Origin of the sequence: Thalassobaculum sp., assembly GCF_040219615.1 — a bacterium.
In the GTDB taxonomy this organism is placed as follows: domain Bacteria; phylum Pseudomonadota; class Alphaproteobacteria; order Thalassobaculales; family Thalassobaculaceae; genus Thalassobaculum_A.
Genome location: NZ_JAVJSE010000010.1, coordinates 224,738 through 279,021 on the forward strand (window position 1 = coordinate 224,738; position 54,284 = coordinate 279,021).

A 54,284-nucleotide genomic window follows, 5' to 3' on the forward strand; every position below is an offset into this window, starting at 1 on the left:
TTGCGGACCGTCGCCCTGATGCCGAGCTTCTCCAGGTTGGCGACGAACGGCAGGGCGATGCGCTCCATCCCGGACTGGGTGACCAGCAGGATCTCGAACGCCAGCGGCTGGCCGTCGGCCTTGCTCAGCACCCCGTCCTTCACCGACCAGCCGGCATCGCGCAGCAGCTTGAGCGCGGTGCGCAGGTTCTGGCGCGGGTTGCCGGAGCCGTCGGTCTTCGGGACCGTGAACGCCTCGCTGAACAGCTCGGGCGGCAGCGTGTCGCGGAACCGCTCCAGCAGGGCCAGCTCGGCGCCCGTCGGCAGGCCGGTCGAACCGAGCTCGGAGTTGTCGAAGTAGCTGTCGCTGCGGGTATAGGCGTCGTACATCAGCGCCTTGTTGGTCCACTCGAAATCGAAGGCATAGCCGATCGCCTCGCGCACCTTGCGGTCCTGGAACACCGGCCGGCGGGTGTTGAAGACGAAGCCCTGCATGCCGGCGACGTTCTCGTGCGGAACCTCCTCCTTGACGACCATGCCGGCCGACAGCGCCGGGAAGTCGAAGGCGGTGGCCCAGCGCTTCGACGAGTTCTCCAGCCGCAGGTCGAAGGCCCCGGCTTTGAGCGCCTCGGTGGCGACGTCGCGGTCGCGGAAGTACTCGTAGCGGATGGTGTCGGCGTTCCAGCGGCCGCGCATCGCCGGAACCTCGCGGCCCCAGTAGTCGTCGACCCGCTTGTAGGTCACCGAGCGGGCCGACTCGTAGCCGTCGAGCCGGTAGGGGCCGGATCCCAGCGGCGGGTCCAGCAGCGGTGCGGCGAAGTCGCGGCCCTCCCACCAGTGCTTCGGCAGCACGGCGATCTGGCCGAGGATCAGCGGCAGCTCGCGGTTGGTGACGTCTTCCCTGAACACGAACAGTACCCGGCGCTCGGACGTCGCCTTCACCTCGGTGACGTCGCCGTAATACGCCCGGTAGAACGGCGCGCCCTTCTCGACCAGGGTGTTGAAGGTCCAGACCACGTCCTCGGCGGTCACCGGCCTGCCGTCGTGCCACGTCGCCTCGGGCCGCAGGTTGAACGCCACCCAGGACCGGTCCTCGGGCATCTCGATGCTCTCGGCCAGCAGGCCGTATTCGGTGAACGGCTCGTCCTGGGCGTGCTCGGTCAGGGTGTCGTAGATCAGGCTGATCCCGGCGGCGGACTGCCCGCGCAGGACGAACGGGTTGAAGGTGTCGAAGCTGCCGCTCGCCTCGCTGACGATGGTGCCGCCCTTCGGCGCGTCGGGATTCGCGTACTCGAAATGCGTGAAGTCGGGCCGGTATTTCAGGTCGCCGTGCATGGCGACCCCGTGCGCCGGCGGCGCGCTGCGCTCGGCGGCCGCGGCGGGGCCGATGGCAGGCGACCCGAGGGCGAGGCCCAGGACCAGGACGGCGGCGGCGCGAAGACGGGCTGTCGGCATCGAGACCCTCATGTCACGGGAACCCGGGGGATCTTACACCCGGGGGATCTTACACATGGTGTCTGTGACCGGAAGATGGCGCGGCCCTGTCCGATCGGACACCCGCCGGCTTGTGATCAGCCGAAATCCCCGTTCAGCCGAGATCGCCGGGCTCGAGGCCGTCGAGCACCCGCTCGGAGCCGCGCACCAGTTCGGCGAACTCGGACAGGAACACCGAGCCCTTGACGGTGCGCTGCACCAGCACGCTGCGGCGGTCGGCATCGTCGACCTTGCGCCGCAGGAAGCCGAGATCGCCGAGCCGGTCGAGCGCACGGGTGACCGCCGGCTTGGAGATCCCCATGGCCTCCGCCAGGCCGCGCACGGTATGCGGCGGCGGCGTGAGATAGGCCGTCAACAGGATCGCCATCTGCCGTGCCGTGAGGTCGGGCCCGTCCCGCCGCACGCTCGCGACGGTCGCCAGACGCCACAGGTTCAACGCCCGGTGCTGCTCCGCCGCCTGCATGCCGCCCCTTTTAGCGCCCCAAACTGCCCGCGACCATGGTCGTTACGCGAGCGAACCGAGCATACTCGCCCGGCGATCGTTTCGAAACCGCAAACCGTTAGCTGCCGAATCGTTGCTCGATCATACGGAAAGCGCTGCGCATTGCCATGGCCTCGCCGCCCTCCGGCCGGCCGGGCCGGTCCCGGGTGTTCCAGGCCATCAGGTCGATATGCGCCCACCGGGTCGTCGGCGAAACGAAATGCTCGAGGAACAGGGCGGCGGTAATGGCCCCGGCGAACGGCGCGCTGCCGGTGTTCGAAAGGTCGGCGATCTTGGTCTTCAGCATCGCCTTGTAGGGCGCGTGCAGGGGCAGCCGCCAGACCGGATCGTCCTCGGCCAGGCCGCAGCCGGTCCAGTCGGCGGCGACCGAATCGTCGTTGCTGAACAGCGCCGGCAGGTCGGTGCCGAGCGCCACCCGGGCGGCCCCGGTCAAGGTGGCGTAGTCGAGCAGCAGGTCGGGCTTCTCGGCGTCCGCCTCGGCCAGGGCGTCGCACAGCACCAGCCGGCCCTCGGCGTCGGTGTTGCCGATCTCGACGGTCAGGCCCTTGCGGGTACGGATCACGTCCATCGGCAGAAAGGCGTCGCCGGAGATCATGTTCTTGACCGCCGGCACCAGGACCCGCAGGCGGACCTTCAGCCCGGCGTCCATGATCATGCGGGCGAGCCCCAGCACCTGGGCCGAGCCACCCATGTCCTTCTTCATGGTCAGCATGCCGCTGGACGGCTTGATGTCGTAGCCGCCGGTGTCGAAGCACACGCCCTTGCCGACCAGCGTGACCTTCGGATGCGACGGGTCGCCCCAGGTCAGGTCGATCAGCCGCGGCGCGTCGGTGGCGCCGCGGCCGACGGCATGGATCGTCGGATAGTTCTTCTTCAGGAGCTGGTCGCCGACCAGCACCGAGAACTTCGCCTTGAACTCCTTGGCCAGCGCCTTCGCCACCTCCGCCAGTCGGGTCGGGCCGAGATCGTTGGCGGGCGTGTTGACCAGGTCGCGGGCCAACGCTGTGCCGGCGGCGGCGCGCTCGACGTGGGCGCGGTCGGCGCCCTTCGGCCAGACCAGCTCGGCCTCGGCCGCCGGCATCGCGGTGTAGCGGTCGAACCGATAGGTCGCCAGCGCCCAGCCGAGAGCGGCGCGGGTGGCGTCCGCCGGCTCGATCGCGGTGTCGATCGCGTAGCGCCCGGCCGGCAGCGAGCCCGGCAGGCCGGCATAGTCCCACAGGCCGGTGCGTTCGACCGCCTCGACGCCGAGCAGCACCCGCGCCATGCCGCCCTTGTCGTCCGGCAGCAGCGCCACCTCCCCGGCCTTGGCCTTGAACCCGGTCGCCCGCACCCAGGCCGCGGTTCGGCCGTCGGCGGCCGCCAGCCAGGCGTCGAGCCCGGACGCGGCGATCGGGGTGAGCGGGACGGTTCCGGCGGTCGCCCGCCCGACGAGATTATAGGCCACGGGATTCTCTCCGTTTTCGCGGCAGCTGCGCGACCGGTATAGCGTCCGGGGCTCGACGCCGACAAGCGAGGTGCTTACATGAGAGCGTCAAGGAGCGAGGGAGGAGTGTCGCCGTGACGGAGTTCACCCTGGTCATAGGCAACAAGAACTACTCGTCATGGTCGCTTCGGCCGTGGCTTTCATTGCGCCATGCGGGCATCGAATTCGACGAGATCCTGATCCCGCTCGACGATTCCCGCACCAAGGCCGAGATCCTGAAGCACTCCGGATCGGGCCGGCTGCCGGCGCTGAAGCACGGCGACCTGACGGTCTGGGACAGCCTGGCGATCTGCGAATACGCCGCCGAACTGCGGCCCGAGGCCGGGCTGTGGCCGGACGACCGGGGCGCCCGCGCGGTCGCCCGGTCGCTGTCGGCGGAGATGCACACCGGGTTCGCGGCCCTGCGCTCCAACATGCCGATGAACATCCGGTCGCGCTTTCCCGAGGAGGGGCGCAAGCCGGGGGTCAAGGAGGACATCGACCGGATCACCGCGCTGTGGCGGCAGACCCGTTCCAGGTTCGGCGCCGACGGCCCGTTCCTGTTCGGCCGCTTCACGATCGCCGACGCGATGTTCGCGCCGGTGGTCTCGCGGTTCCGGACCTATGCGGTCGCCCTCGGCGACGTCGAGCAGGCCTACGCCGATGCCGTGTGGGGCCTCGCCGCCATGAAGGAATGGGCGAAGGCAGCCGACGACGAGCCGATGGTCATCGACTCGTCGGAGTTCTGAACGCCCGGCATCCCGGGCGAGCCCTGGAGTCTCGCCATTTTCGGTTGGATTCCCTAAGCTGCCTCCAGGACATGCGCTGTGAGGGGGCAGGGTGTCGGTCGAGTCGGATGGTCTCAGTGCCGCCCGTCGGGCGATAGATCGCCGCAAGCGACGGGAACGGCGCCGCAGACGGCGGTCGCGCCGGATGCGCGGGCGAATCGTCTGGGCGGCCGCCTATGTCGCCGGGCTCAACCTGGCGGCGTGGTTCAGCCTGGAGACCCCGGCCGAACTGCTGACCTGGGACCACATGGTGCAGGTCGACAAGTTCCAGCACCTGGTGACCTTCCTGATCGCCACGCTGGTGGCGATCCCGCTGCTCGGGCGCTGGATCAGCGCCGGCATCCTGGCGATCGTGCTGATGAATGCCGGGCTGGTGATCGAGATGCTCCAGGCCTTCGACCCTTCGCGCAACGCCGACGTCGCCGACTTCGTGTTCGACCAGGCCGGCGTGGCGCTCGGCTGGCTGCTGGCGATTCCGTTCCGGCGCTGGCTCGAGCGGATGCGGGAAGCCGGTTCGGCCCCGCTGCGCGGCGGCTGAGCCACCGCCCGCGGCCACGACCCGGCCCGCGGTCAGGTCAGGGCCGCCAGCGCGACCGCCAGCACCGCCAGCCCGGCGCAGGCACGGCGGAACAGCGACAGCCCCCGCCGGATATCCTCCGGCGTCGCCTCGGCCCGGCCGTCACCCATCCAGGCGTCCTCCACCATCGCCCCGTCATAGCTGCGCGGTCCGGCCAGCCGCAGCCCGAGCGCACCGGCGAACGCCGCCTCCGGCCAGCCGGCATTGACCGAGCGGTGACGGTCGGCGTCGCGGCGCACCGCCTGCCAGGCCGCCGCCGGCTCGCCGTCGGGGATGGTCCAGGCGGCAGCCGTCACGAGCACGGCGGACAGCCGGGCCGGCAGCCAGTTGGCGAAGTCGTCGAGGCGCGCCGCCGCCCAGCCGAACTGCCGGTGCCGGTCGGTGCGGTGACCGATCATGCTGTCGGCGGTGTTCAGCGCCTTGTAGGCCAGCAGCCCCGGCAGGCCGCCGACCAGATACCAGAAGGCCGGCGCCACCACCCCGTCGGAGAAGTTCTCGGCGGTGCTCTCGATGGCCGCCCGGCACACCCCGGCGGCATCCAGGGTTGCGGGATCGCGCCCGACGATGGCCGCGACCGCGTGGCGGGCCCCGCCGAGACCGTCGCGCAGGAAGGCGTCGGCGACCGCGGTGACGTGGTCGTGCAGCGAGCGCTGGGCCAGCAGGATTCCGACGACCGCCGCCTCCAGCAGTCCGCCGAGCCATCCCAGGCGGTCGAGCACGCCGGACAGCACCGCACCGGCCGCGACGGCCGCCACCAGCACCGCCGCCAGGGCCGCGATCCCGCGGTCGCGCCGGCGCGACGGCGGATCCCCGTCCCGGTTCCAGCGGCGGTCGAGCCAGCCGATCAGCCGGCCGGCCAGCGCCACCGGATGCGGAACGCGCCGCCACAGCGCCTCGGGGTCGCCGACCAGGGCGTCGAACGCCTGGCCGAGCAGCAGGATAACGGCGCGATCCACGCAAACCCCCTCACGGCTGGTTCGTCGGCAGGTTCGGTACTACGCTCACGCGGTCCCTGTCCACGGCATCCATGACCCCCGCCCCCCTCAATCCCACCCCGATCGTCCCGACGGTCACCGCCAGGCATCCGGCCGGCCGCGATCCGATCGGGCATCTTCCCGGCCCGATGCGCGTGGCGATCTGGATGACGCTGGCCGGCCTCGCCTTCTCGGCCATGGGCGGGCTGATCAAGTTCGCCGCCCGCGACCTGCACCCGTTCGAGGTCGCGTTCTTCCGCTGCTTCTTCGGGCTGGTGTGGATGGTCCCCTGGCTGCTGCGCCGCGGGCCGTCGGCGCTCAGGACCGCCAAGCTGCCGCTGTATGCCGCGCGCGCGGTCATCGGCCTGATCGGCATGCTCGCCGGCTTCTACGCGCTGCGCTACATCGCGCTCGCCGACGCCACCGCGCTCAGCTTCACCGCCCCGCTGTTCGCCACGGTCGGCGCCGCCGTGGTCCTGCGCGAGACGGTGCGCCGGCGACGCTGGACGGCGACCGTGCTCGGCTTCGTCGGCGTGCTGATCATCCTGCGGCCGGGGGTGACGGCGGTCGATCCGGCGGCGCTGTGGACCCTGCTGGCGGCGGCGACGACGGCGGCCAACGTGCTGATCGTGAAGCGGCTGACCGACACCGAGCCGACCGAGGCGGTGGTCACCTGGATGGTGGTGATGATGACGCCGATGACCCTGCTGGCGGCGCTGCCGTTCTGGGAGACGCCGAGCCCGACGCAACTCGGCATCATGGCGGCGATCGGGCTGTGCGGCACCCTCGGCCACCTCGCCGTCACCCGCGGCTTCGCCGCCGGCGAGGCCAGCCTGGTCATGAGCTTCGACTATCTCAAGATGCCGTTCGCCGCCGTCATCGGCTGGCTGGCCTTCGGCGAGCTGCCGACCCCGTGGACCTTCCTCGGAGCGGCGGTGATCGCCGGATCGGCCGCCTATATCGCCCATCGCGAGGCGGCGCTGGCCCGCGCCCCGGCCGGCCGCCGGGCGGCCGGCGAATCCGACGACCAAAGCGCGTCATAGCGCGAACTTCTTGCAATTCCTGGGTGTTTTCGATTGCCCTGAAACGAGCTAGGCCCGGAAGGAAAACCTTCCGGGCCTATTTGTACTCGCGTCTCGAACCGGGCATCAGGTGGGGAGAGGGGGACGTGCCCCAGTCCGAAAGCACTTTGACTATAGGCCCTCCTGTTGTAAGGTCAATCAGAAATTTTTGTTTCCGTTCGGAAGGCGATAGCGATGCAGCGAAGGGTCTTCACCCGACGTCGCCACGCCGAGACGAAAGCCCGACGCCGGCTGCGTCTCTGCGCCTGGGTCGGGGTTCCAGCGACGTTAACCATAATTGCAGTCGAAGCCTTCGGTAACGCCGGTCTGCCGGCCGCCGGGGCCTCGGCTTTCGCGGTCGTGGCACTGGCCTACAGCACCTCGGTGTACCGGGTGCACGACCTCACGGGCGAGTGGCAGTTCTTCTGACACGGCTTCCGAAGGCAAACGCCCGTCGGCCTCGGGAACGCCGGAGGCCGCTCCGACAGTTCGACCGCACGTCGACGGCCGCGACGCCCGCACGCTTTACATTCTGAAAGTCCGGAAGCGTATCGGGCTGCTGAACCTCAGGCGGCGGGCGCCCGCCACGGCCGCGCGCGGCGGTCGTCCCGCTCGAAGGCGGCGATCGCGTCGGCATGGGCCAGCGTCAGGTCGATGTCGTCGGTCCCCGCCAGCAGGCAGCTTCGATGGAAGGCGTCGATCTCGAACGGCACCGGCGCGGCGTTCGCCGGCCGCACGGTCCGGGTCTCAAGGTCGACGGTCAGCGGCGCCGACGGGTCGGCCTCGGCGATCGCCCACAGCCGCTCGACGGTCTCGATCGGCAGGCGGATCGGCAGCAGACCGTTCTTGATGGCGTTGGAGTAGAAGATGTCGCCGAAGCTGGGGGCGATCACCACCCGTATGCCGGCGTCGACCAGGGCGTAGACCGCGCCTTCGCGCGACGAGCCGCCCCCGAAGTTGCGGTCGGCCACCAGGATCGGGGCGCCGGCCCAGCGCGGGTCGTTCAGCGGGAAGCCCGGCCGCAGGCCGCCGTCGGCGTCGCGCCGGACGTCGTGGAACAGGTAGTTGTCGTAGCCGTCGCTGCGCGGCTTGCGCAGGAACCGGCCGGGCAGCAGCTGGTCGGTGTCGACATTGGCCAGCCGCAGCGGGACCGCCGGGGCGGTCAGGGTTCCGAACGGGGTCATGCCAGATCCCTCACGCCAAGTCCCTCACGCCAACTCCCTCACATCGGTGAGCCTTCCGGTCACGGCCGCCGCCGCCGCCATCGCCGGGCTCATCAGGTGGGTGCGCGCGCCCGGCCCCTGGCGGCCGCGGAAGTTGCGGTTGGTGGTCGAGGCGCAGCGCTGCCCGGGCGCCACCATGTCGCCGTTGGTGGCGGCGCACATCGAGCAGCCGGAATCCAGCCACTCGGCGCCGGCCGCCGTGAACACCCGGTCCAGCCCCTCGGCCTCGGCCGCCCGCTTCACCGCCGACGACCCCGGCACCACCATCAGCGGCACCGCCGCCCGCCGGTCCTTCAGCACCGCCGCGGCGGCCCGCAGGTCGCCGAGCCGGGCGTTGGTGCAGGAGCCGATGAACACCCGGTCGACCGCGATGCCGCTCAGCGGCGTGCCGGGCGCCAGGTCCATGTAGGCGAGCGCCGCCTCCAGGGTTGCCCGCCGCCCGGCATCCGGCTCGGCCGCCGGGTCCGGCACCGTGGCGGTGACCGGCAGCGCATGCTCCGGGCTGGTCCCCCAGGTCACGGTCGGCGCGACCGCCGCGGCGTCGAGTGCCACCTCCCGGTCGAAGGCGGCGCCGGGATCGCTGGCCAGGCTGCGCCAGTCGGCGACCGCGGCGTCCCAGTCGGCGCCCTGCGGGGCATGGCGGCGGCCGTGCAGCCAGTCGTAGGTGGTGTCGTCGGGCGCGATCATGCCGGCCCGGCCGCCGGCCTCGATGGTCATATTGCAGACCGTCATGCGCGCTTCCATCGACAGCGCGCGGATCGCCTCGCCGGCGTATTCGACCACATGGCCGGCGGCCCCGTCGGCGCCGATCCGGGCGATCACGGCGAGAATCAGGTCCTTGGCGGTGACATGGGCCCCGAGCCGTCCGTCGACCGTGATGCGCAGGGTGCGAGGCCGCTTCTGCCACAGTGCCTGGGTCGCCAGCACGTGGGCGACCTCGGACGCGCCGATCCCGAAGGCCAGCGCCCCGAAGGCGCCGTGGGTCGAGGTGTGGCTGTCGCCGCAGACCAGGGTGATGCCGGGCTGGGTCAACCCGAGTTCGGGGGCGACCACGTGCACGATGCCCTGGTCCGGGTCGTCCAGGCCGAACAGCCGCACGCCGTTGGCCGCGGCATTCTGTCCCAGCAGCCGGATCATGGTGGCGATCTCGGGGTCGCGGGCGCCGGCGGCGCGGTCGCGGGTCGGCACGTAGTGGTCGGCGACCGCGAAGGTCAGGTCCGGGCGCCGCACCTTGCGGCCGGAACGCGCCAGCTTGTCGAAGGCATGGAACGAGCCCTCGTGGCAGAGATGACGGTCGATCCACAGCAGCGCCTGGCCGTCGTCGCGCTCGACGATGCGGTGCTGGCGCCAGATCTTCTCGAACAGGGTGGTGGGCGATGTCATGGCAGGAGGGTAGCGGGTGCGCGGTTCCAGGCAAGAGGCACTGGAGCGCGCTTCTTAACCTGCCCTCTTAACGGAACCTTTGGACTTCGCTGGCAGAGTCCCGCTCACCCCGATCACCCGGAGAGCCGCCCGATGGCGCTTGCATTCGACAGCCCGGACCCGTCGTTCCCGGAGTCCGCCGCCCCGTTCGGCGGCCAGCTCTGCCCGCTGGGCGAAGTGCTGTACGGCTACTGGCTGGACATCCATCCCGGCGGCGACCTTCTGCCCGGCCGCCAGCACTTCGATCCGATCGACCTGGGATCGCGGTGCCCGCAGCTGCTGCAGCACCTGTGGCTGGTCGACGTCGAGCCGGCGCCGCGGCGCTTCAGGCTGCGGCTGGTCGGCAGCGCGGTCTACATGACCTCGCCGTTCGCCCGGGCCGGCCACTATATCGACGAGTTCATCGACCCGGCCTCGCGCGCCGAGACCCTGCAGACCTCGTTCACCCGCCTGGTCGAGAGCCGGCAGCCGGAGTTCCGGCGCGGCCGGCCGCGGATCGCCGCGAACCGCCACGCCAAGGAACTGACCCGGCTCAGCCTGCCGCTGGCCGGCGACGGCGAGACCGTCGACGTGATCGTGAACATCACCACCTACGCCTGGGCGACCATCGACAGACCGGACTTCCGGCGCGCCGGCTGACCCGGCCCTAGTCCTTCACCTCCTTCACCACCACCGGGATCCCGGCGACCACCAGCTCGACCCGGCCGGCCCGCGCCGCCAGTTCCTGGTGCAGCCGGCCGGCATGGTCGCGGAAATCGCGCGCCATGCGATTCTCCGGCACGATTCCGAGCCCGACCTCGTTGGCGACCAGCACCAGGCCGGCCGCCATGCCGCCGTCGAGCCCGGCCAGCAGCCGCTCGAACTCCGGCTCGACCGGCCACTCGTGGACCATCAGGTTGCCGACCCAGGTGGTCAGGCACTCGACCAGCACCGTGCGCCCGGCCACGGCCTCGCGGGTCAGCGCCGCCGGCAGGTCCAGCGGCTCCTCGACGGTGACCCAGCCGCGGCCTTCCCGGTCGGCCCGGTGCCGGGCGACCCGCTCGCGCATCTCGTCGTCGAACGGCTCGGCGGTCGCCAGGTAGACCGGGTCGCCGCCCCATTCCAGGGCGAGCGCCTCGGCCCGGCGCGACTTGCCGGACCGGGCGCCGCCGAGAATCAGCGCCAGCCTTCCGCTCATAGCGTGGCGGCGGTGCCGAGCAGCGCCGTCGACTCGTGGGCGAACATGCCGCCGTTGCCGTGGGCGAGGCCGACCGTCGCGCCCTTCACCTGGCGCTCGCCGCACTCGCCGCGCAGCTGCCGCACCGCCTCGATGGTGGTGAAGATCCCGAGCATGCCGGGATGGGTGCAGGACAGCCCGCCGCCATAGGTGTTGAACGGCAGGTCGCCGCCGGGCCGCAGCCGGCCGTCGCCGACGAACGCCCCGCCCTCGCCCTTCGGGCAGAAGCCGAGATCCTCCAGCAGCATGACCGCGTTGATGGTGAAGGCGTCGTAGACCTGCACCACGTCGACCTCGGCCGGAGTCAGCCCGGCCATCGCGAACGCCGTCCGCCCGCTCTGCACCGCCGCCGTGGTGGTGAGGTCCGGCATCATCGAGTACTGCCGGTGGGTGTGGCCACCGGCGCAGCCCAGCAGGTAGACCGGGTCCTTCCTGAGGTCCCTGGCCCGGTCGGCGCGGGTCATCACGATGGCGCCGCCGCCGTCGGTCACCAGGCAGCAGTCGCGCACGGTCAGCGGGTCGCACACCATGCGGGACCCCAGCACGTCTTCGGCGGTCAGCGGGTCGCGCATGAACGCCTCCGGGTTCATCGCCGCCCACATCCGCGCCGCCACCGCCACCTCGGCCAGCTGCTCGCGCGACGTGCCGTAGTCGTGCATGTGGCGGGCCGCCGACATGGCGTAGCCGGCGATCGGCGAGCGCAGCCGGTACGGCTTCTCGTAGGGCAGGTTCTCGCCGCCCGAAGGCGAGTGCAGCTTGCCGGCGGCCGAGCGCTGGTTGGAGCCGTAGACGATCAGGGCGACGTCGCACAGCCCGTTCTCCAGCGCCAGCGCCGCGTGCAGCATCTGGATCACCGCCGACGATCCGCCGACGATGGTGGCTTCCGAGAACCGCGGCTGGATGCCGAGATACTCGCCGTAGGTCAGGGCCGGGAACACCGCGTGCATGGACACCGCGAACAGCCCGTCGACGTCCTTCAGGGTCAGGCCGGCATCGGCCAGGGCCGCGCGCGCCGAGGCCGCCGCGATCTCCATGTGCGACCAGCCCGGCGCCTCGCCGAGATGCGCCGTGGCGGCACCCACGACCGCCGTCTTGCCACGCAGGTACCAGGTCATCGGCCGTCGCCTCCCGCCGGGTCGAACACCACGATCGTGTCGCCGTCCTGATCGGCAAGACGGGCGGCCACCGGCATGCCGATGCGCACCGCCGCGGGGTCTACGCCCTCGACCCGGCTCATTATCCGCACCCCCTCGGCCAGATCGACCAGCGCGACGTTGTAGTCGCCGCCATCGGCCGACCGCCGCCGCACCACGGTGGTCGAGTGCACGGTGCCGGCGCCCGACGGCACCACCCAGTCGAACGCCTCGCCGCCGCAGGCCGGACACATGATGCGCGGCTGGAACACGTGGGCGCCGCAGCCGCGGCACTTCGGGATTCGCCAGTCCTTGGCCGCCAGATAGGCGAAGTAGGTGGCGTCGGGGCCCTGGTCGGGGGCGTCGGCGACGGTCATGCGGGCTCCTCCCGGCGATCGAGTCGGCCGGCAGGATGGCGCGGACGGCTCGGCGAGGGAAGTCGCGAAATGCCGTTTCATGCCTTGGCGTTCTCGCGGCCGTTCAAGAGGTATATATCTTACGTATTGCTTATCGATAGGAGATCGGTAATGCCGGGCCGCAACACCGCCAGGCTGTCGTCCAAGTTTCAGATCTCGATCCCGAAGGCGGTCCGCGCCGAGCGGCACTGGCAGGCGGGCCAGGAGTTCGCCTTCATTCCAAAGGGCAAGGGACTGTTGCTGCAACCGGTTCCGACACGGGAGCAGCTCGCCGGATCGGCAAGGGGCGCGCGGACCGAAGACTATCGCGACCGGGACGACCGGACCTGATGCGGCTGGTCGACACCTCCGCCTGGATCGAGTGGATGGTCGACTCCCCGACCGGGCGGCGGGTGGCCGGCGAACTCCCCGGACGCGACCGGTGGCTGGTGCCGACGATCGTGCAGCTCGAACTCGTGAAGTGGCTGACCCGCGAGGTCGGCGAAGAGGCGGCGGACGATGCCCTCGCGTTCACGCAGACCTGCGTCGTCGCCGTGCTGGACACTTCGGTGGCCGTCGCCGCCGCCGAGACCTGCGCGGCTCTGAAACTGCCGACCGCGGATGCCATCGTCTATGCCACCGCAAGGGCGCGTGGTGCCGATCTCCTCACCTGCGACCGGCACTTCGACGGGCTGCCGGGTGTCGTCTACGTCGCGAAGTCGGGTTGACGTCCCCCTACACCACCCTGCCCTGGGCCCGCGCCCGCGGGTCGCCGACCGCGGTCGCGGTGCCGTCCGCCTCGACCGCGATGGTCTGGCAGGACGCCATCATCGGGTCGCGGCCGGGCGAGACGACGAAGTTCAAGCCAAGCCTGGCGGCCAGCGGCTCGGCGATCCCGCGATAGTCGGCGTCGGCCATCAGGGTGTCCTCCTCGGCGTGCAGGCGCGGCTCGCGCACCGCCTGCTCCAGCGGCACGCCGCGGCCGAGATGGTGGAACACGATCTGCATCAGCGCGGTGACGATCCGGGTCGAGCCCGACGCGCCGATCGCCATCGCCGGGCGGTCGCCGTCGAACAGCAGGGTCGGCATCATCGAGCTGGCAGGCCGCTTGCCGGGCGCGACCGAGTTCGGGCTGCCCTCCCAGGCGTGGAACAGCCGCATCTGGTTGTTCAGCAGGATGCCGGTGCCGGGCACCACCACGCCGGAGTGGTTGTTGTTGGAGTAGGTGATGCAGGCGGCGTTGCCGGCGGCGTCCATCGCGCACAGGCTGGTGGTCTCGGTGGATTCCCCCCGCGTAGGAATGGGCGCCGGCTTCACGAAGGCCGGATCGCCGAGGCCGGTGCGGCGGCTCTCGAACATCGCCAGCATGGCGCGGGCGAGCGCCTCGGCCCGGCCCTCGGCGGTATCGGCCACGCCCTGACGTTCCAGCGCCGCCAGACCGGCCGCCACCAGCCCGCCCGACGACGGCGGGCTCATGCTGGCGATCCGCCGGCCGTTGTAGGCACCGGTTGCCGGCGCCCGCTCGACCACCCGGTAGCCGGCGAGGTCGGCGGCGGCGAGAAACCCGTCATGGGCGGCCATGTCGGCCAGGATGCCGGCGGCCAGCGCGCCGCTGTAGAACGCCGCCGGCCCGTGCTCGGCGATCGCCGCCAGGCTGCGGCCGTAGTCCGGCATCGCCATGCGGTCGCCGGCCTGGAACAGGCTGCCGTCCGGCTTCTTCAGCACCCGCCGGCACTCGTCGGTGAGGTCCAGCAGGTCGGCGGTCCGGGCCATCCGCAGGGCCGCCTTGGCGGCCACGGTGAAGCCCTCGGAGGCGAGCCGGATCGACGGCGCCAGCACGATCCGGCGCGGCAGGGTGCCGAACCGCTCCATCGCCTCGCACAGCCCGGCCGCCGCACCCGGCACCGCCACCGAGCGGTGGCCGTGCTCGTTGTACCGGCCCTTGACCTTGATCGCGTAGTCGCCGGCCGGCTCGACCGCCTGGTACAGCTCGTAGCGGGCGGCCGCCGGGGCGGTGCCCATGAAGTCCAGGCAGGTGGTGGTGCCGCTTGCGGCGTGGTGCAGGGTCATGAATCCGCCGGCGCCGAGCCCGCTGTCCAGCGGCTCGACCACGCCCATGGCGAAGGCGCAGGCGATGGCGGCGTCGATGGCGTTGCCGCCGGCCTCCAGGATCTCGACCCCCGCCTGGGAAGCGTCGGCGTTGCCGCAGGCCACCGCGCCGCGCGTCATGGCCGCGCGTTCCCAGCCCACCCAGCCGCCGTAGGCGTCGCCACCCTCGGGCATCGTCGTTCTCCTGTTGCATGGACGCCCGCGAAGCTGGACAAACCGCCTCGCCGGACACAAGTTCGGACGGTCGCCGGATCCGGCGACTCTTCCGGATGCTACACCCAAGAGGCCGACCCGTGAGCGAAAAGCCGACCGTCCTGCTGGCCGGAAAGAACTCGATCCGTCGCGCCGACTTCCTGGCGAAGACGACCGAGACCGACTGGCGCTTCCTGACCTGCGATTTCGCCGAGGAGCCGGAGCGGTTCCCGCAGGCCCTTGCCGAGGCCGACGTGGTGATCGGCGGCAGCAAGATCGACGTGCCGGCCAGCAACCGGCTGAAGCTCTACCAGATCCCGTTCACCGGCTACGACTGGATCACCGCGGCGGACCTGCCGAAGGGCGTGGTGTTCTGCAACACCTACGAGCACGAGACCACCATCGCCGAGCACGTGATGCTGGGCATGCTGGAGTTCCAGATCGGGCTGATGCGCGACACCCACCCGATGATGAAGGCCAAGTCGTACAACGGCCGCTCGATCTCGGCCGGGCCGATGCACCGCGAGTTGCGCGGCCAGACCGTCGGCATCGTCGGCTACGGCCACATCGGCCGCGAGATCGCCCGCCGCTCCAAGGCGTTCGGCACCCGGGTGATGGCGGTCAGCCGGACGGTCCGCGACGAGGGCGACCTGGTCGACTGGTACGGCACCGTCGCCGAGATGGACAGGCTGCTGGCCGAGAGCGACTTCGTGGTGGTCTGCGCGCCGCTCGACGACGTGACGCGCGGCATGATCGGCACCGCGCAGTTCGCGAAGATGAAGCCGGACGCGGTGATCGCCAATGTCGGGCGCGGCGAGGTGATCGACGAGGCGGCGCTGTACGCGGCCCTGGCCGACAAGCGGATCCGCGGCGGCATCATCGATGTCTGGTACACCTACCCGTCCAGGAAGGACCCGAACCCCTGGCCGTCGCGCTTCCCGTTCCAGAAGCTCGACAACGTCATCCTGTCGCCGCACAACTCGGCCTGGACCGAGGAGATGAGCACCCGGCGCTGGAGCTTCGTGGCCAGCCAGCTCGACCGCTTCGCCCGCGGCGAGGACCTGCTGAACGTCTGCTTCGAGGGCGAGGGTTAAGGGCTAGAGGAACGGCAGTTCGACCAGCGCCGCCGGCACCCGCCGCCCGCCGATCAGCACCTCGACCGGGTCACCGGGCTTCGCGGACACCGACACCAGCGCGAAACCGATGTTGCGGCCGAGCCGCCGCGACCAGGCGCAGTTGGTCAGGTCGCCGACCTTGCGGCCGTCCAGCTCGATGTCCGACCACAGCACCGTCGGCTGCAGCGGTGCCTCGCCCTCGAGCACCGCGCCGAGCTGGTGGCGGACCGGCCCCTCGGCCGCGATCCGGCGCAGGGCCGCGATGCCGACCACCTCGTCGGGCACGTCGAGGTCGACGAACCGGCCGAGCCTGACCTCGAACGGGTTGGTGCGGTCGTCGGTGTCGCCGCCCCAGGACAGCAGGCCGCTCTCGATGCGCTCGACCGCGTTCGGGTTGCCGGGCCCGATGTCCCAGGGCCGGCCGGCCTCGCGCACCAGATGCCAGAGCTCGGAGCCGCGCGCGCCGTCCATCAGGTAGATCTCGAAGCCGCCCTGCTTGGACCAGCCGGACCGGGCGACCGCCACCGGGATACCGGCGATCTCGGTCTCGCGGAACCAGAAGTACCTGAGGTCGCGCACCCAGTCGCCGAACAGCGCGGCGACCACGTCCTCGGCCAGCGGGCCCTGGACCGCCAGCGGCGACACGTCGGGCTCGCTGATCGCGACGTCCAGGCCGCGCTCGGCGGCGATCGCGCGGGCCCAGAACAGCATGTCGGAGTCGGCGATCGACAGCCAGTAGCGGTCGTCCGCCAGCTTCAGCAGGATCGGGTCGTTGATCAGGGAGCCCGCGTGGTTGCACATCGCCACGTAGCGGCCCTGGCCGACGACGCATTTCCGCAGGTCGCGCGGCACCAGGATCTGGGTCAGCCGAGCGGCGTCCGGCCCGGCGATCTGGACCTGGCGCTCGACCGCCACGTCCCACAGCGCGACACCTTCGAGCAGCCGCCGGTACTCGGCCTCGGGATCGCCGAAGCCGGTCGGCATCAGCATGCGGTTGTAGACGGTGAAGCTGGTCACCCCCTCGGCGACGGTCGCGTCGAAGAACGGCGACGACCGGATGCGGGTGGACGGTGTGATGGAGAACACGGGGGCACCGCCTTGGACGACGCGTTGTCGCCGGATGATGACGCAACCGCAGGCCGGCGCCAGCGAAATCGCCGGGCTTTCAGCCCATGATCGCGCGGCGGATCAGGTTGGCCCCCATCAGCGCCATCGCGACGAACACCGCCTGCCGGAACCGGGCCTGCGGCAGGTGCCGGCGCAGCCGCGTCCCGGCCGCCATCGCCGCCAGGGCGACCGCCAGCGCCAGCGCCGACAGCGGCAGGGTCTGCACGGTGATCCCGCCGTTCGCGGCGATCGCCGCCGCCCACACCAAGCCGGTCAGGAAGAACGACAGCCCGACGCCCTGGACATACTCGTCGCGGGTCAGGTTCAGGCTGGCGAGATAGACCGCGATCACGATGCCCTGGCTGCCGGTCATCCCGCCGATCAGCCCGGATACCAGCCCGACCGGGACCGACAGCGCCGCCTCGCGCGAGCGTGGCACCACCGGCATGCCGCCCAGCACCTGCAGGCCGGCATTCAGGATCAGCAGCACGCCGAGGCCGAGTTGCATCCAGCGCGGGTCGACCGCGAACAGGACCTCGGTGCCGGCCCACAGCCCGGCGCCGGCGGCCAGGTTCAGGACCCCGAACCGGCGCAGCAGCACGCCGAACCCGCCGGCCTGCAGCACCTGCCAGAGATTGGTCACCAGCAGCGGGACGATCAGGATGCCGACCGCCGTGCGCAGGTCGATCACGCTCGCCATCAGCGCCGCCGAGATGGTCGGCAGGCCGAGCCCGACCACGCCCTTGACGCTGCCGGCCACCGCGAAGGCAACGGCCACCAGCAGGACGATCCCGGGATCCGGAAGGGCGAGCGGGGGCAGGGAGAACGGCATGGCCGGCTGCTATAGCCGAGGTCCGCGGTCCCCGCCAGCCGCCGCGGCCGGGCGTCCCGTCAGAGCAGCCGCCGGTCGGAGGCCGCGAGCAGGCGCGGGATCACGTTCGGCCGCATCACGAACTCGATCAGCGAGATCACCTGGTCCGCCGTTTCGCCGGTCCGGAACGGCACCGCGATCTGCCGCACCGACGTGCAGACCGTGCTGCGCCCGACATAGGGCAGCGCCATGCCGATCGGCCGCTCGAACGCCAGGGTGGCGACGTAGAGCGCATGGATGCGGTTGCCGGCGCCGTGCCCCTCGATCTCCGAGGTGCGCCGGCCGGTGTAGCGGGACTTGGTGAAATGATCGACCTCGGTGCCCATCAGCCGGTAGCGGAAGTCCTGGTCGCCGAGGTGCTCGACCACGATCAGCCGCGGCAGAAGGTCGGTGATGCGGGAGGGGTCGAAGGCCGAGCGCGACGGAACCCCGCCGGCCTGCTCGGCGAGTTCGAACCAGTAGCGCGCCAGTCGCCCGGGACCGTCGTCACCCAATGCGTCTCGGTTGACCGGTGCGGGACCGTCCTCGGACACCGGCGTCAACATCGGTTCTGTGTAAGGCCTGCCCACAAAACCGGCAAGTCCGGCATCAGATGAGCTTGCGCTCGGCCAACGGGATCATCGAAGGCGTCACCCCGGGACGCAGGTCGAAGTCGATCAGGGTGATCAGCTGCTCCGTCCCGGCCTCGGTCCGGAACGGCAGCGAGACCTGCCGCACCGAGCGGCAGAACCGGCTGCTGCCGATATAGGGCATGGCCATGGCGAATGGCCGGCCGCTTTCGAGTGCCGCGACGAAAATCGCGTGGATCCGGTTGCCCGGGCCGTGCCCGTCGATCTCGGACGTCCGGCAGCCGGTGTAGCGGCGCTTGGTGAATCCGTCGACCTCGGTGCCCAGCAGCCGGTATCGGAAATCGTAGTCGCCCAGGTGCTCGGCGATCACCAGCCGCGGCATCAGGTCGACCACGCGCGCCGGATCGAAGGCGGAGCGGAGAGGTACGCCGCCGGCGGTGTCCGACAACTCGTACCAGTACCCGGCCAGGCGACCGACCGCGTCGTCGCCGAGTGCGCCCCGCAGCAGGGGTGCCGGTCCAGCCTCGAATACAGGGGTACGCATGCTGTTTTATAGCCCTCCCGACCCGGCCGGGCAAACTGTCTCAATCGGCAACCGCCACCGCCGGCAGGGTCACCGACGCGCGCAGCACGTCGAGCAGCGCCGCCGTCATCGGATTGACCTCGCCGCCGGACGGGCGCTCGCGTTCCAGCAGCCCGACCCGGCGCAGCACCGGCGGGTCGCCGAACGGCAGGGCGTGCACGGTGGCCGCGACCGGCCCGGCGACCGACCCGGCCGGCACAACTGCCACCCCGAGGCCACGCCCGACCATCGCCAGGATGGCCTCGATCGAGTCCAGTTCCATGGTCTCGGTCACCGCGATGCGGTCGCGTCTGAGGGCGGAGTCGATGATCCGGCCGACGCCGGTCCGGCGGTTGAAACGGACGAACGGAAGACGACGCAGCAGGGTGCGGGCCGGCGGACCGGCCGCCGCCCGCGGCGCCACCACCATCAGCGGTTCCTCCAGCACGGGTCGGACCACGAGACCGCGCTCCAGCCGGGCCGTCTCGGTCACCAGTGCCGCGTCGAGCACGCCCTGCCCGACCCGGCGCGCCAGGTCGGCCGACAACCCGGACTCGATGCGGATCTGCAGGTCGGGCGCGCGCGCCGCCAGCCGGGTCAGCGCGTCCGGCACCAGCCCGGTGGCGGCCGTCGGGATCACCCCGAACCGCAGCCGGCCGCGCAGCACGGCCCCGGACGCCGCCGCCGCCAGATCCTCGGCCGCCCGCACCACGCCGCGGGCATGCGGCAGCAGGCCGCGACCGAGGTCGTTCAGCACCGGCGGCCGGCGGGCCCGGTCGAACAGGGCCGACCCCAGCAGCTCCTCGAGCGCCCGCATCTGCATCGAGACCGCCGACTGGGTGACCCCGACACGGTCGGCGGCGGCCGCGAAGCTGCCGGTCTCGGCGATCGCCAGGAGCGTCTCCAAGTGTCGCAGGTTCATATCTTATCATCAAGAATACTTAAGCTAGACTTCAAGTTAATTCGCTTGCCTTAAGTCCGAACGATCCTCACTCTCGACTCACGGTTCCGTGAGCGGCCGCTCGCCTGCCATCGGCTTGTTCCCACCCGGCCGCGGAAAGGATGACGTCATGAGTTTCGCCCTGACCGCCGCGCAGGAGGAATTGCGCGCCAAGGCCCGCGACCTGGCCGAGCGGGTGATCGCGCCGCGCGCCGCCGAAGTCGACCGCACCGAGACCTACCCCTGGGACAACGTGAAGGCGCTGACCGAGGCCGGCTTCATGGGCATGACCGTGCCGAAGGAATACGGCGGGCCCGGGCACTCCTACCTCGACGTCACCCTGGTGATCGAGGAGATGGCGGCGCAGTGCGGCGTGACCGGCCGGATCGCGGTCGAGGGCAACATGGGCGCGATCTCGGCGGTCATGCAGTACGGCACCGAGGAGCAGAAGCAACGCGCCGCCGGCTACGTGCTGTCCGGCGACAAGCCGGCGATCTGCATCACCGAGCCGGAGGCCGGCTCGGCCGCCACCGAGATGACCACCCGGGCCGACCGCCGCGGCGACAAGTACATCCTGAACGGCAAGAAGCACTGGATCACCGGCGGCGGCGTGTCGCGCCTGCACCTGATCTTCGCGCGGGTGTTCGACGAGACCGGCGCCGAGCTCGGCATCGGCGGCTTCCTGGCGTTCCGCGACGAGGACGAGGGCCTGGTGATCGGCGACCGCGAGCCGACCATGGGCCTGCGCGGCATCCCCGAGACCGAAGTGCTGTTCCAGGACCTCGCACTGCCGGCCGACCGGCTGGTGATGCCGCCGAGCGGGCTGAAGCGCGGCTTCGCCGACCTGATGAACGCCTACAACGCCCAGCGCGTCGGTGCCGGTACCGTGGCGCTCGGCCTGGCCGAGGGTGCCTACCGCCGGGCCCTGGCGTTCTCCCAGGAGCGCGAGCAGTTCGGCCGGCCGATCGCCGAGTTCCAGGGCCTGCAGTGGATGCTGGCCGACATGAGCGTGCAGCTCGAGGCCGCCCGCGCCCTGATCTGGCGGGCCGCCGCCACCGAGGGCCGGGGCGGCAACCCGTTCCCGGACAGCCTGGCGGCCGCCCAGTCGAAGATCTTCGCCTCGGAGATGGCGCTGAAGGTGACCACCGACGCCCTGCAGATCCACGGCGCCCGCGGCTACTCGCGCAACTGGCCGATGGAACGCATCCAGCGCGACGCCCGGATGTTCACCATCGGCGGCGGCACCGCGCAGATCCTGCGCACCGTGGTTGCCTCGCGGCTGCTGAACGCCAAGCTGCCGCAGACCCGCGACGGCTATGCCAGGCTGGCCGAGAAGACCGCCGCCACCAGCCGGACGCAGGCCGCCGAATGACCGACACCGTCCGGGCCGCCGACCTGCTGGCCCGCCGCCTCTATGACGCCGGCTGCCGCTGGGCCTTCGGGATTCCCGGCGGCGAGGTCCTGACCTTCGTCGACGCGCTTGAGAAGGCCGGCATCCGCTTCGTGCTGGCCAAGCACGAGAACGCCGCCGGCTTCATGGCCGAGGGCGTCTACCACATGACCGGCGCGCCCGGCATCCTGGTCGCCACCGTCGGGCCGGGCGTGGCCAACGCCCTGAACGTCGCCGCCAACGCCGAGCAGGACCGGGTGCCGCTGATCGTGGTCAGCGGCTGCGTCGACGAGGACGAGGCGGTCACCTACAACCATCAGGTCTTCGACCACCAGGCCGTCTTCCGCCCGGTGGTGAAGGCCAGCTTCCGCATCGCCGCCGGCGCCGTCGACGCCCAGGCCGACAAGGCGGTGGCGATCGCCCTCGACCCGCGCCCCGGCCCGGTGCATCTCGACCTGCCGATCTCGGTCGCCGCCGCCCCGGTGCCGGTGCCGGCGCTGCCGACCCGGCGCTCGCCCGGCCTCGCCGGGGTGCCGGCGCCGGGCGCCGCGCTCGACACCGCCCGCGACTGGCTGGCCGGCGCCGAGAAGCCCGTCATGGTGGTCGGCCTGGACGTGCTGAGCCAGGGCGGCGAGGCCGAGGTCCGCGCGTTCGCCGAGCGGTTCCGGATCCCGACGGTCGCCACCTACAAGGCCAAGGGCATCGTGCCCGACGACTCGCCGCTGTCGCTCGGCGGCGCCGGGCTGTCGCCGGTCGCCGACCGCCAGATCCTGCCGATCCTGAAGGATGCCGACCTGATCGTGCTGGCCGGCTACGACCCGATCGAGATGCGGGTCGGCTGGCGCAACGTCTGGGACGCCGGCAACCAACGGGTGATCGAGATCGCGGCGGCGCCGAACACCCATTACATGCACCACGCCTCGGTCAGCTTCGTCGGCGACGTCGGCGCCTCGCTGGCGATGATTGGCGACGGGGTCGAGCCGAAGGCCGCGCGCTGGCCCGGCGGCGAGCCGGCCAAGGCCCGCGAGGCCCTGGCCGGCGCCTACGGCCAGAACGAGGCCTGGGGCCCGGCCGCCATCGTCACCACGGTGCGCCGCTCGGTGCCGCGCGACGCGGTGATCACCATCGACAGCGGCGCCCACCGCATCCTGGCCAGCCAGGTGTGGGAGAGCCTGGTGCCGCACGCGGTGCTGCAGTCCACCGGGCTCTGCACCATGGGCTGCGCCCTGCCTCTGGCCACCGGCGCCAAGATCGCCGCCCCGGAGCGCGCCGTCGTGGCGTTCACCGGCGACGCCGGGCTGGAGATGGTGCTGGGCGAGCTGGTCACCCTGCGCGACACCGGGCTGCCGGTGATCGTGGTGGTGTTCGTCGACGCCTCGCTGGCACTGATCGAGATGAAGCAGCGCTCGATGGCCTACGGCAACGCCGGGGTCGACTTCGCCGAGACCGACTTCGCCGGCATCGCCGAGAAGCTCGGCGGGCGCGGCGTGGTCTGCGAGGACCGCGCGACCCTGGAGGCCGCGATCCGCGAGGGGCTGACGGCGAACACCTTCACGCTGTGCGCCTGCCGGATCGACCGCAAGAGCTACGACGGCCGGATCTGAGGCGGCACGTCGCTTCGTGGGTCCCGGAGCCGTCCGCTGTCGCGGACTCTCCGGGATGACGAAGGATGGGTCGGCGGCGCCCTCTCCCCGGTCACTCCGGAGGACCGTGCGAGTTCCCGGCTCCAGGTCCCACCCTCTACCCCTCCCCTCGTCATTCCGGAGGGGGCGCGCGAGCGCCCGGCTCCGGAACCCACCGGCCGCCCCGAACTTTCCCCGCAGCAGGATCGGACGAAGCCCGCGTTGACGCGCCGGCTTGTCTGATGCTCTAATATATTAGTGCGTGAGACGACAACAATCCGGCCGCACGCGACCGACAAGCTCGTCCGTCATCCAGGGAGGAAACCATGAAGTCACGCCTGTCGCTGGCGCTCGGCGCCGCGCTGCTCGCCGCCGCTCCGTTCGTCGCCGGCCTGCCGGCATCGGCCGCCGACTACACCCTCAAGCTCGGCTCGGTGCTGGCGCCGACCGACCCGCTGCAGATCGCGGCCGAAGACTTCAAGAAGGCCGTCGCCGAGCGCAGCAAGGGCAGGGTCGAGGTCCAGCTGTTCCCGAGCTCGCAGCTCGGCGACACCCAGGACATGATGGACCAGGCCGCCGCCGGGGCGAATGTCGGCACCTTCGTCGAGGCGTCGCGGGTCTCGGTGTTCGTGCCCGAGTTCAACGTGCTGGTGGCGCCCTACGCCTTCAACTCGGTCGACGAACTCGCGAAGTTCGTGGAGTCCGACACCTTCGCCGGCTGGAACCAGCAGCTGAAGAAGAAGAGCGGCCTGACCCTGCTGTCGTTCAACTGGTACCAGGGCGCCCGCCACATGCTGACCAAGAAGCCGATCAGCAAGCCTGCCGATCTGGCCGGCGTACGGGTTCGGACCATCGGCCAGCCGCTGTGGGTCGAGACCATCGGCGCCATGGGCGCGGTCGCCACGCCGCTGCCCTGGGCCGAGGTCTACCCCTCGCTGCAGACCGGCGTGATCGACGGCGCCGAGGCCCAGCCGGCGGCGATCTGGGGCGCCAAGCTCTACGAGGTCATCACCGACATCACCCTGACCAGCCACATCTACCTGATGAGCGGGATGCTGGTCTCGGACGCCTGGCTGCAATCGCTGCCAACCGACCTGCGCGCGATCGTCGCCGAGGAGTCCAAGCGCTGGGGCGCCTCCGCCCTGAAGTCCAACGTCGACGGGGCCGGAAAGATCTTCGCCGACATCCAGAAGACCGGCGTGAAGGTGCACGAGATCGACGTCGCCCCGTTCCGCGAGGCGGTGAAGCCGGTCTGGGAGAAGATGAAGCTGACCCAGCTGGTCGCCACCGTCCGCGAGACCCTGAAGAAGTAAACGGAGGGCCGGATTTCCGCCCGCCCTCGCACTGATAGGATCACCGGCCGTGCCCCGCATCGTCCCGGGGCACGGTCGGCGCATGACCAGGGGGTTTCCGTGCTGCCCGCCTTCGTGAACCAGGCCCTCGTCCTGCTCAGGCGCGCCGAGATGGCCGCCGCCGTCGCCCTGCTGGGCGTTATCGTGGCCGTCGTCCTGGCCGGCACCGTCGGCCGCTACACCGGCCACCCGGTGGTCTGGTCGGACGAGGTCGCCCAGGCGCTGTTCGTCTGGCTGGCCATGCTGGCGGCCGACCTGACCCTGCAGCGCGCCGGGCATTTCCGGATCGACTTCCTGGTCAGGCTGCTGCCCCGGACCGCTTGGTTCCTGCTGGACCTCGCCATCAAGCTGACGATCGCGGTCCTGCTGGTGGCGTTGGTGTACTACGGGTCCCTCCTGGTGCGGCTGTCGGACTTCCGGCCGCTGCCGATGACCGGGGTGCCGTCGTCCTGGGCCGTCGCCGCCCTGCCGGTCGCCTACGCCCTGATGATCGTCACCGTGGTCGAGCAGATCCTCCGCCACCTGCGCGGCCTGCCCGACAGCGACGCCGAAGCCCGGGACGTGATGTGATGCTGACCGTCGTCGCGATCCTGTTCTTCCTGTTCCTGGCGATCGGGATCCCGGTCGCCTTCGCGCTCGGGCTGTCGACCGTGCCGGTGTTCCTGGTCGGCGACTACATGCCGCTGACCGTCGCCATGCAGCGCATGTACGGCGCCACCCAGTCCTTCCCGCTGCTGGCGGTGCCGTTCTTCATCCTGGCCGGCAACCTGATGAACGCCACCGGCATCACCGACCGGCTGCTGGTGTTCGCGCGGCTGCTGACCGGCTGGATGGCGGGCGGCCTCGCCCAGGTGTCGATCGTGCTGAGCGCGCTGATGGGCGGCATCTCCGGCTCGGCGGTCGCCGACGCCGCGATGGAATCCCGGCTGCTCGGCCCGGCGATGGAGCGGCGCGGCTACGCCCGCGGCTTCACCGCCTCGGTGATCGCGTTCTCGTCGGTGATCACCGCGACCATCCCGCCGAGCATCGGGCTGATCCTGTTCGGCTTCATCAGCGAGGTCTCGATCGGCCGGCTGCTGCTCGGCGGCGTGGTGCCGGGCATCCTGATGACCGCGGTGCTGATGGCGGTGACCTCGGTGGTGGCGCGACGCATGGGCTACCAGCCGGAACTCGCCGAGAAGCCGCGGTTCCGGGAGCTGGCCGCCAGCTTCGTCGACTGCATCTGGGCGCTGATCTTCCCGGTGCTGCTGCTGGTCGGGTTCCGTTTCGGCCTGTTCACCGCCACCGAGGCCGGCGCCGTCGTGGTGGTCTACGCGCTCGCCGTCGGCGTGCTGATCTACCGCGAGCTGACCTGGGCGAAGCTGATCGAGGCGATGCGCGACTCGATCTTCGACATCGGCATGGTGATGCTGATCATCGTCATGGCCGCCGTGCTCGGCCACGCACTGACCGTCGAGCAGGCGCCGGGCGCCATCACCGGCTTCCTCGCCGGCCTGCCGGGCGACCGCTACGTCACGCTGTTCGCGGTGCTGGCGATCGTGTTCGTCGCCGGCACGGTGATGGAGGCGACCGTCAACGTGCTGCTGGTCACCCCGCTGGTGCTGCCGGCCCTGGTGCATGTCGGATTCGACCCGGTGCACATGGGCGTGGTGATGATCATCCTGGTGTCGGTCGGCGGCAACACGCCGCCGGTCGGGGTGATCATGTACACGGTGTGCGGCATCCTGCGCTGCGACTTCGGCGAGTTCGTGCGCTGGTCGTGGCCCTATGTCGCCGCCATGGTGGCGCTGATCGCCGCGATGGCGCTGGTGCCGGAGATCGTGCTGTTCCTGCCGAACCTGTTCTTCTGAACGTCGGTCAGGCGAACCAGCCGGGGAAGTGCTCGCGCAGCACGTCGAGCCGGCTCAGGGTCCCCGACAGGTGGACGCGCATGGCGGCCCGGGCGCTATCCACGTCGGAGGCCCGGATCGCGGCGACGATCCGGGCATGATCCGCGACCACCTGGGCCGACTTGCTCTCCTCACGCAATTGCAGGTGCAGCCGGCGGATCCGGTCGAGCTGCCCGCTGCGCGACTCCACCAGCTCGCACAGGCCGAGCTTGTCGGCGGCGGCATAGAGGCAGCGGTGGAACGCCTTGTCGAGACGGTTGAACTCGTCGAAGCCCGGGTCGCGCTCCAGCACCCACTGCATGCGCTCGACGGCTTCCCCGGCGGGCGCGATCTTCGCCTTGTCCGGGTCGGCGGCCAGCATGCCGACGATCTCGACCTCGAAGGCGGTGCGCATGAACTGGGTCTCGCGCACCAGGCCGACGTCGATACGCGTCACCACGGTCTTGGACTGCGGGTAGATCTCCACCAGGCCGTCGCGCTCCAACCGGCCGATCGCGTCGCGCAGCGGGGTCTGGCTGATGCCGTAGTGGTCCGAAAGCTCCTGGCGCGACAGGCTGACGTCGGGCGCCAGTTCGAAGGCCAGTATGCGGCGGCGCAGATCGTCGTAGACCTGATCGACCAGCGGGCGCTTGCGGTCGAAGGACCACCGCTTCAGGATCTCGGTCTTGTCGCTGTCGTCCGGCATTCCCGCTCGTGCTCTCCTCATGCGCGCCAGGCCCGGGCAGTGGGCCGGAATCACAATCTAATATATTAATCCATCAGACCCAAGGCAACCAGGCTTCCGCGGACCGGCACCGCGAGTTCGCTTGACCGCCCATGTTGTTCGTTATATCGAACAATCCGTCAGATCGAACGCAACGGGGACGGTCATGGACGCGCTGGCGGTCGGCATCTTCGAAGGCTGGGAGCCCGAGGACTTCCTGCTGCTGTTCGGCGGCCTGCTCGGCCTCGGCTTCGGCGCGCTCGCCCAGTGGTCCGGCTTCTGCTTCCGCGCCGCGGTCGCCGAGACCACGCGGCCGGGCGGCGACCGCCCGAAACTGGCGCAATGGATCGCCGCCACCGCGGTGGCGATCGCCCTGACCCAGGCCGGCATCGCCTTCGGGCTGGTCGACGTCACCGGCACCCCCTACCTGCAGGCCGACTTCTCGCTCGGCGGGCTGGTCGTCGGCGGCCTGCTGTTCGGCGTCGGCATGAGCTTCGCCGGCGGCTGCATCAGCCGGCTGAGCGTGCTGGCGGTGCGCGGCAACCTGCGCTCGGTGTTCACCCTGCTGGTGGTCGCCGTGGTCGGCTATGCAGCGATCCGCGGCCTGCTGGCCCAGGCCCGCGCCGGCTTCGCCGACGGCACCCGGGTGCCCGGCGGCGATACCGCGCCGTCGATCCCCGACATCCTGTCCGCCGGCCTCGGCCTGCCGGTCGCGACGGTCGCCCTGGCGCTGGGCGGCATCGCGCTGGTCGGCGGGCTGGCGCTGGCCCTGCGTACCGCAGGCCGGCGGCCCGGCCCGCTGGCGGTCGGTGCCGCGGTCGGACTGCTGGTGGCCTTCGGTTTCGCCGCCACCTCCTGGGTCGCCGCCGAGGCCTTCGACCCGGTCGGTGTCGAGTCCCTGCGCTTCACCCAGCCGAGCGCCGACGCCCTGATGTACGGCATGATCTCGACCGGCGTCGCCGCCAACTTCGGCATCATCATGTTCGCCGGCGTGCTGGCCGGCGCCTTCCTGCAGGCCGCCGCAGCACGCAGCCTGCGGCTCGAGGGCTTCGACGACCCGGCGCAGATGGCGCGGGCCGGGCTCGGCGGCGTGGCGATGGGCGTCGGCGGTGTGCTGGCGCTCGGCTGCGCGGTCGGCCAGGGACTGTCCGGGGTCGCCACCCTCGCCTACCCGTCGATCATCGCGCTGGCCGCGATCTGGGCCGGCGCCCGGCTGGGCTTCGCCTGGCGCGCCGGCATCGAACGCCGGGTCGCGGCGACCGCCTGAAACGGTTCTCCGTGCCGGGGTGACGCCCCGGCGACCGCGCGTTAGGGTCGGAGCATGTCCGACACCGACCGCCGCTGGACCGAGGCCGAGACCGCCACCTATCGCGACCTGTCGCGCTACGCGGTGCCGCAGCGCGAGCGCCAGATCGCCCTGATCGTCGACCGGGTCGCGGCGGCGGCCGTGCCCGGCGACGTGCTGGAGATCTGCTGCGGCGAGGGCCTGCTGACCGCCGCCCTGCTGGAGGCGCTGCCGGACGTCCGGGTGCACGCCTTCGACGGCTCCGCGGCCATGCTCGCCGCCACCCGCGAGCGGGCCGAGGCCATGTCCGGCCGGCTGGTCACCCGGCGGATCGACCTCGCCGGCCGCGACTGGCGCCGCTTCGACGCCCCGCTGCGCGCCGCGGTGTCGTCGCTCGCGGTCCACCACCTGGACGGCCCGGGCAAGCGGGACCTGTTCGCCGACCTGCACGCAGCCCTGGCCCCCGGCGGGGTGTTCGTGCTGGCCGACGTGGTGCAGCCGGCGACCGCAGCCGGCAATGCCATCGCCGCCGACCTGTGGGACCAGGAGGTCAGGGGCCGGGCGCTGTCGCTGGACGGTAACCTGGAGGGGTTCGAGGCGTTCCGGCGCGCCGACTGGAACCATTTCCGGCACAAGGAACTGGACCCGATCGACCAACCCTCGACGGTGGTCGAGCAGCTGGACTGGCTGCGCGCCGCCGGCTTCGTCGAGGTCGACCTGCACTGGATGACCGCCGGCCAGATGATCCTGAGCGCGGTCCGGCCGTAGCGGCGGCCCGCGGACCGGTGACGCCGGACCGGCGAGCCGCTACCGTGGCGTCCCCACCGGAGGCCCGCCATGAAGCTGTTCTACACCCCGAACTCGCCCTACGCCCGGATCTGCCGGATCGTCGCCCTCGAGGGCGGGCTCGGCGACGCGCTCGAGCTGGTGCGGGTGCCGCTGCGCACGCCGGACAGCCCGTCGCTGAAGCACGGCCCGCTCGGCAAGATCCCGCTGCTGGTCGACGGCGACCTGGCGCTCGGCGAATCCCGGCTGATCTGCGGCTACCTCGACCAGCGCGGCGACGGCCCGCCGTCGCTGCCCGGCGCCAGCGACTGGCAGTCGCAGGCCCGCGAGAGCCTGATGAGCGGCTTCCTGGAAGGCATCACCAACTGGTCGCGCGAGAAGCGCCGCGACCCGACCGAGCAGTCGGCGTTCATCCTGGAAGTCGAGGAGCAGCGCGCGATCCGGGCGTTCGAGTTCATCGAGCGCACGATCCCGGCACCGCCGGCCGTGCCGCCGATCACCTATGGCGACCTCGCCCTGGTGGCGGCGCTCGGCATGGTCGACTTCTACGAGCTGGTGCCGGACTGGCGCGGCGCCTACCCGGCGCTGGCCGCCTGGCTGGCCGCCTACGAGGCGCTGCCCTCGGTGCGCGACAGCGTCCCGACCATGGCGGCGATGAACCCGCTGACGCGGTAGCTGCCCACCGGTGCTTCGCTGCCGGCCCTTTGCCGACACCCCGGCACGACAGAGAATGTGCTTGCACCCTTCGCCGCCCCACCCTATCGCCCTGAGGTGCCGCGCACAGCGCGGCCGCGAAGGGCCTGCCGACATTTCTCCGAGGATCCGCCCATGACTGCTCCCCTGCCGCTGGACGGCGTGCGCATCTTCGACCTGACCCGGATCCTGGCCGGGCCGACCTGCACCCAGCTGCTGGGCGACCTCGGCGCCGACGTCATCAAGATCGAGCGGCCGGGCGAGGGCGACGACACCCGGCGCTGGGGCCCGCCCTACGTCAAGGGCAAGGACGGCGAGGACACCACCGAGAGCGCCTACTACCTCTGCGCCAACCGCTCCAAGCGCTCGATCACCCTGGACCTGGCGAAGCCCGAGGGCATTGCGCTGGCCAAGCGGCTGCTGGCGGAATGCGACGTGCTGGTCGAGAACTTCAAGGTCGGGTCGCTCGCCAAGCTCGGTCTCGGCTACGAGCAGCTGAAGGAGGAGTTCCCCGGCCTGGTCTACTGCTCGGTCACCGGCTTCGGGCAGACCGGCCCGTATGCGAAGCGCGCCGGCTACGACTTCCTGGCCCAGGGCATGGGCGGGATCATGAGCATCACCGGCACGCCTAGTGTCGAGCCGGTCAAGGTCGGGGTCGGCATCGCCGACGTGATGACCGGCATGTACGCCGCCACCTCGATCCTGGCGGCGCTGCGCCACCGCGACCGCACCGGCCAGGGCCAGCATGTCGACTGCTGCCTGCTCGACACCCAGGTGTCCTGGCTGGTCAACGAGGGCACCAACTACCTGGTGTCGGGCAAGGTGCCGCAGCCGCTCGGCAACGCCCACCCGAACATCGTGCCGTACCAGGTGTTCGCCACCAGCGACGGCCACGTGATCCTGGCCTGCGGCAACGACGGCCAGTTCCAGCGCTGGTGCGACGTGGCAGGCGCCCCCGAGCTGAAGGCCGACCCGCGGTTCGCCAGCAACCCGCTGCGCATCGTCAACCGCGAGGCGCTGATCCCGCAGATCGTGCCCTACATGGCGCAGCGCTCGACCGACGACTGGGTGGCGGCGCTGGAGGCCGCCAACGTCCCGTGCGGCCCGGTCAACACCATCGACCGGGTGTTCGAGGATCCGCAGGTCAAGGCCCGCGGCATGAAGATCGACCTGCCCCACCCGCTGGCCGGCGACGGCACGGTGCCGCTGATCGCCAATCCGGTGAAGCTGTCCGGCACGCCGATCGAGTACCGCCACGCGCCGCCGACCCTGGGCCAGCACACCGACGAGATCCTGGCCGAGGTGCTGGGCCTGAGCGCCGAAGAGATCGCCGCGGAGAAGGCCAAGGGTGCCGTCTGACCCTGCCGTCCGGTCGGCCGCCGGACAGACCGCTCCCGGGCCCACGGCCCCCGCGCCGCTGACCGCCGCGCTGCTGATGCTGACCGCCGCCGGCCTGGTGGCGGTCACCACCCTGCTGGCCAAAGCGCTCGGCCGCGGGATCGGCGGCGAGCCGCTGCCGGCGTTCATGGTCAGCGCCGGGCGCTTCGTGTTCGCTTGGGCAGCCCTGCTGCCGTTCGTCGCGGTCCTGCGGCCGGGCTTCGCGGGTGCCGCCTGGCGCCTGCACGCGGCCCGCTCGTTCTGCGGCTGGGGCGGGGTCAGCGCGATGTTCGCGGCCGCGGCCGTGCTGCCGCTGGCCGACGCCACCGCCATCAGCTTCCTGAACCCGATGATCGCCATGGTGCTGGCGATCCCGCTGCTGGGCGAACGCATCGGGCCGTGGCGCTGGGGGGCGGCGGCGGCCGCCCTGGCCGGCGCGCTGGTGCTGATCCGCCCCGGCTTCGCGGCGTTCGAGCCCTATGCCCTGGTCGCCCTGGCGGCCGCGGCGTTCATGGCGTTCGAGGTGATCTTCGTGAAGATGCTGGCCGGCGGCGGGGCGAAGGCCGGCGAGCCGCCGCTGCGCATCCTGTTCATCAACAACACGATCGGGGCGTCGATCGCCCTGGCCGCCGCCTCGACGGTGTGGATCTGGCCGGCACCCGGGCAGTGGCCGATCCTGGCCGCAATCGGGATGGTCATGGTCACCGCCCAGAGCCTGTTCATCCAGGCCATGCGGCGGGCCGACGCCAGCTTCGTGATGCCGTTCTTCTACGCCACCCTGATCTTCGCCGCGCTCTACGACGCCGCGGTGTTCGGCGACGTGCCGACGGCGCTGTCGGTGCTGGGCGCGGCGATGATCGTGGCCGGCGCGGTGGTGCTGGCCTGGCGGGAGCGGGTGCGGCCGATCCAGGCCGACCCGTCCCCCGGCCGCTCGTGACGGCCGGTCAGGCCGGGCGGGCCTGATCCGCGCCGATGTTCAACTGCCTGATGACGATCTGCAGGAAGACGCGGTTGGTCTCCAACAGCTCGTCCATGACCTTCCGGACCGCGGCTTCGTCGCGCTCGGCGAAGGCAATGTTCAGCTCGCCGGTGCCCGCGTCGTTGTAGAGATGCTCCCACCGCTTGTACATCGCACTCACGGTCTGCCGGTCGGCCTCGGATTCGAACGCCGGGACCAGGAGCCCGGGGTTCAGCAGCCCGGAGGAGCCCGCCTCCTCGACGACGCGCTCCAACGCCCCGCGGATCTCGTCGATGTCGAGCGCGCCCGGCTCGGTGATGCGCACCTTCTCGGCGACCTCCCACAGGAAGCGGTGGGCCAGCCGCAGCGAGGTCAGGACCGCCGACAGCCCGTCCGGGAGATGGGTGATCTGCATGGCCGAGACGTCGGGCAGCAGGCTGAGATGGAACACCGTCGGCCGCGCGTAGTCGCGTTCGCCGGACGCGACCAGGACCGGCCGGAACACGCGGCTGCCGCCGGGGCCGACCTCCCTGACCGTCGCGTAGATGCGCCTGAAGTCGTCGCCGGCCGCGATGCTTCGCAGCGCATCGCACAACTCCTTCACCCAGTGGGCGGACGGCCCCCGGGTCGGCACCCTGGAGGTCAGCTCGCCCCAGGTCGACGGTAACGGCCCCGAGTTCTTCTTGCCGAGGATGTGCAGGACGCCTCTGGTGGCATCGCGTATCCGGGCGCGCGAGAGGATCTCGAGGTTCCTGTCGGTGATCGCCGCGTCCAGGGCCGCCGAGCCATCGAGCGCAGGCATGCCCTCGAAGCCGATGGCCGCCTTGAGGGCGACCAGTTCGGGATCGTCCGGATAGTGCAGGGAGAGAAGCTCTCCCGGTGCGTCCACCTCGAACACCACGTGCTCGTCGAAGTAGCGCAGCCGCTCGGGGGATCCGCGCGACAGCACCGCCTCGCATATCCTGGTCGTCATCTCGTCGACCCAGGCGAACTGTCCGACCTTCTTCAGGCCCGGAACGAAATCGTCGTTGCGGAACAGGCTGACGAGAAAGCCCCGGACGTCATCCTCGGTCGCGCTGACGGACTGGAAGTGCTTGATCTGGTCCGGGACCGACACGTGGGGATGATGCAGGCACACGAGCCTGTCGCCCGGCACCATCCGGCCCGTGAACCTGCCGGTCTCGAACAACGGCCAGTCGTAGTCCTCCTGGGGATCGGGCAACAGCAGGATGAACAGGTTTGCGTTGTCCACCCCGCGTTCGATCTCGGCCAGGAACTCCATCCCGACCGTGGTCTCCCGGAAGTCCTCGGCGAACGTGATGTTCAGGCCGCCGCTGGAGCGCAACGCCCCCACCACGGCCGCCGCGGTGTCGCGGTCGGTCGTCTTGTAGCTGAAGAACACGTTGATCGTGCGGGCACGGATGGCGTCCGCCGCCTTGGCGACCCCGTCGGCCGCCTGCTCCAACGGCACCCGGCGGAGCTTTTCGGCGGCCCGCGTGATCGCGGCCCGCTCGTCCCTGTATTCGGCCAGCTTCCGGGCGACCTTCGGGTGCGCCAGGATCATCTGGACCGTCTCGTCCGCATGAAGATGGTCGTCGACAAGGGCCGTCGCCCGTGTCCTCTCGTCTTCCACATATGCCAAGTTCGCCTCCCCCGTTCAGAGGACGCGGCGACCCGGCCGGGCGAAGATCGGACTGACTATTCTGGACGCCCCCGTTCCCCGGAGGACGTCACCCCTGTTCCCTTGCCGGCAGTATGGTTGCATCGCCCGCCGATACGCAACCAGGAATCGCAAACGCCCGATAAATGCGCCTCGAATTCGCGATTCCCCGGCCTTACTTCTTCTTCCGGGCGTGGGTCTCGATCGCCTCCTCGAGCTCGGAGCGGGCCTCGCAGCCGTCCGGGCACAGCTTCACCAGTTTCGCCAGCAGGGCCTGGGCCTCCTTCGGCCGGCCGGTCTCCAGGTACAGCTCGCCGAGATACTCCATCGCCTCCTGGTGGTTCGGGTCGAGCGCCAGGGCCTTGGCGTAGTAGCCCTCGCCGTCCTTCCAGTTGCCCGCCTTGCGCGACGCGAACCCGAGCTGGCTCCAGCCGTCGGCGTTCTTGGGCTGGCGCTTGACCACCGCCTGCAGAAGCGGCACCGCCTCGGCGTAGCGCTCCTCGTCGATCAGCGCCTCGGCCTTGGCGTAGTCGGACATCCCGGCCTTGTCGCCGGCTTCGTCGGTGGAGGGCGTGGGCGCCATCGCCTGGGCCGGCACGGCAAGCAGCATCAGCACGGCCGCAAGCGCGGCGGCGGCGGGGCGTGTCATCGGGGAAGCACCTTCTCCACGGCGGAAGTCACGGTCTCCGAGGTCGGCTCGGCCCGGGTCGGGATGGCGGCGGCGAGCCGGCCGTCGGGCGCGACCAGGTATTTGTGGAAGTTCCAGCGCGGCGCCTCGCCGGCACCGAGCGTGGCGGCGGCCCAGCGGTAGAACGGATGGGCCTCGGCGCCGACCACCTGGTTCTTGTCGGTCATCGGGAAGTCGACCGCGAAGTTGGTCTCGCAGAAGCTCTTGATCTGGGCGGCGCTGCCCGGCTCCTGGCCGCCGAAGTCGTTCGACGGCACGCCGATCACCACCAGCCCGCGGTCGCGGTAGCGCTGCCACAGCGCCTGCAGCCCCTCGTATTGCGGGGTGAAGCCGCAGCGCGAGGCGGTGTTGACCACCAGCAGCGCCTTGCCCCGGTAGGCCGACAGCGGCATCGCCTCGCCGTCGATCGAGGTGAAGGTGAAGTCCCAGGCCGTCTCGGCCGCGGCGTCCCTCGCGGTCATGGTCCAGCCTCCCAACAGCGTCAGCACGGCCAGCAGGCCCGCGCGCAGAATGCTACCCATAGCGCTGTTCCTTCCACGGGTCACCGACGCCGTGATAGCCACGCGCCTCCCAGAAACCCTTTACGTCCTGCGCCACGAACCGGATCGAGCGGATCCACTTCGCACTCTTCCAGAAATACAGGGCCGGCACCACCAGCCGGACCGGCCCGCCGTGCTCGCGGGTCAGCGGCCTGCCCTCCCAATGGGTCGCGATCAGCGTGTCGGGCTCGTACAGCCAGTCGACCGACAGGTTGGTGGTGTAGCCGTCATGGCTCTTCACGATCACGAACCGGGCGTCGTCGCGTGGCCGCACTTCGGCGATCAGGTCGCGGGTCGACACCCCGCGCCAGCGGTTGTCCAGCCGCGACCAGGCGGTGACGCAGTGGATGTCGGCGGTCACCTCGAAGGGCGGGATCGATTCCAGGTCGGCCAGCGACAACACCGTCGGCGCGGCCACCAGCCCCTCGACCGACAGCCGCCAGTCCTTCGGGTTCAGGTTCGGGTGGGTGCCGAGGTCGAGCACCGGCCAGTCGCGCACCCGGTGCTGGCCGGGCGGCAGCCGCCGCGATTCGGGGTCGCTCGGGCGGGCCGCCGGCGCCCGACGGTCGCGCGCCCATGCGGTCTTGGCCGCCACCAGCTTGGCCCGGTCGGCCGGGATCGGGGGTCCGTCGGTCATCCTCTGCCTCCAAGCGACATCGCTGGATATGGGACTCCGGCAATGCCGCCGCCAGCCGCCTGGATACCGTCATGCGATCACCAGCGCGTGCGCCGGGTAAGCGCGCCGGGCAAGCTCGCCGGCACCGCATAGATTGCAACAATTTGTCATAAGTTACCGCTTCGAGCGAGCATCCCCTCATGCAATCTTATGGCGAACAACGTCCGTCACCACGACGAAGGGGGGAGATGCAATGAAGGGACTTGTCCTGACCACGCTGCTCGGGCTGGCCGCGCTCGCCGGCTCGAGCGATGCCTTCGCGAAGGGGGCGACCGAAACGCCGACCTGCAGTTTCGTCGACCGGATCGACTTCTTCGATGGCCCGCCGGCCGCCGGGCGCAAGGCCGGCGATCCGGCGCCGACGTCGATGCCGGTGTGCGGCTACTATCCGCAGCAGGACGGGGATCAGCCGTCGGCCCAGCCGATCAAGGCCTATCTCGGCATGCGCTACGCCCGGGCCGCGCGCTGGCAACCGCCGGAGTTCGCCCTGCCCGACCTGGAGCCGGCCAGCCGGTACGACAATACCGGCGGCAACGACCAGATCGTCGATGCCCTGAGCTTCAAGACCGTGTGCCCGCAGAAGCACACGGGCGACTTCCAACGGGCGAAATCGGACAAGGAGACCCGGGAAGGCGTGCCGATCGGCGACGACGACTGCCTGTTCCTCAACATCTACAAGTCGGGCGATGCCAGCGCCGCGCCGGTGATGGTGTTCATTCACGGCGGCGCGTTCATCGAGGGCTCCGGCGGAGACGGTGCCATCATCGTCGGAGGGACCGACCCGTCCAGGCCCGAGGTGATCTTCAACCCCGACCAGGCGCTGTACAGCGGCGTCGGCCTGATCAAGGCGGCGGAACGGCAGCAGAGCAAGACGCCGCTTGCCAACGGCGGCAAGGGCCTGGTCGTCGTCACCCTCAACTACCGCCTGGGCGCGCTCGGCTTCCTGTACCACGACGCCGAAGACTCGCCAGTCAAGTCCTACGGCAATTACGGGATCCTCGACCAGCGCAAGGCGCTGGAGTGGGTACAGGCCAACATCCGCCAGTTCGGCGGCGACCCCGGGAACGTGACGGTGTTCGGCGAGAGCGCCGGGGCGATGTCGGTCGGGCTGCACATCTTCAACACCGCCGGCGGCGGCAGCCTGTTCCACCGGGCGATCATGGAGAGCAACCCTATTGGCCTGCCCTATCGCCAGAACGACTACCGGACCAAGGACGACAAGCTGATCCTCGGCGAGGTCAACGCCGAGTCCTGCAGGTTCGTCCACGACGCCTACGAGAAGGTCGCCGGCGACGAGACGGTGCTCAAGAACTGCGACTATGCCGGCCGGCAGCCGAGCGGGGCCCTGCATTTCGACTATGCCAAGGGCTTCGCGAAACTGACGGCGAGCACCGGCGGGGTCTACGACGTCCCGGCGGCGGTGATCGCCGACGCCCAGCTCGCGCTGCTGCCGACGATCACGGACATGGCGGCTGCCGGCGGTGGCAAGCGGTGGTTCGCGCTGCTGCCCTGGACACCGTTCGTGGGCGACGAGGCGAACGTCCTGTTCCCCGGCCAGCCGCTGGAGCAGGGCTTCTACCAGGGCACCGGCGGGACAGGGCCGCGGGCCAATCCGGTACCGGTCCTCATGGGGACCAACCGGGACGAGGCCGACCTGTTCATCGGCATGATCGGCCAGCCGCTTGCGATCACCGCCCTCTACAGCACCGCGATGAACGCGCTGCTGTCCGACGCGCGGTCTTCGAACGGGAAGGCCAACCCGGCACTGTCAGACCTGCATCGGCCGCTGCCGGCGCCTGTCTCCGACGCGGACGTCCAACCCTACTGCGGACTCGACATCAGCGTCGACAAGACCGGGATGTCGGCCGGCGCGCCCGGCGACGGCGGTCTCCTGAATTGCCCGACCGGCACGACCGGGACCAGCGGCTTCGTGGCCGCCACGGACTCGATCCTGCCGGACGCCGCCTATACCGGACCGACCGCGTTCGGGCGGGTCGGGACCGATCTCGTGTTCCGCTGCGGCAACGTCGAGGTCGCCCGCAGCATCGCGAAACAGAACACCACGCCAAACCAGGTCGGGATGTACCTGTTCTCCGGCTCGCCGGTCGCGAACAGCGCCGTGTTCCCCGGCAAGCTCTGCAACAACGGCAACGGGCAGACCTACCAGTCGGTATGCCACGGCTACGAACTGCCGGCGGTGTTCTCAACCTTCGGACACTTCAGCGCTGAGGGCAGCGGCGCGACGCCTTGGACGATCACGTCGATGACATCGGCCTGGGCGAACTTCGCGACGACCTCGACCCTGCCGGGGGACGCCGCGCCCGGGCAGATCCCGCTCGCGCTCTATCCGGCAGCGGACGGCTCCGACGGTCAGGTCAGGCTGCCGCCATACTCGACGACCTTCCAGCACACCGTCGACGGAATGGCCGCGGCGTCGTCCTGCGACACCTTCTGGACGCCCCAGGCGGTGTATCCGACGTGGCGGACCGGCAGGTAGGAGGGGGTCCCGCCGCCGCACGCGATCGAGGGGGGCTCCGGCTCCCCTCGTTTCGTTTCCGCCCCCTCAGCGCCAGCGCAGCAGCACCCGCTCGGCCCAGGACAGGGTGCCGGCGACCAGCAGGCCGAGGATCGACAGCACCACCACGCCGGCCAGCAGCTGGTCGGTGCGCATCAGGTTGCCGGCCTGCAGGATGAAGGCGCCGATGCCGTACTCGGCGCCGATCATCTCGGCCGCCACCACCAGGATCAGGGCGATCGAGGCGGTGATCCGGAAACCGGCCAGGATCCCCGGCAGCGCGCCCGGCAGCACGATGCTCCACACGATCCGGGCCGGCGGCACCCCGAAGGACTGCGCCATGCGGATCAGCGAGCGCGGCACCCCGTCGACCCCGCTGAAGGTGGCGATGACGGTCGGGAAGAATGTGCCCAGCGCGATGGTCGCGACCTTCGACGGCTCGCCGATGCCGAACCACAGGATCAGCAGCGGCAGCAGCGCGATCTTCGGGATCGGGAACAGCGCCGACACCACCGGCAGGCCGACCGCGCGGGCCAGCGAGAAGATCCCCATGGCGAGCCCGGCCGCCAGCCCGGCCAGCGTGCCGAGCGCCCAGCCACCGCCGATCCGGCCGAGCGAGGCCAGCAGGTGGGTGGCCAGCGTGCCGTCCTGGGCGATCACCACCAGGGCGGCGATCACCTCGGACGGGGCCGGCGCCATCAGCGGGCTGATCCAGCCGCGGGTCGAGCCGAGCTGCCAGAGCGCCACCAGGGCGATCAGGCCGACACTGCCGACGATACGCTGCGGCCGCACGATGAAGCCGCCGCCGCGGAACGGGACCGGCCGGCGGGCCGGCGACGCCGTGGTCCCATCCTCAGGCATCGGCCATCTCCCGGTCGGCGGCGCTGGCCTCGGCGCGGATCAGCTCCCACAGCCGGTCCTGGATGCGGGCGATCTCCAGCCGCGCCGCCTCGCCCGAGCGCTCGGCCTGCGGCACCGCCACCGCCACCAGCTCGGTCAGCCGCCCCGGCCGGCGCGAGAACACCGCCACCCGGTCGGCCAGCCGCAGCGCCTCGGCCAGGTTGTGGGTGACGTAGAGCGCGGTGGTGCGGTTCTGCAGCCAGACCCCGAGGAAGTCCTCGATCAGCAGCTCGCGGGTCTGGGCATCGAGCGCCGACATCGGCTCGTCCAGCAGCAGCACCGCCGGGTCGACCACCAGGGCGCGGGCGATCCCGACACGCTGGCGCATGCCGCCCGACAGCTGGCGCGGCAGGGCGTCGGCGAACTCGGCGAGGCCGAGCCGTGCCAGCGCCGCCGCCACCCGCTCGCCGCGCTCGGCCCGCGACAGAGGATGGTGCTCGAGCGCCAGCGCCACGTTGCCGGCCACGGTCCGCCAGGGCAGCAGGGCGAAGTCCTGGAACACGTAGGTGATCGGGTTGAGGCAGCCCGCCGGGGCGGCCCCGGCCGCGGTGACCCGGCCCGAGGTCGGCAGGATCAGCCCGCCGGCGATCTGCAGCAGGGTCGACTTGCCGCAGCCCGACGGCCCGATGATCGCCAGGATCTCGCCGTCGCGCGCCGTCAGGTCGACGCCGTCCAGCACCGCCAGGGCATCGTAGCGGTGGCTGATGGCTTCCAGGCGCAGGTCCATGGCTCCTCCCTGGGCATCCGGATAGGGTGCCGCGGCGGCCGCGTCAACGGAGCGGCGGCCTGCGACGATGCGACGCCGGCTTCTCCGGTACCGGCAACCGGCACTAGGCTGTGGCCATGATCGACACCGAGCCCCCGGTCCCCGACCCCGACCTCCCCGTGACCGACGACCCGTCGCCGGCCGACATCGCCGCGCTCGACGACGCCATCCACGCCTTCAATGTCGAGGCGACCGGGATCGACGACGGCCGGCTGCTGGCGATCCTGCTGCGCGGCCCCGACGGCACGCCCTATGCCGGCCTGCACGGCCATAGCTGGGGCGGCTGCTGCGAGATCAAGGTGCTGTGGATCGCCGAGTCGCACCGCGGCGCCGGCCTGGGGACCCGCCTGCTGCAGGCAGCCGAGCGCGAGGCCGTCAGGCGCGGCTGCCGGCAGATCGTGCTGACGTCGCACAGCTTCCAGGCGCCCGGGTTCTACGAGCAGCACGGCTACCGCCGACTGGCCGCGATCGAGGGCTATCCGGCCGGCCACGCCCAGGTCGTGCTGACCAAGCGGCTGGGCGACGGCTCCTAGGGAGCGCGGCAGATTCTGCCGATAATCCGGCATACACGGCAGATTATGCTGTCCGCTGGCGAATTTCGATGCCCCCCACCGGGCCGTCTGCGGCATGCTGCGCCGAGCCAGGGGACGGTCGGCCGATCGACCGGTGCCGGGCGACAGTGGACGCGACTCCGGAACCCGAGGACCTCGGACCATGAAACTCACCGACTTCAAGGCCCTGACCTTCGACTGCTACGGCACCCTGATCGACTGGGAATCCGGCATGGTCGAGGGGCTGAAGCCGCTGACCGCGAAGGTCGGCAAGAGCCTGACCCGCGACCAGATCCTCGAGGCGCACGCCCGCCACGAATCGTCGCAGCAGTTGCAGACCCCGGCCAAGAACTACCGCGACCTGCTGGCCACCGTGTACCGCCGGCTGGCCGAGGAATGGGGGGTGTCGGTCGACTGGGCCGAGTGCCAGGCCTACGGACGCTCGGTGAAGGACTGGCCGGCGTTCCACGATTCCGCCGGCGCCCTGCAGTACCTGAAGAAGCACTACAAGCTGGTCATCCTGTCGAACGTCGACAACGAGAGCTTCGCGGCCAGCAACGCCCGGCTGCAGGTCGCGTTCGACGCCGTCTACACCGCCGAGGACATCGGCTCCTACAAGCCGTCCACCCGCAATTTCGACTACATGGTCGACAAGCTCGGGTCGCTCGGCATCGCGAAACACGAGATCCTGCACACCGCCGAGAGCATGTTCCACGACCACGGCCCGGCCAACCGCCACGGGCTGACGTCGTGCTGGATCTACCGCCGGTTCGACCAGGAGGGCTTCGGCGCCACCATGAACCCCGGCGAGATGCCGAAATACGACTTCCGCTTCAACAGCATGGCCGACCTGGCCAAGGCCCACCAGGAAGCCCTCAGGGGCTGACCGGCGCGCCGAAGGGGGAGCACGTCGGATGCGCGGGGTCCCGAAGCTCGACCGCCTGGACATCCGGATCCTGGCCGAGCTGCAGCGCGACAGCGACCGCACCAACCTGGCGCTGGCCGAGGCGGTCGGGCTGTCGCCGAGCCCTTGCCTGGCACGGGTCAAGCGGCTGAAGAAGGCCGGCTACATCGCCGGCAGCCACGCCCGGCTGAACCTGGCGAAGCTGGCCGAGCACATCACGGTGTTTACCGAGGTCACCCTGGCCGACCACCGGCTGGAGGACTTCGTGCGGTTCGAGGCCGAGATCCGGCGCTACGACACCCTGCTGGAATGCCACCTGGTCAGCGGCGGCTACGACTACCTGCTGAAGTTCACGACCCGCAGCGTGCTGCGCTACCAGGAGACCATGGAGGACATCCTGGAGCGCCGCATCGGGGTCGACAAATACTTCAGCTACATCGTCATCAAGAGCATCGTCGTGCGCGACGCCGTGCCGATCGCCGCCCTGCTGGACGACGGCGCCCCGGGACCGGCCGGGCAGGTCCGCCCATGACCGCGACGGCCGTGGACTTCATCGTCGTCGGCGGCGGCATCGCCGGGCTGTCGGTCGCCTACGAACTGGCGGCCGAGGGTTCGGTGGCGGTGCTGGAGGCCGAGAGCGCGCCCGGCTACCACGCCACCGGGCGGTCGGCCGCGGTGCTGTCGGAGAACTACGGCCCGGCCCTTTGGAGCCGGCTGGTCACCGCCTCCCGGGCGTTCCTGGAGCGGCCGCCCGAGGGGTTCGCGCCGGTTCCGCTGGTCGGCCCGCGCGGCGCCCTGTTCCTGGCGATGGAGCACGAGCAGGAGGCGCTGCGGGAACAGGCCGCCGGGATGGCCGGGCGCGGCGCCGCGGTCGAGCTGATGCCGGCCGGCGACGCCACCCGGCTGTGCCCGGTGCTGCGGACCGAGCGGTTCGCGCTGGCCCTGTTCGAGCGCGACTGCCTGGACATCGACACCGACGCGCTGATGACCGGCTACGGCCGCGGGCTGCGGGCGCGCGGCGGGCGGCTGCACACCGACGCCCGGGTCGGGCGGCTGTCGCGCCGTGCCGGGACCTGGATGGCGGTTACCGCCGGCGGCACGTTCGAGGCGCCGGTGATCGTCAATGCCGCCGGCGGCTGGGCCCGCGATGTGGCGGCGCTGGCCGGGATCGGCCCGCGCGAGGTGGTGCCGTTCCGGCGCAGCGCGGCGACCTTCGACCCGCCGGCCGGCACCGACATCCGGCACTGGCCGATGACCTTCGACGTGGCCGAGACCTTCTACTTCAAGCCGGAGGCCGGCCGCGTGATGGTGTCGCCGGTCGACATGGCGGCGTGCGAGCCGTGCGATGCCCAGGCCGACGAGCTGGAGGTGGCGATCGCGGTCGACCGCATCCAGGCCTTCACCAGCCTGGAGGTTCGCGCGATCCGGCACCGCTGGGGCGGGCTGCGCACCTTCGCGCCCGACCACGAGCCGGTAATCGGCCCGGACCCGGCGGCGGAGGGCTTCGTCTGGCTGGCCGGACAGGGCGGCAACGGCGTCATGGCGGCGGCCGCCGCGGCCCGGCTGGCGGCCGGCCTGGCGACCGGCCGCGGCGTGCCCGGCGACCTGGCGGCCCTGGGGATCACCGCCGACGGTGTGTCGCCGGGGCGGCCCTGCGTGTCGGCCCCCGAGGTCCCGACCGAGGCGGCCTGACCGGGGGTCGGTCGCCTTCTTTCTTGAACCGGCGCCCCTCCCGGCGGTATCAGGGGCCGCAACTCCCCAACCATGAGCCGACGCCCCGTGCCGGACCGCCCGATTTCGCCGGCCGAGACTTCACCCCGCAGCCCGCTGCTGTCGGTCGTCGTCCCGGTCCTGAACGAGCAGGACAACGTCGCCCCGCTGGTCGCCGAGATCCGCGCCGCGCTGGCGCCGGTCTGCGCCCCGTTCGGCGGCTACGAGATCGTCTATGTCGACGACGGCTCGACCGACCGCACCGCCGCGGTGCTGGACGAGCTGCGCGCCGGGATGCCGGAGCTGCGGGTGGTCCGGCACTCGCGCCGGGCCGGGCAGAGCGCCGGGCTGCGCAGCGGCGTGACCGCGGCCCGCGGCCGGCTGGTCGCCACCCTGGACGGCGACCGCCAGAACGACCCGGCCGACATCCCCAGGCTGCTGAAGGTCTGGCAGGACGCCGACGCCGCCGGCCGACGCCGGGTCATGGTCACCGGCCACCGGGTCAACCGCCGCGACAGCTGGGCCAAGCGCCGCGCCTCGGTGGTCGCCAACGCCATCCGTCGGGCGCTGCTGGGCGACGACAACCCGGACACCGGCTGCTCGCTGAAGCTGTACGAGCGGGACCTGTTCCTGCGGATGCCGTATTTCGACCACATGCACCGCTATCTGCCGGCGCTCGCCCAGCGCGAGGGAGCGACCGTCGAGGTGGTGCCGGTGAACCACCGGGCGCGCGAAAGCGGCCGCTCGAAGTACAACAATCTCGGCCGCGCCCTGGTCGGTATCCCCGACCTGATCGGCGTGATATGGCTGATCCGCCGCGCCCCGCGCGGCCTCGACGTCCACGAGGTGGAGTGAGTGACCGTGGATATGTTCCGCAACCTGTCGGTCGAGGAGGCGATCATGTTGATCGTCGGATTCGCCGGTCAGGCCATGTTCACCATGCGCTTCCTGGTCCAGTGGCTGAAGAGCGAGATCAGCCGCAAGAGCGTGATTCCCATCGCGTTCTGGTACTTCTCGCTGGCCGGCGGGGCGACCCTGTTCGTCTATGCGCTGTGGCGGCAGGACCCGGTGTTCATCCTCGGCCAGGGAACCGGGCTGTTCATCTACGCCCGCAACCTCTGGCTGATCCATCGCGAACGGCGCGAGCAGGCCGCCGGGGTCCAGGCTTCGTGACCGAAGTCGGCACGCTCCAGGGGTACAGACCATGACCGCGAAAGCCCCCCGGATCGTGTCGCTGCTGCCGAGCGCGACCGAGATCGTCGCCGCCCTCGGGGTGGCGGACCGGCTGGTCGGCCGCAGCCACGAATGCGACTTTCCCCCCGAGGTCGCCGCGGTGCCGGCGCTCACCCGCCCCCGGATCGACCCGGCGAAGCCGTCGCGGGCCATCCACCGCGACGTCTCCAAGCTGATCGGCGCCGCCCTGTCGGTGTTCGAGGTCGACGCCGAGAAGCTTCGCGCCGCGCGGCCCGACATCATCCTGACCCAGCACCAGTGCGAAGCCTGCGCGGTCACCGAGCAGGACCTGGCCGACGCGCTGGCCGAATGGATCGGCGGCAAGCCACGAGTGGTCTCGCTGGCGCCGTCGACCCTGGCGGGAGTGTGGGGCAGCTTCGCCACCGTCGGCGACGCCCTCGACCTGGGCTGGGCCGGACGCGAGCTGTCGGAGCACGCGCGCGAGCGGGTCGGCATCATCTACGAACGCCTCGGAGGCGCTCAGGAGCGGCCGCGGGTCGCCTGTATCGAGTGGCTGGATCCGCCGATGATCGCCGGAAACTGGATCCCGGACATGGTCAACGCCGCCGGTGGCAGGCCGGTCCTGGCCGAGAGCGGCGCTCACGCCGCCAGGACCACCCTCGCCAAGATCGTCGACTCGGCGCCCGACGTCATGATCCTGATGCCGTGCGGATTCGACCTGTCACGCGCCGTCTCCGAGGGCCGCGACTTCGTCGCGCGTCCCTCGATCGCGCGCAGCCGCGCGGCGCGACAGGAGAAGATCTGGGCGGTCGACGGCAACGGCTATTTCAACCGGCCGGGACCGCGGCTGGTCTCCTCGGTCGAGATCCTGGCCGAGATCCTGCATCCCGACCTGTTCAATGCCGGCTATCAGGGCAAGGTCTGGGAAAAACTGACCGGAGCGTGATCGGCGATCGGCCGAAATCCGCCACTTCCTTCTGGCGCCCGGCCCCGGACCCCGCGATGATCGCGCCATGACCGACACCACGCCCTTCCGACTGCTCGTCACCGGTGCCGCCACCGGCATCGGCGCCGCCCTGGCGCGCCGTCTCGCCGGCCCCGGCCTGCAGGTGCTGCTGCACACCCGCCGCAACCTCGACGGCCTGGCCGCCGCGGCCGACGCCGTGCGCGCCGCCGGCGGGAGGGCCGAGACGCTCACAGGCGATCTCGCCGACCCGGGGCTGCCGGCCGCGCTGGTGGCGCGCGCCGTCGAGGCGTTCGGCGGGCTCGACGGCGCCGTCGCCAATGCGGGCTGGGCCGACCGCGCGCCGCTGCTCGGGGCCGACCTGGACAAGGTCGTGCAGGCGCATGACGGCATCGCCCGCAGCTTCGTGGCCCTCGCCCAGGCCGCCGCCCCGCATCTGAAGGCCTCGCCCGCCGGCCGACTGGTCGCGGTGTCGGCCTTCGGCCCGCATGTGTTCCGTCCCGGCGTCCTGACCTTCCCGACGACCGCCGCCGCCAAGGCGGCGCTGGAGACCCATGTGCGGGCGCTCGCCTTCGAACTGGCAGCCGACGGCGTGACCGTCAATGCGGTCGCCCCCGGATTCATCCGGAAGGATCCCGGCACCAGTTCCGCGATCTCCGCGACCCTGAGCCGCGAGCAGCGCGACGCGATCACCGGCGGCATTCCCATGGGGCGGCTGGGCACCCCGGACGAGGTGGCCGCGGCGATCGGCTTCCTGCTGTCGCGCGACGCCTCCTACGTCACCGGCCAGGTGATCCACGTGAACGGCGGGCTGGTTTAGCGCCTCATCCGGCCGCCGCCTCGGCCCGGAACCAGTCCCGCACCGACCCCAGCAGCGGATCGGCCGCCTTGCCGGCGGCGCAGACCATGCCGATCGGATGGCGCGACCGGCGCCGGATCTCGAACGGCCGGACCAGCCGGCCGGCCGCCAGATCCTCCGCGACCAGGGCCTCGACCCCGATCGCCACCCCCAGTCCCTCGATGGCGGCGTGCCAGGCCAGGTTGGTGGTCTCGAAATGCAGGCCGCCCCCCGGGTCGATGCCGGCCACCCCGGCCGCGTCGAGCCATTGCGGCCAGTCGCCGGGCCGCGGCGCGCTGTGCAGCAGGGTATGGGCTGCCAGGTCGGACGGCGCGTGGATCCGCTCGGCCAGCGCCGGAGCGCAGACCGGGTAGGTGTCGATGTCCAGCAGCGTCTCGGCGTCCAGCCCGCGCCGCGCCTCGTCGCCGCGCAGGATCTGGAACGCCAGGTCGTACTGGCCGGAGTCGAAGGCGGCGGGCTCGAGCGAGGTGCTGAGCCGGATGTCGATCTGCGGGTAGCGGTCGTGCAGCCGGCCCCAGCGCGGGATCAGCCAGCGGATCGCGAAGGTCGGGTAGGCGCAGACCGAGATTCCCTCGGCCCGATGGCCGGCGCGCAGCCGCTCGGTCGACGCGACGATGCGCTGCAGCGGCACCTGGATGTCGCGCAGGTATTCGTCACCCGACGCGGTCAGCGCCACCCGCTTGTGGTCGCGCTCGAACAGCGGTCGGCCGAGATGCGCTTCCAGTGCCTGGATCCGGCGGCTGACCGCGCCCGGTGTCACGTTCAGCTCGCGCGCCGCCAGCAGGAAGCTGCCGAGTCGGCCCGCCGCCTCGAAGGCCTGTAGGGCCGTGGCCGAAGGCAAGGGGCGCATGCGGACCTCCTCCTGATTGCGGTTTGATCAATCAAAAGCCGCGAAAGCCTCGTTTGCCAAGGTCCGATCGTTTCCCATGATAGCCGGAACAGCAATCACGCGCCCGGTCGGCCCGCGATCGGTGAAGAGTCCGGAGGAAGCGCCGATGAACATCCAGCACCCGACCCCGCAGCGCCCGACCCCGCAGCATCCCGATCCGGGTGCCCCCGATCCCGGCGCCCCCGACCTGGCGGACCAGGTGGCGCCGGACTGCCACGGTCTCGATTTCTTCGCGCTCGACCGCGGCCTGCAGGACCTGCTGACCCTGTACCTGCCGGACGACCTGCGCCGGCACCTGCTGCCGCATCTCGAGCGGCTGGGACGGATCGCCGGCGACGAGCTCGACGACTGGGCGCGGCTCGCCGACCGGCACGGCCCGGTTCTGCATCCGCGCGACGCCCGCGGCCGGTTCGAGGACCGGCTGGAGTTCCACCCGGCCTATCGCGAGATGGAGCGGGTCGGCTTCGGCGAGTTCGGGCTGGCCTGCATGATCCACAAGCCGGGGGTGCTGGGCTGGCCGGAGCCGCTGCCGCATCTGGTCAAGTTCGTCTGCCAGTACCTGTTCGGCCAGTCCGAGTTCGGCCAGCTCTGCCCGATCTCGGCGACCGAGACCTCGGCGACCATGATCAAGCGCTACGGCAGCCCGGAGCTGCAAGCGCGCTTCCTGGAGCGCATGCTGAGCCAGGACATGGGCCGCATCCTGAAGGGCGCCCAGTTCATGACCGAGCGTACCGGCGGCTCCGACGTCGGCAACATCGAGCTGCAGGCGCGCCGCGAGGGCGGCGGCTGGCGGCTGTACGGCGAGAAGTGGTTCTGCTCCTGCGCCGACGCCGACATCGCGATCCTGCTGGCCCGGCCCGAGGGCGCGGTCGCCGGCAGCCGGGGCCTCGGGCTGTTCGCGATGCCGCGCACCCTCGACGACGGCAGCCGCAACCGCTACCGGATCGTCCGCCTGAAGAACAAGCTCGGCAGCCGGTCGATGGCGTCCGGCGAGATCGTCTTCGACGGCGCCGTCGCCTACCCGCTCGGCCGGGCCCGGGACGAGGACGACGGCTCCGGCGAGTATGGCGGGCTGAAGATGATGATGGACCAGGTCGCGCTGTCGCGGCTGTCGCACGGTGTGCGGGCGGCCTCGATGATGCGGCGCTGCATGAACGAGGCACTGGTGGTGGCGCGCGGCCGCAGCGCCTTCGGCGGCCGGCTGATCGACAAGCCGCTGCTGCGCCGCCAGCTCATGAAGCTGATGGTGCCGACCGAGCAGGCGCTGTCGATGGCGATGTATCTCGGACAGCGGATCACCGCGGCCGAGGCCGGCGACGCGCGCGCGTCCCGGCTGATCCGGATCCTGACCCCGGTCTTCAAGTACCGCTCGGCCCGCGACAACGTCCGGGTCGCCACCGGCGCCATGGAGGTGCGCGGCGGCAACGGCTACATCGAGGACTTCGTGAACGCCCGGCTGGTCCGCGACGCCCATCTGGGGGTGCTTTGGGAGGGCACGTCGAACATCAACTCGCTGGACGTGATCACCCGGGCGGTCGGCAAGGTCGGCGCCCATGCCGACCTGGAGGACAGCCTGCGCCAGACCCTGGAGCACGCCCCGGTCCCGGGTCAGTTCAAGGGCCAGTTGCAGGCGCTGGTGCAGCGCGCGGTCGCCCTGGCCGACGAGATCGCCCGCAGCGGCGACGAGACCCTGGCCCGCAAGGGGTCGTCGGCGCTGTACCACGCCACCACCGCCACCCTGCTGGCCAGCGAGGGCGCCCTGCTGGGGGCCGCCGGCGGCGACGCCCGCCGGCTGCTGCTGGCGCGCATGGTGGTCGACCACCGGCTGACCCCGTCCGACCCGCTGTGGGCCCGGGCGCCGGCCGCCGACGACGCCGCCACCGACCTGCTGCTGGGCGATGCCCCGGTGCCTCTCTCGGCCGCCGCCGACCTGCTGGCGGCGTGACCGGGCGATGGACCAGGAAACCGGAACCCGGCCGCTCGCCGGCCTGCGGGTACTCGACCTGACCCGGGTGGTGTCGGGCCCCTACTGCACCCGCATGCTGGCGGACTGCGGCGCCGAGGTGATCAAGGTCGAGCCGCCGGGTGGCGAGCACATGCGCCGGAAGCAGCCGGTCCGGGACGGCCTCAGCAGCTATTTCGGCCACCTGAACGTCGGCAAGCGCAGCGTCGAGGTCGACCTGTACGCGCCGGCCGGCCAGCGCGCGCTCAGGCGGCTGGCGGCGACCTGCGACGTGGTGGTGGAGAACTTCCGCCCCGGGGTGACGGCGGCCCTCGGCCTCGACTACCCGACCCTCGCGGCGATCCGGCCCGACCTGGTCTACTGCTCGATCTCCGGCTTCGGCCAGGACGGCCCGCGCGCGCGCCAGCCAGCCTACGCCCCGGTGATCCATGCCACCTGCGGCCACGACCTGGCGGTGATGCAGTATCAGCGCGGACAGGACCGGCCGCCGGCGACCGGCGTGTACTACGCCGACATGCTAGCCGGCATCTACGCCTTCGGGGCGATCCAGACCGCCCTGCTGGCGCGCGGGCGCAGCGGCCAGGGCGAGTACATCGACGTCTCGCTGCTCGACGCCATGGTCAACCTGATGGTGCCGGAGGTGCAGGAGGCGCAGTTCGCCATGCCCTATCCGCGCTGGATGTTCCGGCCGGTGCGGGCGGCCGACGGCTTCGTCGTGGCCACCCCGGTCAGCGCCCGCAACTTCGAACAGCTGACCGAGGTCGTCGACCGGCCGGACTGGCGGCAGGACCCGCGCTTCGCCACCCCGACCGGGCGCGAGCGGCACTGGGACGCGCTGATGGCCGAGCTGGAGGCCTGGACGTCGCAGCGGCCGGCCGCCGAGTGCGAGCGCCTGCTGGCGACCGCCGGCGTGCCCTGCGCGCGCTACCGCACGGTGGCCGAGGCGATGCGCGACCCGCACCTGGTCGAGCGCGGCCTGTTCCGCCGGGTCGACGACGACGCCGGCGGCTTCGAGGTCCCGGCCCTGCCATTCCGCTTCGCGACCGTGGACGTCGGCGTGCAGGGGCGAGTGGCCGAACTGGGCGCGGACAACGGGCTGCTGGGGAGCGAGGGGGCGGCGGCGGCGGAATGAGGGGGCGGGGGGAATGACGGGAGGTGTCGTTCGGAGCGCAGTCCGTCATTCGGTTCGGGGGGCGCCCTTCTCCCCCACCCCGAGCGCCAGCACCCGGCTGATCTGGGTCAGGCCGCGGCCGCTCTCGGCCATCCAGCCGTTGAAGGCGGCCTGGATCGCCTGCATCGAGCGGCGCGAGCCGGGCGGCCCGTCGATCACGCCCTCGCGCTTCAGCGCCGCCACCACGTCGCCCGACAGCAGGAAGCTGTCCTTGCCCAGGTTGCGCAGCGCGATCGCGCCGGCCAGCCCGCCGAGCCGCGCGCCCTTGGCCTTCAGCAGGTCGAGCAGGCCGGCGAAGTTCTCCGACGGCCAGTCGGCGAACACCCGGGCCGCCGAGCCGTGGGCGGCCGCGAGGTCGAGCAGGAAGGCGGCGTTCTCGCGCACCGAGCGGATCTTGACGCCGTTGCGCACGATCCGCGGGTCGGACAGCAGCCGGTCCAGGTCGTCGTCGCTCAGCATCGCGCAGCGATGCACGTCGAAGCCCTCGAAGGCGGCCTCGAAGCCGGGCCACTTGGTGTCCACCACGCTCCAGTTGAAGCCGGCCTGGAACACCCGCCGGGTCATCTCGGACAGCCAGCGCTCGTCGGGGATCGCGGCCAGGGCCTCGCGGGACTTCGGCACCGGCAGCTGGCTTTCCAGGGCCTTGGACCCGCCGTGGCGGTCGGCGGCGCGGGCGTGGAGCTGGTCGAACGAGGCCGGCATGGCGTCCCTCCCGAACCGGGGTCATCGCATGGATCGCTCGCCGTAGTGCATCACACCCCTGCGACCGGGGTGAGCCTCCAAATCGCCACCGGTGAGGGTAGCAACGGGCACCGATCCACCCAGATACTCCAGCGCGGGTGCGGATCGTCGCCGGGCGCTTCGCGCGATTGCCCTGTTCCTCGCGATCACGTCAGTGCGTATGTTCATCCGACTGTTGGCCTGAAGAACCTCGGACCGGAGACAGGACCATGGCTGCTGCCACCACTACCGTCGGGGTGATCGGCCTCGGCTCGATGGGCCTCGGGGTCGCCAGGACCCTGTGCCGCGCGGGATTCGACACCTGGGGCTTCGACGTGCGCGACGCCGCGGTGCTGGAGCTGGAGGAGGCCGGCGGCCACGCCGCGTCCAGCCCGGCCGCGCTCGGCCAGAAGGCCGACGTGGTGATCGTGCTGGTCGCCACCGCCGACCAGGTCCGCACCGTGCTGTTCGGCGAGGCCGGCGCGGTCGGCGCCATGCACGAGGGCTCGGTGGTGGTCGCCAGCGCCACGGTGCCGGCCAGCTTCGCGGTCGAGACCGCGTTCCACCTGTCGGAGCACGGCATCCACATGATCGACGCGCCGGTCTCGGGCGGCGTCGTCGGCGCCGACACCGGCAAGCTGTCGATCATGGCGTCCGGCCCGGACGAGGCCTTCCTGCTGGCGCAGGACGTGCTCGACGCGATATCCGCCAAGGTCTACCGGCTCGGCCCGAAGCACGGGACCGGATCGACCGTGAAGACCATCAACCAGCTGCTGGCCGGCGTGCATATCGCGGCCTCGGCCGAGGCCATGGCGCTCGGCATCCGCGCCGGTGTCGACCCGATCACCCTGTTCGAGGTGATCTCGAACTCGGCCGGCGCATCCTGGATGTTCAACAACCGGGTGCCGCACATCCTGGACGGCGACTACGCCCCGAAGAGCGCGGTCGACATCTTCGTGAAGGACCTCGGCATCGTGCTGGAGACCGGCAAGGGCCACACCTTCCCGCTGCCGCTGACCGCGACCGCGCACCAGCAGTTCCTGGCGGCATCCGCCGCCGGCCTCGGGCGTGAGGACGACTCCGCGGTCATCAAGGTGTTCCAGATGCTGACCGGCATCGAGCTGCCGCCGGAGAAGGACGGGAAATAGAGCAGATCGCGATCGGACGGGATCATCCGGTCGCGTGAATCTGCTCTAAATACTATTGATTAGAGCCTGATCCGCGTCCGTCACCCCGGCAGGGTGGCGCGTTCCACCGGCCGGCGGGTGGCCAGGAACACGGTCGGGCTGACCCCGGCGAAACGCCGGAAGTCGTTCACGAAATGCGCCTGATCGGTGTAGCCGCATTCGTAGGCGACGTCGGCCCAGCCGCTGCACAGACCGCGGTCGTACAGCCCGATCGCCCTGTGGAAGCGCAGCACCCGTGCGACGGTCTTCGGCGACAGCCCCAGATGCTCGCGGAACACCGTGCCCAGGTGCTTGCGGCTGCAGTCCAGGGACGCCGCCAGATCGGCGATGGCGATCCGCCCGCCGCTCGCCTCCAGCCGCCGCCAGCCGGCGGTCGCGATGCCCGGCAGCGGCTCGGTCGCGGCCAGTCGCCGGGCGATCGCAGCGTCGAGCAGGTCGAAGCGTTCCGCCCAGCCCGGGGCGTTCAGCAGCCGCTCGACCAGCCGGCCGCCGGCCGGCCCGAACACCTCGCCGACCCCGACCACCCGGTTGGCCAGTTCGTGCATCGGCAGCCCCAGCAGCCGGCGGGCGCCGAGCGGCGTGAGGTTGACGTGCAGGCCGCTCTGGGCGCCGACGGTCTCGGTCAGCACCGTGCCGTCGTGCAGGCCTGCCAGAAAGCCGCCGTGGTGACGGCCGGTCTCGACGGTGCCGTCGGCGTCGAGGAACCGCAGGGTCGGGCCGAAGTCGAAGATCAGCACGATGCCCGGCCAGGGCAGCTCGCGCCGCCGCATCGGCCCGGCCGAGCGCTCGCGGTAGCCGGTGTAGTCCAGCGCCACCGCGCGCAGCCGCGGATTGGGGTCGCCCGACACCATCTCCAGCACACCCTCGGCATCCGCGTGCCGGATGGTGCGCAGGGTCCGGGGTGCCCGGTCGGGCGGCAGCGCCGCGTCGTGGCCCAGGATCACCGCCCTACCCCAGCAGGCAGCCGATGCCGTAGCACGACGCCCCGAGCAGCTTGACCGTCAGCGCCCAGCCGGCGAGATCGAGCAGCAGCATCAGCGCGGTCACCGGCAGCGCCACGAACAGCAGCACATAGACCAGCGCCCAGCCGGTATAGCGGCGCGCCGGGATACGATGGCCGTGGACCAGCACGGGCTTCTTGAACAGGCTCGTCACCGGCGGAACACTAGCGGTTCGACGGCGGACGGGGAACACATGGCGGCACGGCGCCGGCAGGGACGGCAGCGGCACCGACACGACGGGCTTCCGGAATCGCCGGACCGGGCCGGCGACGGCGGGATCGGCAGCGGCGGGATCGGCAGCGGCGGGCTCGAGCTCGCATGGGACGGCGGCACCGAGCGCGACTGGGGCCGGCTGCTGGCGGCGGCCGGGCCGGCGCCGCTGGAGCAGAGCTGGGGCTACGGCGCGGCGATCGCCGCCGGCTCGCCCTACCGCCCGGCCCGCGGCGTGTTCCGGCAGGCCGGCAGGCCGGTCGCCGTGGTGCAGGCGCTGGTGTGGTCGATCGCCGGCGCGGTGCGGCTGGTCAAGGTCCTGCGCGGGCCGCTGTTCCTGGACCCGGCACCGGACCCGGCCTTGCGGCAGGCCGCGTTCCGGTTGATTCGGGACCGTTGGCCGCTGGCCCGGGGCAACGCGCTGTTCTGGACGCCGGAGCTGCCGCACGGCGCCGACGCCGACGCGCTGATGCGCGGGCTCGGCATGCGCCGCACGGTCACCGGCTATACCACCGCCTGGCTCGACCTCGCCCCCGGGCCGCCGGCGCTGCGCGCCGGACTCGACCAGAAATGGCGCAACCAGCTGGTGCGGGCCGAGAAGCAGCGGCTGCGGATCCGCGAGGCCCATGGCGGGCCGGCGCTCGGCTGGCTGGCCGGCCGCCACGACGCCCACCGCCGACGCCGGCGGTTCGGCGGCCCGACCGGCACCTTCGCCGCCGCCCTGGCGCTGCACGCGGCGCGCCCGCAGGACGTGCTGGTGCTGCAGGCCGAGCGCGGCTCCGACCCGGTGGCCGGTGTACTGTTCCTGCGTCACGGCGACGCCGCCACCTACCACCTGGCCTGGACCGGCCCCGAGGGCCGCGCCGCCCACGCCCACAACCGACTGGTCTGGGAGGGCATCCTGCGCCTCGCCGCGGCCGGCGTGCGCTGGCTCGACCTCGGCGGCCTCGACGCCTCGATGCCGGGGGTCAGCCGCTTCAAACTCGGCCTCGGCACCGAGCCGGTGACGTTGACGGGGACGTGGTTCTGAGGCGACGGCACGGAATCGGCAGCCGCCGTCGCAAAGTCGTCATGCGCGCCAGGTAAATTCCATCGCGGGGCGCGTCTGCTTGCCGGTGGCCGCCCGCAACCTCGACATTCCCGTCCGTAGCCGAGACCATGTCAGCCTTCCGGATCGTTCACGTGAGCGACACCCATCTGTCGCCGAGCCACGCCTACTTCGCGGTCAACTGGAGCGCCTTTCGCGAGGCCATGTCTGCCTCGCCTCCCGACATGCTGGTGCATGGCGGCGACCTGTCGTTCAACGGCCCGGCCGTCGAAGGCGACCTCGCCTTCGCTGCCGCTGAAATGCGGCGCCTCGACGTTCCCTGGGCGGCGATTCCTGGCAATCACGACATCGGCGAGGCCCCGCCGTTCGCCCGCCTCGAACAGCCGATCAACGCCGCCCGGATGCAGGCGTGGCGCCGTCATGT

At 71.3% G+C, this 54,284-nt stretch carries 58 protein-coding genes (2 of these 58 running past the window's edge); 32 read left to right on the forward strand and 26 right to left on the reverse strand.

Annotated features, from left to right (window positions below):
• The 3 genes from RIC31_RS05765 to RIC31_RS05775 form a co-directional block, all read right to left on the reverse strand.
• On the reverse strand, positions 1 to 1,433 hold the 5' portion of the coding sequence (locus RIC31_RS05765; RefSeq protein ID WP_350104113.1) for an extracellular solute-binding protein. Its footprint begins 433 nt before the window's first position; only the first 1,433 of its 1,866 coding nucleotides appear in the window; its start codon is at positions 1,431 to 1,433; its stop codon lies off the left edge, out of view.
• Between the two features lie 133 nt (positions 1,434 to 1,566).
• Entirely contained in the window at positions 1,567 to 1,935 is a 369-nt protein-coding gene (locus tag RIC31_RS05770; RefSeq protein WP_350104116.1) for a MarR family transcriptional regulator, read from the reverse strand.
• Between the two features lie 97 nt (positions 1,936 to 2,032).
• Entirely contained in the window at positions 2,033 to 3,418 is a 1,386-nt protein-coding gene (locus RIC31_RS05775) for a leucyl aminopeptidase family protein (protein ID WP_350104119.1), read from the reverse strand.
• Between the two features lie 113 nt (positions 3,419 to 3,531).
• Between RIC31_RS05775 and RIC31_RS05780 the strand changes: the two genes are divergently transcribed.
• Positions 3,532 to 4,185 carry a glutathione S-transferase family protein gene (locus RIC31_RS05780; RefSeq protein WP_350104121.1) on the forward strand — a complete coding sequence of 218 codons (654 nt, stop codon included), beginning with the start codon at positions 3,532 to 3,534 and terminating at the stop codon, positions 4,183 to 4,185.
• Positions 4,186 to 4,369: 184 nt separating this feature from the next.
• On the forward strand, positions 4,370 to 4,762 hold the full coding sequence (locus tag RIC31_RS05785) for a VanZ family protein (RefSeq protein WP_350104123.1): 393 nt from the start codon (positions 4,370 to 4,372) through the stop codon (positions 4,760 to 4,762).
• Between the two features lie 32 nt (positions 4,763 to 4,794).
• Here RIC31_RS05785 and cbiB read toward each other — a convergent pair whose 3' ends face one another.
• Positions 4,795 to 5,757: an adenosylcobinamide-phosphate synthase CbiB gene (gene cbiB / locus RIC31_RS05790; protein WP_350104125.1), complete on the reverse strand. Its 963-nt coding sequence runs from the start codon at positions 5,755 to 5,757 to the stop codon at positions 4,795 to 4,797.
• 71 nt (positions 5,758 to 5,828) lie between these two features.
• Here cbiB and RIC31_RS05795 point away from each other — a divergent pair, with 71 nt between their 5' ends.
• Positions 5,829 to 6,818 (forward strand): DMT family transporter, encoded by a 990-nt coding sequence (locus RIC31_RS05795; RefSeq protein WP_350104127.1) that lies wholly within the window; start codon positions 5,829 to 5,831, stop codon positions 6,816 to 6,818.
• Between the two features lie 213 nt (positions 6,819 to 7,031).
• The gene (locus RIC31_RS05800) at positions 7,032 to 7,265 is read left to right on the forward strand and encodes a hypothetical protein (protein ID WP_350104129.1); all 234 of its coding nucleotides are present in this window, start codon (positions 7,032 to 7,034) and stop codon (positions 7,263 to 7,265) included.
• A gap of 137 nt (positions 7,266 to 7,402) precedes the next feature.
• On the opposite strand, the gene leuD is transcribed toward RIC31_RS05800, so the two are convergent.
• Together leuD and leuC are read right to left on the reverse strand one after the other, a co-directional pair.
• Entirely contained in the window at positions 7,403 to 8,020 is a 618-nt protein-coding gene (gene leuD, locus RIC31_RS05805; RefSeq protein ID WP_350104132.1) for a 3-isopropylmalate dehydratase small subunit, read from the reverse strand.
• A 24-nt stretch (positions 8,021 to 8,044) separates the two neighbouring features.
• Positions 8,045 to 9,442: a 3-isopropylmalate dehydratase large subunit gene (leuC, locus tag RIC31_RS05810; protein ID WP_350104134.1), complete on the reverse strand. Its 1,398-nt coding sequence runs from the start codon at positions 9,440 to 9,442 to the stop codon at positions 8,045 to 8,047.
• A 132-nt stretch (positions 9,443 to 9,574) separates the two neighbouring features.
• Here leuC and RIC31_RS05815 point away from each other — a divergent pair, with 132 nt between their 5' ends.
• Positions 9,575 to 10,120: a PAS domain-containing protein gene (locus tag RIC31_RS05815; RefSeq protein WP_350104137.1), complete on the forward strand. Its 546-nt coding sequence runs from the start codon at positions 9,575 to 9,577 to the stop codon at positions 10,118 to 10,120.
• A gap of 7 nt (positions 10,121 to 10,127) precedes the next feature.
• On the opposite strand, the gene cobU is transcribed toward RIC31_RS05815, so the two are convergent.
• From cobU to RIC31_RS05830, 3 genes are read right to left on the reverse strand one after another with little or no spacing between them, the layout of a single operon-like run.
• Positions 10,128 to 10,658 carry a bifunctional adenosylcobinamide kinase/adenosylcobinamide-phosphate guanylyltransferase gene (cobU, locus tag RIC31_RS05820; RefSeq protein WP_350104139.1) on the reverse strand — a complete coding sequence of 177 codons (531 nt, stop codon included), beginning with the start codon at positions 10,656 to 10,658 and terminating at the stop codon, positions 10,128 to 10,130.
• Positions 10,655 to 11,812 carry an acetyl-CoA acetyltransferase gene (locus RIC31_RS05825; protein ID WP_350104142.1) on the reverse strand — a complete coding sequence of 386 codons (1,158 nt, stop codon included), beginning with the start codon at positions 11,810 to 11,812 and terminating at the stop codon, positions 10,655 to 10,657. The genes cobU and RIC31_RS05825 overlap by 4 nt, the downstream gene beginning before the upstream one ends.
• Entirely contained in the window at positions 11,809 to 12,207 is a 399-nt protein-coding gene (locus RIC31_RS05830; protein ID WP_350104145.1) for a Zn-ribbon domain-containing OB-fold protein, read from the reverse strand. Before RIC31_RS05830 ends, RIC31_RS05825 begins: the two co-directional genes overlap by 4 nt.
• Positions 12,208 to 12,357: 150 nt before the next feature.
• On the opposite strand from RIC31_RS05830, the gene RIC31_RS05835 reads away from it, so the two are divergent.
• Positions 12,358 to 12,576: an AbrB/MazE/SpoVT family DNA-binding domain-containing protein gene (locus RIC31_RS05835; RefSeq protein ID WP_350104148.1), complete on the forward strand. Its 219-nt coding sequence runs from the start codon at positions 12,358 to 12,360 to the stop codon at positions 12,574 to 12,576.
• The gene (locus RIC31_RS05840; protein WP_350104151.1) at positions 12,576 to 12,953 is read left to right on the forward strand and encodes a type II toxin-antitoxin system VapC family toxin; all 378 of its coding nucleotides are present in this window, start codon (positions 12,576 to 12,578) and stop codon (positions 12,951 to 12,953) included. Before RIC31_RS05835 ends, RIC31_RS05840 begins: the two co-directional genes overlap by 1 nt.
• A gap of 7 nt (positions 12,954 to 12,960) precedes the next feature.
• Here RIC31_RS05840 and RIC31_RS05845 read toward each other — a convergent pair whose 3' ends face one another.
• Complete coding sequence (locus RIC31_RS05845; RefSeq protein WP_350104153.1) at positions 12,961 to 14,508, reverse strand: gamma-glutamyltransferase family protein; 1,548 nt, start codon at positions 14,506 to 14,508, stop codon at positions 12,961 to 12,963.
• 119 nt (positions 14,509 to 14,627) lie between these two features.
• Here RIC31_RS05845 and RIC31_RS05850 point away from each other — a divergent pair, with 119 nt between their 5' ends.
• Positions 14,628 to 15,620: a 2-hydroxyacid dehydrogenase gene (locus RIC31_RS05850; protein ID WP_350104155.1), complete on the forward strand. Its 993-nt coding sequence runs from the start codon at positions 14,628 to 14,630 to the stop codon at positions 15,618 to 15,620.
• A 3-nt stretch (positions 15,621 to 15,623) separates the two neighbouring features.
• Here RIC31_RS05850 and RIC31_RS05855 read toward each other — a convergent pair whose 3' ends face one another.
• From RIC31_RS05855 to RIC31_RS05875, 5 genes are all read right to left on the reverse strand, one after another.
• The gene (locus tag RIC31_RS05855; RefSeq protein ID WP_350104160.1) at positions 15,624 to 16,727 is read right to left on the reverse strand and encodes a glycine cleavage T C-terminal barrel domain-containing protein; all 1,104 of its coding nucleotides are present in this window, start codon (positions 16,725 to 16,727) and stop codon (positions 15,624 to 15,626) included.
• A 79-nt stretch (positions 16,728 to 16,806) separates the two neighbouring features.
• Complete coding sequence (locus RIC31_RS05860; protein WP_350104164.1) at positions 16,807 to 17,580, reverse strand: TSUP family transporter; 774 nt, start codon at positions 17,578 to 17,580, stop codon at positions 16,807 to 16,809.
• A 59-nt stretch (positions 17,581 to 17,639) separates the two neighbouring features.
• Positions 17,640 to 18,113 (reverse strand): PAS domain-containing protein, encoded by a 474-nt coding sequence (locus tag RIC31_RS05865; protein ID WP_350104167.1) that lies wholly within the window; start codon positions 18,111 to 18,113, stop codon positions 17,640 to 17,642.
• A gap of 94 nt (positions 18,114 to 18,207) precedes the next feature.
• On the reverse strand, positions 18,208 to 18,732 hold the full coding sequence (locus RIC31_RS05870) for a PAS domain-containing protein (protein WP_350104171.1): 525 nt from the start codon (positions 18,730 to 18,732) through the stop codon (positions 18,208 to 18,210).
• A gap of 40 nt (positions 18,733 to 18,772) precedes the next feature.
• The gene (locus tag RIC31_RS05875; protein ID WP_350104174.1) at positions 18,773 to 19,672 is read right to left on the reverse strand and encodes a LysR family transcriptional regulator; all 900 of its coding nucleotides are present in this window, start codon (positions 19,670 to 19,672) and stop codon (positions 18,773 to 18,775) included.
• 148 nt (positions 19,673 to 19,820) lie between these two features.
• On the opposite strand from RIC31_RS05875, the gene acdA reads away from it, so the two are divergent.
• The 5 genes from acdA (at position 19,821) to RIC31_RS05900 (ending at position 25,904) form a co-directional block, all read left to right on the forward strand.
• The gene (gene acdA / locus RIC31_RS05880) at positions 19,821 to 21,062 is read left to right on the forward strand and encodes a 3-sulfinopropanoyl-CoA desulfinase (RefSeq protein WP_350104178.1); all 1,242 of its coding nucleotides are present in this window, start codon (positions 19,821 to 19,823) and stop codon (positions 21,060 to 21,062) included.
• Positions 21,059 to 22,684, forward strand: a complete 1,626-nt coding sequence (locus RIC31_RS05885; protein ID WP_350104179.1) for a thiamine pyrophosphate-binding protein — start codon at positions 21,059 to 21,061, stop codon at positions 22,682 to 22,684. The genes acdA and RIC31_RS05885 overlap by 4 nt, the downstream gene beginning before the upstream one ends.
• Before the next feature lie 344 nt (positions 22,685 to 23,028).
• Positions 23,029 to 24,015 (forward strand): C4-dicarboxylate TRAP transporter substrate-binding protein, encoded by a 987-nt coding sequence (locus RIC31_RS05890; protein ID WP_350104181.1) that lies wholly within the window; start codon positions 23,029 to 23,031, stop codon positions 24,013 to 24,015.
• A 99-nt stretch (positions 24,016 to 24,114) separates the two neighbouring features.
• Positions 24,115 to 24,624, forward strand: coding sequence for a TRAP transporter small permease (locus RIC31_RS05895; RefSeq protein WP_350104182.1), 510 nt, complete (start codon positions 24,115 to 24,117; stop codon positions 24,622 to 24,624).
• Positions 24,624 to 25,904 carry a TRAP transporter large permease gene (locus RIC31_RS05900; RefSeq protein ID WP_350104184.1) on the forward strand — a complete coding sequence of 427 codons (1,281 nt, stop codon included), beginning with the start codon at positions 24,624 to 24,626 and terminating at the stop codon, positions 25,902 to 25,904. Before RIC31_RS05895 ends, RIC31_RS05900 begins: the two co-directional genes overlap by 1 nt.
• A gap of 7 nt (positions 25,905 to 25,911) precedes the next feature.
• Here RIC31_RS05900 and RIC31_RS05905 read toward each other — a convergent pair whose 3' ends face one another.
• The gene (locus RIC31_RS05905) at positions 25,912 to 26,628 is read right to left on the reverse strand and encodes a GntR family transcriptional regulator (protein ID WP_350104186.1); all 717 of its coding nucleotides are present in this window, start codon (positions 26,626 to 26,628) and stop codon (positions 25,912 to 25,914) included.
• A gap of 184 nt (positions 26,629 to 26,812) precedes the next feature.
• On the opposite strand from RIC31_RS05905, the gene RIC31_RS05910 reads away from it, so the two are divergent.
• From RIC31_RS05910 to RIC31_RS05930, 5 genes are all read left to right on the forward strand, one after another.
• Positions 26,813 to 27,913, forward strand: a complete 1,101-nt coding sequence (locus RIC31_RS05910; RefSeq protein WP_350104188.1) for a YeeE/YedE thiosulfate transporter family protein — start codon at positions 26,813 to 26,815, stop codon at positions 27,911 to 27,913.
• A gap of 54 nt (positions 27,914 to 27,967) precedes the next feature.
• Complete coding sequence (locus tag RIC31_RS05915; protein ID WP_350104190.1) at positions 27,968 to 28,699, forward strand: class I SAM-dependent methyltransferase; 732 nt, start codon at positions 27,968 to 27,970, stop codon at positions 28,697 to 28,699.
• 69 nt (positions 28,700 to 28,768) lie between these two features.
• Positions 28,769 to 29,392 carry a glutathione S-transferase family protein gene (locus RIC31_RS05920; RefSeq protein ID WP_350104192.1) on the forward strand — a complete coding sequence of 208 codons (624 nt, stop codon included), beginning with the start codon at positions 28,769 to 28,771 and terminating at the stop codon, positions 29,390 to 29,392.
• Positions 29,393 to 29,545: 153 nt separating this feature from the next.
• Positions 29,546 to 30,769, forward strand: a complete 1,224-nt coding sequence (locus RIC31_RS05925; protein ID WP_350104194.1) for a CaiB/BaiF CoA transferase family protein — start codon at positions 29,546 to 29,548, stop codon at positions 30,767 to 30,769.
• On the forward strand, positions 30,759 to 31,724 hold the full coding sequence (locus tag RIC31_RS05930; protein ID WP_350104197.1) for a DMT family transporter: 966 nt from the start codon (positions 30,759 to 30,761) through the stop codon (positions 31,722 to 31,724). The genes RIC31_RS05925 and RIC31_RS05930 overlap by 11 nt, the downstream gene beginning before the upstream one ends.
• A 7-nt stretch (positions 31,725 to 31,731) precedes the next feature.
• On the opposite strand, the gene RIC31_RS05935 is transcribed toward RIC31_RS05930, so the two are convergent.
• The 4 genes from RIC31_RS05935 to RIC31_RS05950 form a co-directional block, all read right to left on the reverse strand.
• Entirely contained in the window at positions 31,732 to 33,387 is a 1,656-nt protein-coding gene (locus tag RIC31_RS05935) for a toll/interleukin-1 receptor domain-containing protein (RefSeq protein WP_350104199.1), read from the reverse strand.
• Between the two features lie 193 nt (positions 33,388 to 33,580).
• Entirely contained in the window at positions 33,581 to 34,054 is a 474-nt protein-coding gene (locus RIC31_RS05940; protein ID WP_350104201.1) for a tetratricopeptide repeat protein, read from the reverse strand.
• A complete protein-coding gene (locus RIC31_RS05945) occupies positions 34,051 to 34,614 on the reverse strand; it encodes a glutathione peroxidase (RefSeq protein ID WP_350104203.1) in 564 nt (187 codons plus the stop codon). The genes RIC31_RS05940 and RIC31_RS05945 overlap by 4 nt, the downstream gene beginning before the upstream one ends.
• The gene (locus RIC31_RS05950) at positions 34,607 to 35,269 is read right to left on the reverse strand and encodes a sulfite oxidase-like oxidoreductase (protein ID WP_350104206.1); all 663 of its coding nucleotides are present in this window, start codon (positions 35,267 to 35,269) and stop codon (positions 34,607 to 34,609) included. The genes RIC31_RS05945 and RIC31_RS05950 overlap by 8 nt, the downstream gene beginning before the upstream one ends.
• A gap of 232 nt (positions 35,270 to 35,501) precedes the next feature.
• On the opposite strand from RIC31_RS05950, the gene RIC31_RS05955 reads away from it, so the two are divergent.
• A complete protein-coding gene (locus tag RIC31_RS05955; protein WP_350104208.1) occupies positions 35,502 to 37,805 on the forward strand; it encodes a carboxylesterase family protein in 2,304 nt (767 codons plus the stop codon).
• Positions 37,806 to 37,871: 66 nt separating this feature from the next.
• Here the strand turns inward: RIC31_RS05955 and RIC31_RS05960 are convergent, their stop codons facing one another.
• Positions 37,872 to 38,684, reverse strand: coding sequence for an ABC transporter permease (locus tag RIC31_RS05960; protein ID WP_350104209.1), 813 nt, complete (start codon positions 38,682 to 38,684; stop codon positions 37,872 to 37,874).
• Positions 38,677 to 39,450: an ABC transporter ATP-binding protein gene (locus RIC31_RS05965; RefSeq protein ID WP_350104210.1), complete on the reverse strand. Its 774-nt coding sequence runs from the start codon at positions 39,448 to 39,450 to the stop codon at positions 38,677 to 38,679. Before RIC31_RS05965 ends, RIC31_RS05960 begins: the two co-directional genes overlap by 8 nt.
• Positions 39,451 to 39,566: 116 nt before the next feature.
• Between RIC31_RS05965 and RIC31_RS05970 the strand changes: the two genes are divergently transcribed.
• The 8 genes from RIC31_RS05970 to RIC31_RS06005 all read left to right on the forward strand — a co-directional run bounded on the left by RIC31_RS05970 (position 39,567) and on the right by RIC31_RS06005 (position 45,632).
• Positions 39,567 to 40,022 carry a GNAT family N-acetyltransferase gene (locus RIC31_RS05970; protein ID WP_350104212.1) on the forward strand — a complete coding sequence of 152 codons (456 nt, stop codon included), beginning with the start codon at positions 39,567 to 39,569 and terminating at the stop codon, positions 40,020 to 40,022.
• A 181-nt stretch (positions 40,023 to 40,203) separates the two neighbouring features.
• Entirely contained in the window at positions 40,204 to 40,926 is a 723-nt protein-coding gene (locus RIC31_RS05975) for a haloacid dehalogenase type II (RefSeq protein ID WP_350104215.1), read from the forward strand.
• A gap of 28 nt (positions 40,927 to 40,954) precedes the next feature.
• On the forward strand, positions 40,955 to 41,476 hold the full coding sequence (locus tag RIC31_RS05980; RefSeq protein WP_350104218.1) for an Lrp/AsnC family transcriptional regulator: 522 nt from the start codon (positions 40,955 to 40,957) through the stop codon (positions 41,474 to 41,476).
• Complete coding sequence (locus RIC31_RS05985) at positions 41,473 to 42,636, forward strand: NAD(P)/FAD-dependent oxidoreductase (RefSeq protein ID WP_350104220.1); 1,164 nt, start codon at positions 41,473 to 41,475, stop codon at positions 42,634 to 42,636. Before RIC31_RS05980 ends, RIC31_RS05985 begins: the two co-directional genes overlap by 4 nt.
• A gap of 72 nt (positions 42,637 to 42,708) precedes the next feature.
• On the forward strand, positions 42,709 to 43,509 hold the full coding sequence (locus tag RIC31_RS05990; RefSeq protein WP_350104222.1) for a glycosyltransferase family 2 protein: 801 nt from the start codon (positions 42,709 to 42,711) through the stop codon (positions 43,507 to 43,509).
• Positions 43,510 to 43,827, forward strand: a complete 318-nt coding sequence (locus tag RIC31_RS05995) for a lipid-A-disaccharide synthase N-terminal domain-containing protein (RefSeq protein WP_350104224.1) — start codon at positions 43,510 to 43,512, stop codon at positions 43,825 to 43,827.
• A gap of 31 nt (positions 43,828 to 43,858) precedes the next feature.
• Complete coding sequence (locus RIC31_RS06000) at positions 43,859 to 44,794, forward strand: ABC transporter substrate-binding protein (RefSeq protein ID WP_350104226.1); 936 nt, start codon at positions 43,859 to 43,861, stop codon at positions 44,792 to 44,794.
• 67 nt (positions 44,795 to 44,861) lie between these two features.
• On the forward strand, positions 44,862 to 45,632 hold the full coding sequence (locus RIC31_RS06005; protein ID WP_350104228.1) for an SDR family NAD(P)-dependent oxidoreductase: 771 nt from the start codon (positions 44,862 to 44,864) through the stop codon (positions 45,630 to 45,632).
• 4 nt (positions 45,633 to 45,636) lie between these two features.
• Here the strand turns inward: RIC31_RS06005 and RIC31_RS06010 are convergent, their stop codons facing one another.
• A complete protein-coding gene (locus RIC31_RS06010) occupies positions 45,637 to 46,521 on the reverse strand; it encodes a LysR substrate-binding domain-containing protein (RefSeq protein ID WP_350104231.1) in 885 nt (294 codons plus the stop codon).
• 145 nt (positions 46,522 to 46,666) lie between these two features.
• Here RIC31_RS06010 and RIC31_RS06015 point away from each other — a divergent pair, with 145 nt between their 5' ends.
• Positions 46,667 to 48,505, forward strand: coding sequence for an acyl-CoA dehydrogenase family protein (locus RIC31_RS06015; protein WP_350104235.1), 1,839 nt, complete (start codon positions 46,667 to 46,669; stop codon positions 48,503 to 48,505).
• 7 nt (positions 48,506 to 48,512) lie between these two features.
• Positions 48,513 to 49,655, forward strand: coding sequence for a CaiB/BaiF CoA transferase family protein (locus RIC31_RS06020; RefSeq protein ID WP_350104237.1), 1,143 nt, complete (start codon positions 48,513 to 48,515; stop codon positions 49,653 to 49,655).
• A 45-nt stretch (positions 49,656 to 49,700) separates the two neighbouring features.
• Here RIC31_RS06020 and RIC31_RS06025 read toward each other — a convergent pair whose 3' ends face one another.
• Complete coding sequence (locus RIC31_RS06025; protein WP_350104239.1) at positions 49,701 to 50,396, reverse strand: DNA-3-methyladenine glycosylase I; 696 nt, start codon at positions 50,394 to 50,396, stop codon at positions 49,701 to 49,703.
• A 248-nt stretch (positions 50,397 to 50,644) separates the two neighbouring features.
• Between RIC31_RS06025 and ltnD the strand changes: the two genes are divergently transcribed.
• The gene (gene ltnD, locus RIC31_RS06030) at positions 50,645 to 51,562 is read left to right on the forward strand and encodes an L-threonate dehydrogenase (protein WP_350104241.1); all 918 of its coding nucleotides are present in this window, start codon (positions 50,645 to 50,647) and stop codon (positions 51,560 to 51,562) included.
• 80 nt (positions 51,563 to 51,642) lie between these two features.
• Here the strand turns inward: ltnD and RIC31_RS06035 are convergent, their stop codons facing one another.
• Positions 51,643 to 52,545, reverse strand: a complete 903-nt coding sequence (locus tag RIC31_RS06035; RefSeq protein ID WP_350104244.1) for a helix-turn-helix domain-containing protein — start codon at positions 52,543 to 52,545, stop codon at positions 51,643 to 51,645.
• Positions 52,546 to 52,549: 4 nt separating this feature from the next.
• Positions 52,550 to 52,756, reverse strand: a complete 207-nt coding sequence (locus RIC31_RS06040; RefSeq protein WP_350104246.1) for a hypothetical protein — start codon at positions 52,754 to 52,756, stop codon at positions 52,550 to 52,552.
• Between the two features lie 39 nt (positions 52,757 to 52,795).
• Between RIC31_RS06040 and RIC31_RS06045 the strand changes: the two genes are divergently transcribed.
• Positions 52,796 to 53,842 (forward strand): GNAT family N-acetyltransferase, encoded by a 1,047-nt coding sequence (locus tag RIC31_RS06045; protein WP_350104248.1) that lies wholly within the window; start codon positions 52,796 to 52,798, stop codon positions 53,840 to 53,842.
• 128 nt (positions 53,843 to 53,970) lie between these two features.
• A protein-coding gene (locus RIC31_RS06050; protein WP_350104250.1) for a metallophosphoesterase family protein crosses the window boundary here: on the forward strand, positions 53,971 to 54,284 show its 5' end (the start). It continues 559 nt past the right edge of the window; only the first 314 of its 873 coding nucleotides appear in the window; its start codon is at positions 53,971 to 53,973; its stop codon lies beyond the right edge, outside the window.

Bases quoted from the DNA above. Each gene is read 5' to 3' on its own strand.
- RIC31_RS05770 (WP_350104116.1), bottom strand. From the start codon at position 1,935: ATGCAGGCGGCGGAGCAGCACCGGGCGTTGAACCTGTGGCGTCTGGCG.
- RIC31_RS05785 (WP_350104123.1), top strand. From the start codon at position 4,370: ATGCGCGGGCGAATCGTCTGGGCGGCCGCCTATGTCGCCGGGCTCAAC.
- RIC31_RS05795 (WP_350104127.1), top strand. From the start codon at position 5,829: ATGACCCCCGCCCCCCTCAATCCCACCCCGATCGTCCCGACGGTCACC.
- RIC31_RS05800 (WP_350104129.1), top strand. From the start codon at position 7,032: ATGCAGCGAAGGGTCTTCACCCGACGTCGCCACGCCGAGACGAAAGCC.
- leuD (WP_350104132.1), bottom strand. From the start codon at position 8,020: ATGACCCCGTTCGGAACCCTGACCGCCCCGGCGGTCCCGCTGCGGCTG.
- leuC (WP_350104134.1), bottom strand. From the start codon at position 9,442: ATGACATCGCCCACCACCCTGTTCGAGAAGATCTGGCGCCAGCACCGC.
- RIC31_RS05815 (WP_350104137.1), top strand. From the start codon at position 9,575: ATGGCGCTTGCATTCGACAGCCCGGACCCGTCGTTCCCGGAGTCCGCC.
- cobU (WP_350104139.1), bottom strand. From the start codon at position 10,658: ATGAGCGGAAGGCTGGCGCTGATTCTCGGCGGCGCCCGGTCCGGCAAG.
- RIC31_RS05825 (WP_350104142.1), bottom strand. From the start codon at position 11,812: ATGACCTGGTACCTGCGTGGCAAGACGGCGGTCGTGGGTGCCGCCACG.
- RIC31_RS05830 (WP_350104145.1), bottom strand. From the start codon at position 12,207: ATGACCGTCGCCGACGCCCCCGACCAGGGCCCCGACGCCACCTACTTC.
- RIC31_RS05835 (WP_350104148.1), top strand. From the start codon at position 12,358: ATGCCGGGCCGCAACACCGCCAGGCTGTCGTCCAAGTTTCAGATCTCG.
- RIC31_RS05840 (WP_350104151.1), top strand. From the start codon at position 12,576: ATGCGGCTGGTCGACACCTCCGCCTGGATCGAGTGGATGGTCGACTCC.
- RIC31_RS05845 (WP_350104153.1), bottom strand. From the start codon at position 14,508: ATGCCCGAGGGTGGCGACGCCTACGGCGGCTGGGTGGGCTGGGAACGC.
- RIC31_RS05860 (WP_350104164.1), bottom strand. From the start codon at position 17,580: ATGCCGTTCTCCCTGCCCCCGCTCGCCCTTCCGGATCCCGGGATCGTC.
- RIC31_RS05870 (WP_350104171.1), bottom strand. From the start codon at position 18,732: ATGCGTACCCCTGTATTCGAGGCTGGACCGGCACCCCTGCTGCGGGGC.
- RIC31_RS05875 (WP_350104174.1), bottom strand. From the start codon at position 19,672: ATGAACCTGCGACACTTGGAGACGCTCCTGGCGATCGCCGAGACCGGC.
- acdA (WP_350104178.1), top strand. From the start codon at position 19,821: ATGAGTTTCGCCCTGACCGCCGCGCAGGAGGAATTGCGCGCCAAGGCC.
- RIC31_RS05885 (WP_350104179.1), top strand. From the start codon at position 21,059: ATGACCGACACCGTCCGGGCCGCCGACCTGCTGGCCCGCCGCCTCTAT.
- RIC31_RS05890 (WP_350104181.1), top strand. From the start codon at position 23,029: ATGAAGTCACGCCTGTCGCTGGCGCTCGGCGCCGCGCTGCTCGCCGCC.
- RIC31_RS05900 (WP_350104184.1), top strand. From the start codon at position 24,624: ATGCTGACCGTCGTCGCGATCCTGTTCTTCCTGTTCCTGGCGATCGGG.
- RIC31_RS05905 (WP_350104186.1), bottom strand. From the start codon at position 26,628: ATGCCGGACGACAGCGACAAGACCGAGATCCTGAAGCGGTGGTCCTTC.
- RIC31_RS05910 (WP_350104188.1), top strand. From the start codon at position 26,813: ATGGACGCGCTGGCGGTCGGCATCTTCGAAGGCTGGGAGCCCGAGGAC.
- RIC31_RS05915 (WP_350104190.1), top strand. From the start codon at position 27,968: ATGTCCGACACCGACCGCCGCTGGACCGAGGCCGAGACCGCCACCTAT.
- RIC31_RS05920 (WP_350104192.1), top strand. From the start codon at position 28,769: ATGAAGCTGTTCTACACCCCGAACTCGCCCTACGCCCGGATCTGCCGG.
- RIC31_RS05925 (WP_350104194.1), top strand. From the start codon at position 29,546: ATGACTGCTCCCCTGCCGCTGGACGGCGTGCGCATCTTCGACCTGACC.
- RIC31_RS05940 (WP_350104201.1), bottom strand. From the start codon at position 34,054: ATGACACGCCCCGCCGCCGCCGCGCTTGCGGCCGTGCTGATGCTGCTT.
- RIC31_RS05945 (WP_350104203.1), bottom strand. From the start codon at position 34,614: ATGGGTAGCATTCTGCGCGCGGGCCTGCTGGCCGTGCTGACGCTGTTG.
- RIC31_RS05950 (WP_350104206.1), bottom strand. From the start codon at position 35,269: ATGACCGACGGACCCCCGATCCCGGCCGACCGGGCCAAGCTGGTGGCG.
- RIC31_RS05955 (WP_350104208.1), top strand. From the start codon at position 35,502: ATGAAGGGACTTGTCCTGACCACGCTGCTCGGGCTGGCCGCGCTCGCC.
- RIC31_RS05960 (WP_350104209.1), bottom strand. From the start codon at position 38,684: ATGCCTGAGGATGGGACCACGGCGTCGCCGGCCCGCCGGCCGGTCCCG.
- RIC31_RS05965 (WP_350104210.1), bottom strand. From the start codon at position 39,450: ATGGACCTGCGCCTGGAAGCCATCAGCCACCGCTACGATGCCCTGGCG.
- RIC31_RS05970 (WP_350104212.1), top strand. From the start codon at position 39,567: ATGATCGACACCGAGCCCCCGGTCCCCGACCCCGACCTCCCCGTGACC.
- RIC31_RS05975 (WP_350104215.1), top strand. From the start codon at position 40,204: ATGAAACTCACCGACTTCAAGGCCCTGACCTTCGACTGCTACGGCACC.
- RIC31_RS05980 (WP_350104218.1), top strand. From the start codon at position 40,955: ATGCGCGGGGTCCCGAAGCTCGACCGCCTGGACATCCGGATCCTGGCC.
- RIC31_RS05985 (WP_350104220.1), top strand. From the start codon at position 41,473: ATGACCGCGACGGCCGTGGACTTCATCGTCGTCGGCGGCGGCATCGCC.
- RIC31_RS05990 (WP_350104222.1), top strand. From the start codon at position 42,709: ATGAGCCGACGCCCCGTGCCGGACCGCCCGATTTCGCCGGCCGAGACT.
- RIC31_RS06000 (WP_350104226.1), top strand. From the start codon at position 43,859: ATGACCGCGAAAGCCCCCCGGATCGTGTCGCTGCTGCCGAGCGCGACC.
- RIC31_RS06005 (WP_350104228.1), top strand. From the start codon at position 44,862: ATGACCGACACCACGCCCTTCCGACTGCTCGTCACCGGTGCCGCCACC.
- RIC31_RS06010 (WP_350104231.1), bottom strand. From the start codon at position 46,521: ATGCGCCCCTTGCCTTCGGCCACGGCCCTACAGGCCTTCGAGGCGGCG.
- RIC31_RS06015 (WP_350104235.1), top strand. From the start codon at position 46,667: ATGAACATCCAGCACCCGACCCCGCAGCGCCCGACCCCGCAGCATCCC.
- RIC31_RS06020 (WP_350104237.1), top strand. From the start codon at position 48,513: ATGGACCAGGAAACCGGAACCCGGCCGCTCGCCGGCCTGCGGGTACTC.
- RIC31_RS06025 (WP_350104239.1), bottom strand. From the start codon at position 50,396: ATGCCGGCCTCGTTCGACCAGCTCCACGCCCGCGCCGCCGACCGCCAC.
- ltnD (WP_350104241.1), top strand. From the start codon at position 50,645: ATGGCTGCTGCCACCACTACCGTCGGGGTGATCGGCCTCGGCTCGATG.
- RIC31_RS06045 (WP_350104248.1), top strand. From the start codon at position 52,796: ATGGCGGCACGGCGCCGGCAGGGACGGCAGCGGCACCGACACGACGGG.